General features: G+C 72.5%; 55 protein-coding genes and 2 pseudogenes. 43 read left to right on the top strand and 14 right to left on the bottom strand.

What is annotated here, in order from left to right:
• Positions 1-200: 200 nt before the first annotated feature.
• The 5 genes from FB453_RS28275 to FB453_RS28295 form a co-directional block, all read right to left on the bottom strand.
• On the bottom strand, positions 201-1,415 hold the full coding sequence (locus tag FB453_RS28275) for a hypothetical protein (protein WP_145795150.1): 1,215 nt from the start codon (positions 1,413-1,415) through the stop codon (positions 201-203).
• Between the two features lie 134 nt (positions 1,416-1,549).
• Positions 1,550-2,347: an aminoglycoside phosphotransferase family protein gene (locus FB453_RS28280; protein ID WP_145795153.1), complete on the bottom strand. Its 798-nt coding sequence runs from the start codon at positions 2,345-2,347 to the stop codon at positions 1,550-1,552.
• On the bottom strand, positions 2,344-3,027 hold the full coding sequence (locus FB453_RS28285; RefSeq protein ID WP_145795155.1) for a VTT domain-containing protein: 684 nt from the start codon (positions 3,025-3,027) through the stop codon (positions 2,344-2,346). The genes FB453_RS28280 and FB453_RS28285 overlap by 4 nt, the downstream gene beginning before the upstream one ends.
• Positions 3,024-3,743: a type 1 glutamine amidotransferase gene (locus tag FB453_RS28290; RefSeq protein WP_091407683.1), complete on the bottom strand. Its 720-nt coding sequence runs from the start codon at positions 3,741-3,743 to the stop codon at positions 3,024-3,026. Before FB453_RS28290 ends, FB453_RS28285 begins: the two co-directional genes overlap by 4 nt.
• Positions 3,733-4,980, bottom strand: a complete 1,248-nt coding sequence (locus FB453_RS28295) for a MurT ligase domain-containing protein (RefSeq protein ID WP_091407686.1) — start codon at positions 4,978-4,980, stop codon at positions 3,733-3,735. The genes FB453_RS28290 and FB453_RS28295 overlap by 11 nt, the downstream gene beginning before the upstream one ends.
• A gap of 355 nt (positions 4,981-5,335) precedes the next feature.
• Here FB453_RS28295 and mraZ point away from each other — a divergent pair, with 355 nt between their 5' ends.
• The 25 genes and pseudogenes from mraZ (at position 5,336) to FB453_RS28420 (ending at position 32,041) form a co-directional block, all read left to right on the top strand.
• Positions 5,336-5,767: a division/cell wall cluster transcriptional repressor MraZ gene (gene mraZ, locus FB453_RS28300; protein ID WP_030488958.1), complete on the top strand. Its 432-nt coding sequence runs from the start codon at positions 5,336-5,338 to the stop codon at positions 5,765-5,767.
• A 206-nt stretch (positions 5,768-5,973) separates the two neighbouring features.
• Positions 5,974-7,011: pseudogene (gene rsmH, locus FB453_RS28305) on the top strand (16S rRNA (cytosine(1402)-N(4))-methyltransferase RsmH); the annotation flags it as partial.
• 61 nt (positions 7,012-7,072) lie between these two features.
• Complete coding sequence (gene ftsL, locus FB453_RS28310) at positions 7,073-7,678, top strand: cell division protein FtsL (RefSeq protein ID WP_112605082.1); 606 nt, start codon at positions 7,073-7,075, stop codon at positions 7,676-7,678.
• Positions 7,679-7,681: 3 nt separating this feature from the next.
• The gene (locus FB453_RS28315) at positions 7,682-9,889 is read left to right on the top strand and encodes a penicillin-binding transpeptidase domain-containing protein (RefSeq protein ID WP_145795158.1); all 2,208 of its coding nucleotides are present in this window, start codon (positions 7,682-7,684) and stop codon (positions 9,887-9,889) included.
• Positions 9,890-9,941: 52 nt separating this feature from the next.
• On the top strand, positions 9,942-11,504 hold the full coding sequence (locus FB453_RS28320) for a UDP-N-acetylmuramoyl-L-alanyl-D-glutamate--2,6-diaminopimelate ligase (protein ID WP_145795160.1): 1,563 nt from the start codon (positions 9,942-9,944) through the stop codon (positions 11,502-11,504).
• On the top strand, positions 11,501-12,898 hold the full coding sequence (locus FB453_RS28325) for a UDP-N-acetylmuramoyl-tripeptide--D-alanyl-D-alanine ligase (protein WP_145795162.1): 1,398 nt from the start codon (positions 11,501-11,503) through the stop codon (positions 12,896-12,898). Before FB453_RS28320 ends, FB453_RS28325 begins: the two co-directional genes overlap by 4 nt.
• Positions 12,895-14,019, top strand: coding sequence for a phospho-N-acetylmuramoyl-pentapeptide-transferase (gene mraY / locus FB453_RS28330; RefSeq protein WP_030334519.1), 1,125 nt, complete (start codon positions 12,895-12,897; stop codon positions 14,017-14,019). The genes FB453_RS28325 and mraY overlap by 4 nt, the downstream gene beginning before the upstream one ends.
• Before the next feature lie 226 nt (positions 14,020-14,245).
• On the top strand, positions 14,246-15,691 hold the full coding sequence (locus FB453_RS28335) for a peptidoglycan glycosyltransferase FtsW (protein ID WP_145795350.1): 1,446 nt from the start codon (positions 14,246-14,248) through the stop codon (positions 15,689-15,691).
• Positions 15,691-16,797, top strand: coding sequence for an undecaprenyldiphospho-muramoylpentapeptide beta-N-acetylglucosaminyltransferase (gene murG, locus FB453_RS28340; RefSeq protein ID WP_091407701.1), 1,107 nt, complete (start codon positions 15,691-15,693; stop codon positions 16,795-16,797). Before FB453_RS28335 ends, murG begins: the two co-directional genes overlap by 1 nt.
• Positions 16,794-18,359: a UDP-N-acetylmuramate--L-alanine ligase gene (gene murC, locus FB453_RS28345; protein WP_145795164.1), complete on the top strand. Its 1,566-nt coding sequence runs from the start codon at positions 16,794-16,796 to the stop codon at positions 18,357-18,359. The genes murG and murC overlap by 4 nt, the downstream gene beginning before the upstream one ends.
• Positions 18,356-19,174: a cell division protein FtsQ/DivIB gene (locus FB453_RS28350; protein WP_112582746.1), complete on the top strand. Its 819-nt coding sequence runs from the start codon at positions 18,356-18,358 to the stop codon at positions 19,172-19,174. The genes murC and FB453_RS28350 overlap by 4 nt, the downstream gene beginning before the upstream one ends.
• A 245-nt stretch (positions 19,175-19,419) precedes the next feature.
• Positions 19,420-20,535, top strand: coding sequence for a cell division protein FtsZ (gene ftsZ / locus FB453_RS28355; RefSeq protein ID WP_091407710.1), 1,116 nt, complete (start codon positions 19,420-19,422; stop codon positions 20,533-20,535).
• Positions 20,536-20,544: 9 nt separating this feature from the next.
• Complete coding sequence (locus tag FB453_RS28360; protein WP_145795166.1) at positions 20,545-21,288, top strand: YggS family pyridoxal phosphate-dependent enzyme; 744 nt, start codon at positions 20,545-20,547, stop codon at positions 21,286-21,288.
• 192 nt (positions 21,289-21,480) lie between these two features.
• Positions 21,481-22,173, top strand: coding sequence for a cell division protein SepF (locus FB453_RS28365; RefSeq protein WP_112582744.1), 693 nt, complete (start codon positions 21,481-21,483; stop codon positions 22,171-22,173).
• Positions 22,174-22,203: 30 nt separating this feature from the next.
• On the top strand, positions 22,204-22,509 hold the full coding sequence (locus FB453_RS28370; protein ID WP_030334503.1) for a YggT family protein: 306 nt from the start codon (positions 22,204-22,206) through the stop codon (positions 22,507-22,509).
• A 44-nt stretch (positions 22,510-22,553) separates the two neighbouring features.
• A complete protein-coding gene (locus tag FB453_RS28375; protein WP_145795168.1) occupies positions 22,554-23,363 on the top strand; it encodes a DivIVA domain-containing protein in 810 nt (269 codons plus the stop codon).
• Between the two features lie 80 nt (positions 23,364-23,443).
• Positions 23,444-24,211 (top strand): ribonuclease E domain-containing protein, encoded by a 768-nt coding sequence (locus FB453_RS28380; protein WP_145795170.1) that lies wholly within the window; start codon positions 23,444-23,446, stop codon positions 24,209-24,211.
• Positions 24,212-24,221: 10 nt separating this feature from the next.
• Positions 24,222-24,527 (top strand): DUF167 domain-containing protein, encoded by a 306-nt coding sequence (locus tag FB453_RS28385; RefSeq protein ID WP_112582742.1) that lies wholly within the window; start codon positions 24,222-24,224, stop codon positions 24,525-24,527.
• A 22-nt stretch (positions 24,528-24,549) separates the two neighbouring features.
• Positions 24,550-26,049, top strand: coding sequence for a potassium/proton antiporter (locus FB453_RS28390; RefSeq protein WP_145795172.1), 1,500 nt, complete (start codon positions 24,550-24,552; stop codon positions 26,047-26,049).
• A 225-nt stretch (positions 26,050-26,274) separates the two neighbouring features.
• Positions 26,275-26,694 (top strand): TraR/DksA family transcriptional regulator, encoded by a 420-nt coding sequence (locus tag FB453_RS28395; protein ID WP_030334492.1) that lies wholly within the window; start codon positions 26,275-26,277, stop codon positions 26,692-26,694.
• 64 nt (positions 26,695-26,758) lie between these two features.
• Entirely contained in the window at positions 26,759-27,376 is a 618-nt protein-coding gene (gene lspA, locus FB453_RS28400) for a signal peptidase II (protein WP_145795174.1), read from the top strand.
• Positions 27,373-28,317 (top strand): RluA family pseudouridine synthase, encoded by a 945-nt coding sequence (locus FB453_RS28405; RefSeq protein WP_145795176.1) that lies wholly within the window; start codon positions 27,373-27,375, stop codon positions 28,315-28,317. Before lspA ends, FB453_RS28405 begins: the two co-directional genes overlap by 4 nt.
• 42 nt (positions 28,318-28,359) lie before the next feature.
• Positions 28,360-29,391, top strand: a complete 1,032-nt coding sequence (locus FB453_RS28410; RefSeq protein WP_145795178.1) for a hypothetical protein — start codon at positions 28,360-28,362, stop codon at positions 29,389-29,391.
• Positions 29,392-29,486: 95 nt separating this feature from the next.
• Positions 29,487-31,154 (top strand): MinD/ParA family ATP-binding protein, encoded by a 1,668-nt coding sequence (locus FB453_RS28415; protein ID WP_486480505.1) that lies wholly within the window; start codon positions 29,487-29,489, stop codon positions 31,152-31,154.
• Positions 31,155-31,210: 56 nt separating this feature from the next.
• A complete protein-coding gene (locus FB453_RS28420; protein WP_112603515.1) occupies positions 31,211-32,041 on the top strand; it encodes a DUF2567 domain-containing protein in 831 nt (276 codons plus the stop codon).
• On the opposite strand, the gene FB453_RS28425 is transcribed toward FB453_RS28420, so the two are convergent.
• Positions 31,956-32,654 carry an LON peptidase substrate-binding domain-containing protein gene (locus tag FB453_RS28425; protein ID WP_145795183.1) on the bottom strand — a complete coding sequence of 233 codons (699 nt, stop codon included), beginning with the start codon at positions 32,652-32,654 and terminating at the stop codon, positions 31,956-31,958. The genes FB453_RS28420 and FB453_RS28425 overlap by 86 nt on opposite strands.
• A gap of 106 nt (positions 32,655-32,760) precedes the next feature.
• Between FB453_RS28425 and hisD the strand changes: the two genes are divergently transcribed.
• The 12 genes from hisD (at position 32,761) to hisF (ending at position 40,912) form a co-directional block, all read left to right on the top strand.
• A complete protein-coding gene (gene hisD / locus FB453_RS28430) occupies positions 32,761-34,083 on the top strand; it encodes a histidinol dehydrogenase (RefSeq protein ID WP_112732526.1) in 1,323 nt (440 codons plus the stop codon).
• The gene (locus tag FB453_RS28435) at positions 34,080-35,153 is read left to right on the top strand and encodes a histidinol-phosphate transaminase (protein ID WP_145795185.1); all 1,074 of its coding nucleotides are present in this window, start codon (positions 34,080-34,082) and stop codon (positions 35,151-35,153) included. Before hisD ends, FB453_RS28435 begins: the two co-directional genes overlap by 4 nt.
• Positions 35,150-35,761 carry an imidazoleglycerol-phosphate dehydratase HisB gene (gene hisB / locus FB453_RS28440; RefSeq protein ID WP_030334475.1) on the top strand — a complete coding sequence of 204 codons (612 nt, stop codon included), beginning with the start codon at positions 35,150-35,152 and terminating at the stop codon, positions 35,759-35,761. Before FB453_RS28435 ends, hisB begins: the two co-directional genes overlap by 4 nt.
• Positions 35,761-35,931: a hypothetical protein gene (locus FB453_RS34455; RefSeq protein WP_167362522.1), complete on the top strand. Its 171-nt coding sequence runs from the start codon at positions 35,761-35,763 to the stop codon at positions 35,929-35,931. Before hisB ends, FB453_RS34455 begins: the two co-directional genes overlap by 1 nt.
• A 13-nt stretch (positions 35,932-35,944) precedes the next feature.
• Positions 35,945-36,577: an imidazole glycerol phosphate synthase subunit HisH gene (gene hisH / locus FB453_RS28445; protein WP_145795187.1), complete on the top strand. Its 633-nt coding sequence runs from the start codon at positions 35,945-35,947 to the stop codon at positions 36,575-36,577.
• 36 nt (positions 36,578-36,613) lie between these two features.
• On the top strand, positions 36,614-36,937 hold the full coding sequence (locus tag FB453_RS28450) for a hypothetical protein (protein WP_112603507.1): 324 nt from the start codon (positions 36,614-36,616) through the stop codon (positions 36,935-36,937).
• 14 nt (positions 36,938-36,951) lie between these two features.
• The gene (gene priA, locus FB453_RS28455; protein WP_091407754.1) at positions 36,952-37,677 is read left to right on the top strand and encodes a bifunctional 1-(5-phosphoribosyl)-5-((5-phosphoribosylamino)methylideneamino)imidazole-4-carboxamide isomerase/phosphoribosylanthranilate isomerase PriA; all 726 of its coding nucleotides are present in this window, start codon (positions 36,952-36,954) and stop codon (positions 37,675-37,677) included.
• Entirely contained in the window at positions 37,674-38,063 is a 390-nt protein-coding gene (locus FB453_RS28460; RefSeq protein ID WP_112582733.1) for a RidA family protein, read from the top strand. The genes priA and FB453_RS28460 overlap by 4 nt, the downstream gene beginning before the upstream one ends.
• Before the next feature lie 81 nt (positions 38,064-38,144).
• A complete protein-coding gene (locus tag FB453_RS28465) occupies positions 38,145-38,591 on the top strand; it encodes a MarR family winged helix-turn-helix transcriptional regulator (RefSeq protein WP_112582826.1) in 447 nt (148 codons plus the stop codon).
• 5 nt (positions 38,592-38,596) lie between these two features.
• Complete coding sequence (locus FB453_RS28470) at positions 38,597-39,028, top strand: organic hydroperoxide resistance protein (protein WP_112668570.1); 432 nt, start codon at positions 38,597-38,599, stop codon at positions 39,026-39,028.
• Between the two features lie 47 nt (positions 39,029-39,075).
• Entirely contained in the window at positions 39,076-40,071 is a 996-nt protein-coding gene (locus FB453_RS28475) for an MDR family NADP-dependent oxidoreductase (protein ID WP_145795190.1), read from the top strand.
• 73 nt (positions 40,072-40,144) lie between these two features.
• A complete protein-coding gene (gene hisF / locus FB453_RS28480; RefSeq protein WP_145795192.1) occupies positions 40,145-40,912 on the top strand; it encodes an imidazole glycerol phosphate synthase subunit HisF in 768 nt (255 codons plus the stop codon).
• Between the two features lie 5 nt (positions 40,913-40,917).
• Here hisF and FB453_RS28485 read toward each other — a convergent pair whose 3' ends face one another.
• Together FB453_RS28485 and yczE are read right to left on the bottom strand one after the other, a co-directional pair.
• Positions 40,918-41,379: a hypothetical protein gene (locus tag FB453_RS28485; RefSeq protein WP_091407765.1), complete on the bottom strand. Its 462-nt coding sequence runs from the start codon at positions 41,377-41,379 to the stop codon at positions 40,918-40,920.
• Between the two features lie 101 nt (positions 41,380-41,480).
• Entirely contained in the window at positions 41,481-42,152 is a 672-nt protein-coding gene (gene yczE, locus FB453_RS28490) for a membrane protein YczE (protein ID WP_486480506.1), read from the bottom strand.
• 59 nt (positions 42,153-42,211) lie between these two features.
• On the opposite strand from yczE, the gene yczR reads away from it, so the two are divergent.
• Both yczR and FB453_RS28500 read left to right on the top strand, forming a co-directional pair.
• Positions 42,212-43,666, top strand: a complete 1,455-nt coding sequence (gene yczR / locus FB453_RS28495) for a MocR-like transcription factor YczR (protein WP_145795194.1) — start codon at positions 42,212-42,214, stop codon at positions 43,664-43,666.
• An 88-nt stretch (positions 43,667-43,754) separates the two neighbouring features.
• Entirely contained in the window at positions 43,755-45,059 is a 1,305-nt protein-coding gene (locus FB453_RS28500; RefSeq protein WP_486480507.1) for a low temperature requirement protein A, read from the top strand.
• A gap of 45 nt (positions 45,060-45,104) precedes the next feature.
• Here FB453_RS28500 and FB453_RS28505 read toward each other — a convergent pair whose 3' ends face one another.
• The 3 genes from FB453_RS28505 to FB453_RS28515 all read right to left on the bottom strand — a co-directional run bounded on the left by FB453_RS28505 (position 45,105) and on the right by FB453_RS28515 (position 48,773).
• The gene (locus FB453_RS28505; protein ID WP_145795199.1) at positions 45,105-46,931 is read right to left on the bottom strand and encodes an AMP-dependent synthetase/ligase; all 1,827 of its coding nucleotides are present in this window, start codon (positions 46,929-46,931) and stop codon (positions 45,105-45,107) included.
• Between the two features lie 137 nt (positions 46,932-47,068).
• Positions 47,069-47,944, bottom strand: coding sequence for a terpene synthase family protein (locus FB453_RS28510; protein WP_486480508.1), 876 nt, complete (start codon positions 47,942-47,944; stop codon positions 47,069-47,071).
• Positions 47,945-48,143: 199 nt separating this feature from the next.
• Positions 48,144-48,773: a TIGR03085 family metal-binding protein gene (locus FB453_RS28515; RefSeq protein ID WP_145795204.1), complete on the bottom strand. Its 630-nt coding sequence runs from the start codon at positions 48,771-48,773 to the stop codon at positions 48,144-48,146.
• Positions 48,774-48,945: 172 nt separating this feature from the next.
• On the opposite strand from FB453_RS28515, the gene FB453_RS28520 reads away from it, so the two are divergent.
• The 3 genes from FB453_RS28520 (at position 48,946) to FB453_RS28530 (ending at position 53,509) form a co-directional block, all read left to right on the top strand.
• Complete coding sequence (locus FB453_RS28520) at positions 48,946-50,829, top strand: ABC transporter ATP-binding protein (protein WP_145795206.1); 1,884 nt, start codon at positions 48,946-48,948, stop codon at positions 50,827-50,829.
• Between the two features lie 55 nt (positions 50,830-50,884).
• Positions 50,885-52,675: an ABC transporter ATP-binding protein gene (locus FB453_RS28525; RefSeq protein ID WP_145795208.1), complete on the top strand. Its 1,791-nt coding sequence runs from the start codon at positions 50,885-50,887 to the stop codon at positions 52,673-52,675.
• Positions 52,676-52,759: 84 nt separating this feature from the next.
• Positions 52,760-53,509 carry a DUF2470 domain-containing protein gene (locus tag FB453_RS28530; RefSeq protein WP_145795211.1) on the top strand — a complete coding sequence of 250 codons (750 nt, stop codon included), beginning with the start codon at positions 52,760-52,762 and terminating at the stop codon, positions 53,507-53,509.
• Positions 53,510-53,548: 39 nt separating this feature from the next.
• Here FB453_RS28530 and FB453_RS28535 read toward each other — a convergent pair whose 3' ends face one another.
• From FB453_RS28535 to FB453_RS28545, 3 genes are all read right to left on the bottom strand, one after another.
• A complete protein-coding gene (locus FB453_RS28535) occupies positions 53,549-54,145 on the bottom strand; it encodes a TetR/AcrR family transcriptional regulator (protein ID WP_112582721.1) in 597 nt (198 codons plus the stop codon).
• Positions 54,146-54,236: 91 nt separating this feature from the next.
• A complete protein-coding gene (locus tag FB453_RS28540) occupies positions 54,237-54,992 on the bottom strand; it encodes an ABC transporter permease (RefSeq protein ID WP_145795213.1) in 756 nt (251 codons plus the stop codon).
• On the bottom strand, positions 54,989-55,744 hold the full coding sequence (locus FB453_RS28545; protein WP_145795215.1) for an ABC transporter ATP-binding protein: 756 nt from the start codon (positions 55,742-55,744) through the stop codon (positions 54,989-54,991). Before FB453_RS28545 ends, FB453_RS28540 begins: the two co-directional genes overlap by 4 nt.
• Before the next feature lie 597 nt (positions 55,745-56,341).
• Here FB453_RS28545 and FB453_RS35155 point away from each other — a divergent pair.
• A pseudogene (locus tag FB453_RS35155) lies at positions 56,342-56,620 on the top strand (phosphoribosyl-AMP cyclohydrolase); the annotation flags it as partial.
• Positions 56,621-56,775 lie beyond the last annotated feature (155 nt).

Here is a 56,775-nt window from a genome sequence, read left to right on the forward strand (position 1 = left end):
AGCCATGCTCAGCCTCGGCGGCCACCGACCCCAACTACCCCACCGATGACCACCACCGACCCACACATCCAACACAAGACCCATAAATATGCCTCTGAGTCATAACGCTCTCCGGCGCATCCGCCGCCGGTCGTCGCACAACCCGCTCGTGCAGTCGCCGGATCAACCAGACCAGCCGCTCAGCAGTTGCGCTCCGGTGGTCACGGGCAGGGCGGCAGTGGCGGCAGCCGGTCCGGGCGCAGCAGCGAGTACGCGTGCTGCTGTGCGGGGTCCGAGTTGTTGTCCGGGTCCACCAGCAGCGCCTCGCCCAAGACGACCGCGTGGGCGTGATCGGCTGTCAGCCGCACGTACGACCCGGTTCGCAGGTCGACCACGTACCAACCCAGGTGGTACTGGAAGATCACCAGGTCGCCGACAGCGCTGGGCGTGGCCACCTTGTGGAAGGGGTCGACGGTCGGGGGTCTGGTGCCCGGTGGCAACGAGGTAGCGGCAGCCGGAGCCGGCGGAGGGGTCACGCGGAACACGCGGACCGGTGCCGCCCAGTCCGGTCGCCAGACGGTCAGGGTGCGCTCGTCGCGGGACACCCAGGCCGTGGTCTGGCCGTCGGTGGTCACGTCGACGGTGGTGCCCGGTCCCAGGCTCGGCTGCGGCGCGGACCCAGCCTCACCGTCCGGACCGACCGCGTTCAGGTGGCCCGTGGCCCGATCGAACCAGAGCAGGTCGGCGCCGTGGAACCCGACACCGGCCACCGGGCCGGCGGCCACCGTGCGGACCGTCCCGGCAGCCAGGTCGTGCAGGGTCAGCTCGTTCCGGTCCTCGCCGAGGACCTTGGTGACGGCGAGCTTCCCGTCGCGCAACGGGGGCCGGTGGAGGAAGTCCGCGGTGCCCAGTAGCTGCCGTGGTGCGGCCCCCGACTCCGCGTCCCAGGCGAAGAGTTCGGAGCCGCCGCCGCCGTGGGGTGCCGCTCGCATGAGGCTGCTGCGCGCGTACACCAGCCAGCGCCCGTCGAAGACGCCCCACAGTGGGAAGGTGAACATGTCTGGCATGGTGGCCACCTCCCTCCGTCGGCCGTCCTCCTCCTGCCAGACCAGCGTCATCGAGCCGCCGCGCTGCACAGTGGCGAACGCGGAGCGGCCGTCCGGCGCCGGGGTGAGCGCCGCCCACTTTTCCCCGGGATCCTGCGGCAGGCGACTGTCACGGATCGCGTCCTGCCAGCTCGGTGGCATGGCGACCGGGCAGAAGTCGGCGAGCGGTGGGGCGGTCACCCGTGTCGCGGGCGGTGCCTCGGCCGTGGCGGGCGGCGACGATGCGGCCGGTGGATCATTCGGGGTGCACGCCGCGAGCAGCGCCGCCGCGAGGGCAGCAACGAGGGCGACGGCTCGAGAACCGATCCTGGCTCGGGGCAAGGGCTTCATGGCCGCAGACGCTAGATCGCGCTGGCGCTGCCCGATGCCCTGCCGGCGGGATCGTCGTCCGGCTGTTACCACCGCCGACCCGGCGCTGCTGGTGGCCGACACGGTGACCTACCCGGTGCAGGTCAACGGCAAGGTCAGTGGACCTGTCGCCCCGGCGGAGGACAGGCGGTCACCGCTACGACACTGCGATGGGTGTACAGCCAGTTGTACCAGCGGCGTATTCCGTCGGGCACGCCTGAGGCACGCAGCCGGAGCATGGCCGGCTCGCCCCGCTCGGCGCCGGCGTCGATGCCCCGCCAGGTGCCCGCGATCTGATCGAGCATCACGTCCACCAGCTCACCCCGGTCCAGTGCCGGCGACGCCGCCTCGTAGGCGTCGCAGAGAACCCGACATCGTCGGCCCAGTTCGGCGGGATCGGCATCCTCTCCCAACGCCGCCCAGTGCCAGCCGGCGAACGCCACGTCCTCGATCCGCCGGCCCGGCGCGGCCAGGTCCCAGTCGAGGAAGGCAACCGGGAGCGGCCCGGCGGGGAAGTCCCGGTACACCGTGTTCTTCGGGGACAGGTCGCGGTGGCACACGGTCTCGGCGTCGCCGGACAGGTCGGTGTCCGCGCACGCGTCGTGCAGCCGCCGGATCAGCTGGCCCAGTCGCGCCAGCGCCGGGTCGGCGAAGAATTCGGGGTCCTCCCGGTCCCGCCACGGCACGCGCCCCGGGACGTAGCTGAGCATCTGCCGACCGTGGGCGTCGACGCCCAGGTGGCGGGGCGCGAGGTCCGCGCCCACCCCGGCCAGGTGGCGCAGCAGCGCGCCGACGAAGTCCAGGTTGGCGGGCGGGGTACGTCGTACCGTGTCGCCGACCCGGACCACGGCGGCGATGAATCCGCCGGTGAGTGGCTCCTCGGCAGAGCTGTCGGTCGGCTCGGGCACGGTCATACTGGCATGCGACGGCGCTGGCGTTCGGCGCGCCACCACTGGTGGATGAGCACCAGGCTGGCGATCAGGCCGAGGCTGGCCGGGGCGGCGGCGTACCAGTTGACGTGGCCCGGGGAGCTGACCGCCGCGCCGATCGCCGCGTAGCCGAAGGCGGTCGGCGCGGACGCGATCACGCTGCCGGCCAGGAACGGCAGCACTCGGGCGCCGGTCGTGCCGTAGCCGTAGCTGACCAGGCCGAAGCCGGCGATCGGCAGCAGCCGGACGGTGACCACACCGAGCACGCTCTGCCGGGCGAACCAGCCGTCGAGGCGGGCCAGGCGACCGCGGACCCGTTCGGCTACGAACTCCCGGCCGAGCAACCGGCCGACAGTGAACCCGATCGCCGCCGCCACCAGCGCGGCGCCCAGGGCGTACGCGGCGCCCTCCAGCGGGCCGAAGATCGCACCTGCGGCGAGCGTGATGAAGGTCCGGGGCACCAGCGCAACCAGCAGTAGCGCACCACCGAGGATCGCCGCCGCCGGGGCGAGGTCGCCCAGCCGGTCGGCGACCTGCGGCAGCTGCGCCGGATCCGGCCGCGGCACCAGCAGCAGCAGTAACCCGCACCCGCCGATCAGCAGCACGAGCAGGGCGAACCGGGCGGCCGACGGCTGCCGGAGCAGCCGCCGGACGGCACGGATCATGCCCGGGCGGCGGCCACCGCGGAGCGGCGCTCGTTGCGGAGCCGGTCCGACCAGGTGTCGTCCAACGGCGGGAGCTGGTGTGCCCCGGTGGCCCAGCGCAGCAGCAGGTCGGCCAGGGCCGGGTTGCGAGCCAGCGCCGGCCCGTGCGAGTAGGTGCCCAGCAGCTTGCCGCGCCACGCGCCCTCGGTGGCCCCGTCGTTGCCCACCCCGGCGGTGACCCGGGCCAGCGGGGAGACCTCTGGACCGAGGTGGGTGCGGCCGCCGTGGTTCTCGAAACCGGTCAGCGGGGGCAGGCCCAGGCGGGGGTCGATCTCACCGGCCAGCTCGCCCACGGCCCGGCTCTCGCCCCGGTCAGACCGCAGGTCGAGCAGCTCCAGCCCGCGGCACTGCACACCCTTGGCGAAGAACGAGGTGCCGAGCAGCTGGTAGCCGGCGCAGACGCCGAACACCACCGAGCCCTGCGCGACGGCGCGGTGCAGGCCGCCGTCGGCCAGCAGCCGCTGGGCGCCGAGTGCCTGCGGGCCGTCCTCGCCGCCACCGACCAGGTAGATGTCGGCGGTCGCGGGCAGCCGCTCGTCGGAGCGGACCTCCAGCACCTCGACCGGCATCCCACGCTGACGGGCCCGACGGGCGAGGATCAGGGCGTTGCCCCGGTCTCCGTAGGTGGAGAGCAGGTCGGGGTAGATCCAGACGATGCGCAGACTCTCAGATGACACGGTCCAACTCCGCTCGGATGTCCTGGAACGCGGTGTAGTTCGCGATGACCTCCAGCCGCCCGGGCGGGACCGACCGGAGTGCGTCGTCGAACGTGCGGACGTGCTGGAACGGCACGTCGTTGACGTCCAGTCGAACCGCCAGGTCGTATGCCCGGTCGCCGGTGATCAACACCTGCCGGCCGCGCAGCGGGGCGAAGTCGACGTCGTAGAGCCAGGAGGTGTCCAGACCGTCGGGGTCGCGCGCGTTGATGGAGAGCAGCGTCGGCGCGTCGTCGGCCATATCGAACGCCTCCAGCCAACTGGCCGGGTTCTTGGCCAGCAGCAGCCGGATGTTGCGCCCGTCCTTGTCGACCTGGGCGTAGCGACCGGCCACCGAGGTGACGATGCCAAGGCGGGACACCGCGTCGACCGGGCGGACGCCGAACTCGGCGGCCACCGCCAGCGCGGTCGCCGCGTTGCCGAGGTTGACCTTGCCGGGCAGTTGGAGGGAGACCTTGTGCCAGGCGCCGGTGGGGTCGAGCACGCCCTCGTCCTCCACGACCCAGTGCGGCTCCGGTCGGCGCAGCGGGCAGCCGGTGCACCACCACTGCTCGCCGGAGCGCTGGATGGTGGAGCCGCACTCCGGGCAGACCCAGGAGTCGTCGTGCCAGCGTTGGCCGGCACTGAACCACGTCACGTGCGGCGGGTTGATGCCCCGGGCGGGGTCGCCCGGCGGGGTGGCGGCCCACACGACCAGCGGGTCGTCGGCGTTGGCCACCACCCGTACGTCGGTGTGCCGGACCAGCGCCGCGCGCCAGAGCTGCGCCATCATGGCGACCTCCTTGGCGCGGTCGAGCTGGTCGCGGGAGAGGTTGAGCAGCGCGACCACGTGCGGCTCGGTCGCCTCCAGCACCTGCGCCAGGTAGTGCTCGTCGACCTCCAGCACCGCGTACGGGGTGCTGCCGGCCTTGGCCAGCGCCGAGGTGTGCCCGCTGGGCATGTTGGCGCCGAACGAGTTGGTGGCGACCCGGCCGAGCACGCCGACCGCGGCGGAGGTCAATCGGGTGGTGGTGGTCTTGCCGTTGGTGCCGGAGACGAGCGCGATCGCGCGCCCGGCCGACAGGTGGGCCAGCAGGTCCGGGTCGATCTTCAGGCCGATCCACCCGCCGATCACTGAACCGTCGCCACGGCCGGCCGCCCGGGAGAGCGCCGCGGCGGTCCGTGACACGGAGCTGGCCACCTTGGCCCGTAGGGGCATTTTCGCGTCCGTCACGCGAGCGAGGTTACCGGACCGCCGGCCCCACCAGATCGCCGCCGACGGTGAACCGTTCGGCCGTGGTGGCTGCGCTGGCGGCCGGGTCGGCGTCCCCCGGACGGAGTCGATCTATGTCGGAAAGCGGACCACGCCGAGGAGCGGCCGGAGCCCTCCACTCCGCTCCACCCCTTGTGACGTGCGGTTTTGTCGTCAGGTCAGGCGCGCCACGCGGGCGAATCTGGTTGCGGGTGGAGGGAAGTGGAGTAGAGTGGGGACCAATGGTGAGGCCGGGAGGGCTCACCGGCCCGGGGGGTCAGCGGCGCCGCGAACGCCGCTCAAGGGCGAGGGGGTTGGGCCGATGTTCCTCGGCACCCACACTCCGCGCCTGGACGAAAAGGGCCGGTTGATCCTTCCGGCCAAGTTCCGGGATGAGCTGGCGGGGGGTGTCGTGGTCACTAAAGGGCAGGAGCGCTGCCTCTACGTCTTCCCGACCCCTGAGTTCCAGCGGATCGCGGAGCAGTTGCGCGCACAGCCGATGACCCACAAGGCGGCCCGGGCCTACAGCCGGGTCTTCTTTGCCAGCGCGCACGACGAGGTTCCGGACAAGCAGGGCCGGGTGACCATCCCGGCTCATCTGCGGGCCTATGCCGCGCTGGACCGCGAGTTGGTGGTGATCGGCGCGAGCACGCGGGTGGAGATCTGGGACAAGGTCGCCTGGGAGACCTACCTCGCCGAGAGCGAAGACGACTTCGCCGACATCGAGGAGGGGGTGCTGCCCGGCGGTCTGTAGGGCGGTAACGGCGCCCGACGTACTGCGAGATCTCCAGCCGCTTTCGAGTTCCTGGCATCACTTCCCCGGTGCCAGGCGCACGATCCAGTCATTGGGCGACGGTCCGGTGTCAGGCGGGAGCGGATGGGGATCTGGCGGTACGACGGCAGCGCCGTCCGACGACAGGCGCACGAGAAGAACGGACGTTTCAACCAGTGGGGGTCATCATGGGGGAGTTGCGCGGCACGCACGTGCCGGTGCTGCTCGAGCGGTGTCTCGAGCTGCTGGCCCCCGCGCTGGGTCGAGGCGGCCGGACGGTCTACGTCGACGCGACGCTCGGTCTGGCCGGGCATGCGGAGGCGGTGCTGGAGGCGCATCCGGAGACGGTCCTGATCGGGCTCGACCGGGACACCGAGGCGCTCGCCCACGCGCGGGTCCGGCTGGCCCGGTTCGCCGATCGGGTGCACCTGGAGCACGCCGTCTACGACGAGTTGCCGGACGTACTGGACCGGCTGGGCTATCCGGCCATCGACGGCATCCTGTTCGACCTGGGTGTCTCGTCGTTGCAGTTGGACGCGCCCGACCGAGGGTTCGCGTACGCCCAGGACGCACCGTTGGACATGCGGATGGACCAGACCCGGGGGGTGACCGCCGAAGAGGTGGTCAACACGTACGCGCATCCGGACCTGGCCCGGGTGCTGCGGGTCTACGGCGAGGAGAAGTTCGCCGGCCGGATCGCCTCGGCGATCATCCGGCAGCGGGAGCGGGCCCGGATCACCTCGTCCGCGCTGCTGGCGGAGCTGGTTCGGGACTCCATTCCGGCACCAGCCCGACGAACGGGTGGGCACCCGGCAAAGAGAACGTTTCAGGCTTTACGGATCGAGGTAAACAGAGAGCTGGCAGCGCTGGAGACAGCGTTGCCATCCGCACTCGACGCACTGACCGTGGGCGGTCGCATGGTGGTCCTGTCCTACCACTCGCTGGAGGACAGGCTCACCAAGGCGGCCCTCACGGACCGGGTCCGCAGTAAGGGCCCGATTGACCTCCCGGTCGAGCTTCCCGGGTCCGGTCCGACGTTCCGGCTGCTCAGCCGGGGCGCCGAGCTGCCGGGGGAGGCGGAGGTCGCCGCGAACCCGCGGGCCGCCTCGGTGCGGCTGCGGGCCGCGGAGCGACTCGACCCGAACGCGACAGAGCAGGGGCGGACCGACCGCGAACGGTCTCGCCGACGGGTGAAGGGAATGCACCAACCGGGCACGGGGTCCGCCTGATCCGTGGGGGGTCAGGGGCACCGGGACGGCTAGAGGGACGGACGTTAGGGGGAGGGACATGAGCATTGACAAGCGCGACCGCCGGGACGTCACCGGCGGCGGGCAGCGCGCACCGCGGTCGGGGGGCCGGACCGCGGCGGAGCGGGCTCCGCGCCTCGGAAACGGTACGCCACGCATCGATCGAACGAATCGGCAGGGGGAGACTCGCGCCCGGGGGGCGCGCGAGTTCCCGACTCAGGGCACCGCCGCGCTTCGACCGGTCGAGAAGGCCGCCAGCGCCACCAGCGCCCGGCCGCCGCGGCTGCGGGTGGCGCCGCCGCCGCCGATCTCGGTGCCGCGTGCGCCGTTCGCGGCGCTGATCGTGGTGCTGGTGGTCGGCGGGGTGCTGGGCATCCTGGCGGTCAACACCAAGATCAATGAGAACGCGTTCCGGCTGGAGCGGTTGCAGCAGCAGCAGGCTCGACTGGACCTGGAGAAGCAGCAGCTGGACAAGCAGATCGCCGACGCCGAGGCGCCGGGCAACCTGACCGCCGAGGCGCGGCGGCTGGGCCTGGTCGACGCCGGCGAGCCGGGCTACATCCGGCTGCCGGACGGCAAGACCCTCGAGGTGCCGCAGCCGGCGAACGGCCAGCCGTCGGTGACCAGCCAGGGTGCGGGAGGCTGACCGGTGCCACCAAGGTCGGACGAGCCGCGCCGGGACCCTACGGGGTCCCGGCGCGGTTCTGCACGTGATGCCGGGCCCGCCGACGGCGAGCCGCGCACCGGCGAGCCGGGCATCGGGGGCATCTCCGGCGCCCGGGCGTACACCCCGAGGGGTCGGACCGTCCGGGAGGAGCGCGGTACGCCGGCGCGCGGTCAGGGCGCCGAACAGCGGCGTACGCCGCGCAGCACCCGGTCCGGTGACCCGTTCCGGCCGGCGTTGCAGGTGCTCGACGGCGGTCGGGCCGCCGCCCGGTCCGGCCGGCGCGACGCTCCGGCGGCTGGCCGCGGTGGGGTGGTGCGCACCGTCGCGCCGCGTACCCCCCGTGGCCCGGGTGGGGACGAGCCGCCGCCGCGTCGCCGGACGACGCCACGCGCGCCGCGGCGCACCGACCGACCGGCGGCCCGGCGGCCGTCGCGCAAGCCACGACGCCCGCCGAAGCTGGCCGACTCGCGGCTGCGGCTGCGGCTGGGCACCGTGCTCGCCCTGACGCTCTTCGCCACCATCGGGATCCGGCTGATCTACCTCCAGGCGGTCGACGCTCCGGCGTACGCAGGGGGCGGCATCGCTGACCGACTCCGCACGGTCGAGCTGCCGGCGCCGCGGGGCGCGATCTACGACAGCACCGGCGCGCCGCTGGCCCGTAGTGTCGAGGCGCGGTACGTGTACGCCGACCCGACCGAGGTGAAGGACTCGGCCGCCGTCGCCAAGGCGCTCTCCCCGCTGCTCGGCATCCCGGTGTCGAAGCTGATGGAGTTGATGAAGCCGCGCAAGCTGGAGAACGGCAAGTCGTCCACGTTCGCCTACCTGGCCCGGGGCGTGGAGATCCCGACCGCCAAGCGGGTGCAGGCGCTGGAGTTGCCCGGCATCGGGGTGCACCGCGACGAGCGCCGCGAGGTGCCCGGCGGAGACCTGGCGGCCAACCTGATCGGTTTCACGAGCCAGGACATGGACGGGTTGGAAGGGCTGGAGGCCCGCTACGACGACGTGCTCGCCGGTCAGGACGGCAAGCGGGTGTACGAGGCCGGCCTCGGCGACCTCGCCGCGCCGATTCCGGGCGGCTACAGCCGGACCACTCCCGCCAAGCCGGGCAGCTCGCTAGGTCTCACCCTCAACCGCGACCTGCAGTTCCGGACGCAGCAGATCCTCAGCGCGGGCATGGCCCAGTCGCCGGGTGGCACCGGCGCGGCCGTGATCATCGAGATTCCCTCCGGCGCGGTGCTGGCCCAGGCCAGCAACCCCACCTACGACGCGGCGAAGCCGGTGCCCAGCGACCCGGTCGCCCGGGAGGATGCCGCGACCAGCTTCGTGGTCGACCCCGGCTCGGTGCACAAGGCCATCACCTACGGCGCGGCCCTGCAGGAGGGCGTGATCACGCCGGACACCACGTTGCCGATCGCCAACAGCATCAAGATGGGCGACACCTGGTTCTCCGACACGCACCCGGCCGACGGCAGGCGGATGAGCGTGCCGGGGATGCTCGCCTACTCGTCGAACGTCGGCACCATCACCATCGCCGAGCGACTCGGCCCGGACCGGCTGATCGACTACCAGAAGCGGTTCGGGCTGGGTAAGCCCACCGGCGAGGGGATGCCCGGGGAGGCCAGCGGGCGACTGCTGCCGGCCGACGAGTGGAGCGGGTCGTCGCACGGGTCGGTGCCGATCGGGCACAGCGTCGACGCCACCCCGTTGCAGATGGCCGCCGCGTACGCCGCCATCGCCAACAACGGCACGTACGTGCAGCCGCACCTGGTCAAGGAGGTCATCGGCCCGGACGGGAAGCGCACCCCCGCGCCGGCCCCGGCGACCCGATCGGTGCTCAGCCCGCAGAACGCCGCGGCCCTCCGCACCATGCTGGAGGCGGTCACCACCGTCGACCACGCCACCGGCCTGACCGCCGCGGTCCCCGGTTACCGGGTCGCCGGCAAGACCGGCACCGGGTGGCGGCTGGTGAACGGCAAGAAGCAGCCCGGTGAGGTGTCCTCGTTCATCGGGATGGCTCCCGCCGAAAATCCCCGATACGTGATCGCCGTCTTCGTTTACGCGCCCAACGGTGGGGGCGCGGCGATCGCCAATCCGGCGTTCCGCGACATGATGCAGTTCACTCTGCGTCACTACCGGGTGCCGCCGTCCACCGGCGGATCCGCGCCCAAGTTCGTGGTCTATCCGCGCTGAGCAGCGATGGCGGGACATCATCGGTGAGTGCCGACGAACCACCGGGGCGGCTGTGCGGCCGGAACCGGACGACCGGGTAGGGTCTGACGCCGTGCCCGGCAATCCACGTCCACGTACCGTGATCGGAGTCCGGCTCGGTGATCTCGCCGTCCGGCTCGCCGTCGACCTTCCGGCGGACGCCGCCGCGGTGGTCGTCTCCGGGGTCACCCACGCCAGCCAGGAGGTTCGCCCCGGCGACCTGTACGCGGCGCTGCCCGGTGCCCGTCGGCACGGCGCGGAGTTCGCCGCCGGCGCCGTCGAGGCGGGTGCCGTGGCGCTGCTGACCGACCCGGCCGGCGCGGAGTTGGCGGCGGGGACCGGCCTGCCCACCCTGGTGGTGCCCGATCCGCGCGCCGTGCTCGGCGAGCTGGCCTCGGCCGTGTACGGCGACCCCACAGCCGGTCTCACAGTGATCGGGGTGACCGGCACCGCGGGCAAGACCTCCACCGCATACCTGATCGAGTCGGGGCTGCGGGCCGCCGGGCACACCACCGGGCTCGTCGGGACGGTGGAGACCCGGCTCGGTGATCTGGTGATCGACAGTGTGCGCACCACCCCCGAGGCGACCGACCTGCACGCCATGTTGGCCACCGCCCGCGAGCGGGGGGTCACCGCCGTGGTCATGGAGGTCTCCAGCCACGCGCTGGCCATGGGCCGGGTGGGCGGTGTGCGGTTCGCCGTCGGCGGTTACACCAACTTCGGCTCCGACCACCTGGACTTCCACGCCGACAGCGACGACTACTTCGCTGCGAAGGCCCAGCTCTTCGACGGGCGCTGCACGGTCGAGGTGCTCAACCACGACGACCCGGCGTTGAAGCCGCTGCTCAAGCCGACCACTGTCACCTACTCGGCGGCCGGTGACCAGGGCGCGACCTGGTGGGCCGACGGTGTGGGCGGCGAGGGGTACGCCCAGCGGTTCACCGCGCACGGCCCGAACGGCGTGGCAGTGTCCGCCGGTGTCGCCCTGCCCGGCCGGCACAACGTGGCCAACGCGCTGCTGGCCATCGCCACCTTGGTCGGCGCCGGGGTGGACCCGGTGACCGCTGCGGCCGGTGTGGCCGCCTGCGGTGGCGTCCCGGGCCGGCTGGAGCTGGTCGACGTGGCCGCGCCGGTGCGCGGGGTGGTCGACTACGCGCACAAGTCGGACGCGATAGTGGCCGCGCTGACCGCGCTGCGCGAGTTGAGCGCCGGCCGACTGATCTGTGTGATCGGCGCCGGTGGAGACCGGGACCGGGGCAAGCGGCCGGTGATGGGCGCCGCCGCGGCGGAGGGAGCCGACGTGGTGCTGGTGACCGACGACAACCCGCGCACCGAGGACCCGGGGGAGATTCGCGCCGAGGTGCTGGCCGGGGCGTACCGGGCCGGCACTGCCGCCCGGATCATCGAGGTGGCGGGCCGCCGCGCCGCGATCGACGAGGCGGTGCGGCTGGCCGAGCCGGGCGACGTGATCGCGCTGCTCGGCAAGGGCCACGAACGCGGCCAGGAGGTGGCGGGCCAGGTGCTTCCGTTCGACGACAGCATCGAGTTGGCCGAGGCGCTGCGGGCCCGCTTCGGGGACCTGGCGGGTCAGCGGTGATCGCGCTGAGCCTGGCCGAGGTGGCCGCGGCGGTCGACGGGCGGCTGGTGGCCGCCGAACCGGCCGCCACCGTGACCGGATCGGTGGAGTTCGACTCGCGCAAGGTGGGGCCAGGTTCGCTCTTCGTGGCCTTCCCGGGGGAGAAGGTCGACGGGCACGACTACGCGGCGACGGCGATCCAGGCCGGCGCGGTGGCGGTGCTCGGCAGCCGAGAGGTGCCCGGGGTGCCGATGGTGCTGGTCGAGGACGCCCTGACCGCGATGGGCCGACTGGCCCGCGCGGCGGTGGACCGACTGACCGGGCTGACCGTGATCGGCGTGACCGGCTCGTCCGGCAAGACCACCACGAAGGATCTGATCGGTCAGCTCACCGCCCGGCTCGGGGCCACTGTGGCGCCACCCGGCTCGTTCAACAACGAGCTGGGGCACCCGTACACCGCCCTCCAGGCTGACCCGGACACCCGCTACCTGGTGATGGAGAAGGGCGCGCGTGGGGTCGGGCACGTGCGGTACCTGTGCGAGCTGGTGCCGCCCCGGATCTCCGTTGTGCTCAACGTCGGCACCTCGCACATCGGCGAGTTCGGCTCGCAGGACGCCATCGCCCTGGCCAAGGGCGAGCTGGTGGAGGCGCTGCCGCCGGACGGGCTGGCCGTGCTGAACGCCGACGACCCCCGGGTGGACGCGATGGCGAGCCGCACGCATGCCCGGGTGGTCCGCTACGGCGAGGCGCCCGACGCCGACGTGCGCGCCGAGGACGTCACGCTCGACGAGCGGGGTCACCCGTCGTACACCCTGGTCACCCCGGAGGGGCGCGAGCCGGTGCGGCTCCGGCTGGCCGGCCGCCACCAGGTCGGGAACACGCTGGCGGCGGCGGCGGTCGCCCGGGAGCTGGGCATGCCGCTGGCCGAGCTGGCCACGGCCCTCGGCGAGCTGGGGCTGGTCTCGACCCGACGGATGGACGTCTTCGACCGCCCCGACGGGGTGACCGTGATCGACGACTCGTACAACGCCAACCCGGCCTCGATGGCGGTAGCGGTGCGGGCGCTGGCGAGCATGGGCCAGGGGCGGCGTACCGTCGCGGTGCTTGGTTACATGGCCGAGCTGGGCCCGTTCGAGTACGACGGCCACGCCGAGGTCGGCCAACTGGCGGCCGAGCTGGGTGTCGACCGGCTGCTCGTGGTGGGTGAGCCGGCCGCGCCGATCCACGAAGGCGCGACAGCGGTAGCAAACTGGGGAGGAGAGTCGGTGCTGCTCACCGATCAGGCGGCGGCCGTCGAGGTGTTGCGGAGCGAGCTACGACCGGGTGACGTCGTCCTGGTCAAGGGCTCCCGGTACCGGACCTGGGAGGTGGCCGACGCCCTGCGCGCCGACGCCGGTGGGGAGTCGACCCGATGAGGGCGGTCATCGTCGCCATCGGGGTGGCCTTCCTCGTCTCGCTCTTCTGCACCCCGATCGCGATCAAGGTGTTCACCCGGCTCAAGGCCGGTCAGCCGATCCGGTCCGACGGCCCCGCCATGCACCAGGGCAAGAAGGGCACGCCCACGATGGGTGGCGTGGTCTTCATCCTGGCCACTGTGATCGCGTACGTGGCCGGGCACCTCGCCCTGACCACCCTGCCGGACCAGCAGATCGCCCAGGTGGAGCCGACGATCACGGCGCTGGTGCTGCTGGGGCTGATGGTGTTCTCCGGCGCTGTGGGTTTCCTCGACGACTTCCTCAAGGTGCGCAAGCGCAACAGCGCCGGGCTGAACAAGCGCGGCAAGTTGCTCGGCCAGATCCTGGTCGGTGCGGTCTTCGGGGTGATCGCGCTGTGGTTCCCGAGCACGATGACCAACGGCTCGGGGCTGGCGACCAACACCGAGACGGTGGGCAGCACCACGCTGAGCTTCATCCGGGACATCGACTTCCTGGAGGTCAGCAAGGTCGGCGCGGTGATCATCTTTATCTTCGTGGTGATGGCCGCGACGAACGGCGTCAACCTCACCGACGGCCTGGACGGTCTGGCCACCGGCGCGTCGGTGATGGTGCTCGCCGCGTACGCGCTGATCGCGTTCTGGCAGTACCGGCACTGGTGTGCCGACCCGAACTACACCCAGCCGTACTGCTACGAGGTCCGCGACCCGTTGGAGATCGCGCTGATCGCCGGGGCGGCGGCGGGGGCCTGTGTGGGCTTCCTCTGGTGGAACACCTCCCCGGCGCGGATCTTCATGGGCGACACCGGGGCGCTGGGGCTGGGCGGTCTGATCGCCGGCATGGCGATGTCCACCCGCACCATCCTGCTGCTGCCGATCATCGGCGGGCTCTTCGTGATCATCACGATGTCCGTGGTGATCCAGATCATCTCCTTCAAGACCACCGGTAAACGGGTGTTCCGAATGTCTCCGCTCCAGCACCACTTCGAGCTGGCCGGCTGGAGCGAGGTCAACATCGTGGTGCGCTTCTGGATCATCGCCGGCATCGGCGTGGCCATCGCCCTGGGCCTGTTCTACAGCGAGTTCCTCGCCAACATGACCTGATCCGCGGGGCCGACACGCCCGAGGGGGCGTTCTGGGGGTGTCGGGCGTGTTTAGCGGTGATGATGTCGGGGTGGGGGAGGACATCGGCACTGAGGGCAGGGCAGGCGGGCGGGCGCGGCGGTCGCCGGGCGCGTCGGGGCGTACCGCGGAGGCGGTTGCGCCAACCGACGACGCGCGGGGGCCGGAACCGGGCGCGGCCGCGCGTGCGGCGGAACCGGCGGCGCCCGTGCCGCTGCGCGGTCTCGACGCGGCCGGCGGGCTCGCCGCGCTGCGCGGCCTGCTGGACCGGCCGCTGACCTCCTACTACCTGCTGCTGTCCTGCGCCGGCCTGCTGCTGCTGATCGGGCTGACCATGGTCTTCTCGGCGACCAGCGTGAAGGACTACGCCGAGGACGGCAACGCCTCGGCCTCGGTGACCAAGCAGGCCATCTTCGCGGTGATCGGCATCGGGGCGTTCTGGGTCTGCCAGCGCCTGCCGGCCAGCACCTACCGGTCGCTGGGCCGGCCGCTGCTGTTCACCTCGATCGGCCTCCTGGTGGTGCTCAACCTGCTGGTCGCCTACGCCCGGCTGACCAATCAACTGTCGGCCGGTTTCGGGCCGGTCGAGGCGCGACTGAACTGGCTGTTCGTCGGCGGCATCCAGCTACAACCGTCCGAGCTGGCCAAGTTCGCGATGGTGCTCTGGGGTGCGCACCTTGTCGCCCGCAAGGGCGCCGCGCTCGGTTGGTGGCGCGAACTGGCCACCCCGCTCTTCCCGGTGGTCGGCCTGCTCTTCGTCCTTGTCGGTTACAACGACACCGGCACGATGCTCTGTCTGCTGGCCCTGGTCGTGGGCCTGCTCTGGGCCGCCGGGGTGCGGATGCGGGTCTTCGGCGCCCTGGCCACGGCCGGTCTGATCGGGATCGGTCTGCTCGTGGCGGTGGCCTCGTTGGGCGCCGGCTCCGGCGAGCGCGGCGCTGACAACTACCGCCTCGCCCGGCTGGACATGTTCTTCAATCCGCCGGACCCGGAGACCTGCAAACTCAACGACTGCCTCCAGTTCTACCAGGGGCGGCTGGCCATCGAGCACGGTGGCTGGTTCGGTGTCGGGCTGGGCAAGGGCAGCCTGAAGTGGGACTGGCTGCCCGAGGCGCACAACGACTTCATCTTCGCGATCATCGCCGAGGAGTTGGGCGTGATCGGGTGCGTCGTGGTGCTCAGCCTCTTCGCGGTCCTCGCGTACACCGGTTTCCGGATCGCCCGGCGGGTCGACGACCCGTTCCGCCGGCTCGCCGCCACCGCCGTGACCACCTGGCTGGTCAGCCAGGCCGTGATCAACATCGGTGGGGTGGTGGGCCTGCTGCCGATCACCGGCCTGCCGTTGCCGTTCATCTCCGACGGCGGAAGTGCCCTGGTGGTGACGTTGGCCGGCATCGGCATGCTGGCGTCCTTCGCCCGCGCCGAACCCGATGCGGCCAGAGCACTGCATGCCCGTCCGCCGGCCCGGTGGGTCCGACTACTCTGGGCCCCGTTGCCGCCGCTTCCCGGCCGGCGTCGCCGACCGGCGACGCCGCCCGCTGGCCGAGGGTCCGTGCCCCGGTCCCGCGAGCGGCGCCATGACGATCAGGCCGCACCGCGCGGGGTCCGACAGGACCGCAGCCGCGGGGGTACGGCGAGCGAGAGGAGACGCTGATGGGTCCGCTGCGTTCGGTGGTGCTCGCGGGAGGTGGCACCGGGGGGCACGTCTACCCGCTGCTCGCCTTCGCCGACTGCCTGCGCCGACACGACCCGGGCGTCCGGATCACCTGCCTCGGCACACCCCGGGGCATGGAGAACGACCTGATCCCGCCGCAGGGCTACGACCTGCGCCAGATCCCGGCGTACCAGCTGCCCCGGTCGGTCAACATGAACCTGGTCCGCACCCCGGGCCGGATGTGGACCGCGGCGCGCGCCGCGGGCAAGGTGATCGACGAGGTGCGCGCCGAGGTGGTCGTCGGCTTCGGCGGGTACGTCTCGGTGCCGGCCTACCTGGCCGCGTGGCGTCGTGAGCTGCCCATGGTGATCCACGAGGTGAACGTGCCACCGGGCGTGGCCAACAAGCTGGGCATGAAGTTCACCAAGAACGTGGCCGTCGGCTTCCCGAACCAGCCGAGTCAGGCGGAGTCGCTGCGGGACGCCACAGTCGTCGGTGTGCCGCTGCGCCGCAGCATCGCCGGCCTGGACCGGTACGCGCTGCGCAACGCCGCCCGCGCCCACTTCGGGCTCCGCCCGGACCTGCCGGTGCTCTTCGTGTCCGGCGGCTCGTCCGGCGCCCGCTCGATCAACCTGGCGGTCTCCGGGGCGGCCAAGGAACTGGCCCGCAACGGCGTGCAGGTGCTGCACGTGATGGGCGCCCGCAACGAGCCGGTGCCGATCCCCACCGACCTGCCGGTGCCGTACGTGACGCTGCCGTACCTGTCCGAGATGGAGCTGGGCTACGCCGCCGCCGACCTGATGCTGGCCCGGGGCGGGGCGATGACCGTCGCCGAGGTGGCCGCGATCGGGCTGCCCACGATCTACGTGCCGTACCCGCACAGCAACCAGGAGCAGCGGCGCAACGCGCTGCCCGTTGTGGAGGCCGGCGGTGGGCTGCTGGTCGACGACGCGGAGCTCACCCCGGACTGGCTGGAGCGCACAGTCATCCCCCTCATCCGCGACCCGCAGCGGCTCTACAACATGGGTGCCGCCGCCGGGTCGTACGGCCGGCGCGACGGCGACGAGGCGTTGCGTTCCTTCGTGCTGGCGGCGGTGGCCCGATGACCGCGCAGTTCACCCCGGCCGGCACGCTCACCGCCGAGGACCTGGGCGCCGTCCACCTCATCGGAGTGGGTGGGGTGGGCATGCTCGGCGTGGCCCGGCTGCTGCTCACCCGCGGCATCCGGGTCTCCGGCAGCGACCTGCGGGAGTGGCCCTCGCTGGCCGGCCTGCGGGCACTCGGCGGCACCATCCACCTCAGCCACGAGGTGACCAACCTCGACGGCGTGGACACCGTCGTCTACTCGTCGGCCATTCCGCAGGACCATCTGGAGTTGGTCGAGGCCCGTCGGCGCGGCCTACGCGTGCTGCACCGCTCCGAGGCGCTCGCCGCGGCGATGACCGGCCGTCGGGCGGTGGCCGTCGCCGGCACGCACGGCAAGACCACCACCACCTCGATGGTGACGATGGTGCTCCAGCAGGCCGGAGTGGACCCGTCCTTCGTGATCGGCGGGGAGATCTCCGAGGTCGGTTCGGGCGCCCACCACGGCACCGGCGAGCACTTCGTGGTCGAGGCGGACGAGAGCGACCGCTCGTTCCTCATCTACCGCCCGTACGTCTCGATCATCACGAACGTCGAGGCGGACCACCTGAACACCTACGGCGACTACGCGACGCTGGAGGCGGCGTTCGTGGAGTTCGCCCGCCTCACCGACCCGGACGGGTTCATCATCACCTGCGCCGACGACCCGGGCGGTCGGCGGTTGGCCGAGAGCCTGCGGTCCGAGGGACGACGGGTCTTCACCTACGGCGAGGCGGCCGACGCCGACCTGCGGTTGACCGAGATCGTCTCCTCCGCGCGTGGGGTGCGCTACCTGGCCGCGATCGACGGCCGGTCGCTGGGCGAGTTCCGGCTGCCGGTGCCGGGGCGGCACATGGGGCTGAACAGCGCCGCCGCGGTGCTGGCCGCGTACCTGCTGGAACTGCCGCTGGAGGCGGCGGAGGCCGCGCTGGCGGTCTTCCCCGGGGTGCGACGGCGCTTCGAGCGCAAGGGTGTCGTGGACGGCGTGCTGGTCTACGACGAGTACGCCTACCACCCGACCTCGATGACCCTCGCCATGCAGACGTTGCGCGAGGTCGCCGGGGACGGCCGACTGATCGTCGTCTTCCAGCCGTACCGGCTGTACCGCACCCGCGACAACCAGGCGGAGATCGCCGAGGCGCTGGCCATCGCCGACGAGGTGGTGCTCCTGGAGGTCTTCGGGCCGGGTGAGTTGCGTCAGCCCGGCGAGGGCTCGGCGGCGCTGATCGCGGCGGTGGACCTGCCCGCCGACCGAAAGGTCTTCGTGGAGTCGTGGGAGCAGGCCCCGATCGAGGTGGCCCGTCGCGCCCGCTCCGGGGACGTGGTGGTCACCATGGGCGCCCCGCCGATCTCGCTGATGGGCGACGAGCTGCTGGCCGCCCTGGGTGAGCGTACGGCCGGCTCGGCACCGACCGCGACCGTCGACCCGGTGGCCACCACCCCGGCGATCGGTGATCCGGTGCCGGGCGGGACAACGTCCGGCGGCGACGGCGCGGCTCTCGGTGGCACCGCCGTGCCCGGCGGCTCGGCACCCACGGCCGGATGAGTCCCGGCCCGGCCCGAGGGCGGACCAGCGCCGCCGACGGCGGCGCCCCGCGCCGCGGTCCGGCCCGGCGGTGGCAGTTGGTCCGGGCGGGCCGCGACGCGGTACCGCCCTCGACCCGCCGGTTCATGGCTCGTGCCCGGCAGCGTCGCATGCGTGCGGCGCTGCCGTGGGCGGTGGCCGCCGGGGTGCTCGCCCTGGCCGGGCTGGTCGCCTGGACGGTGCTCGGCACCGGGCTGTTCGGTGTGCGGGAGGTACGCGTGGAGGGCGCCGACCTGGTCACCCCGGTGCAGGTGCACGACGCGGTCGGGGTGCCGGACGGGGTGCCGCTGGCCCGGGTGGACCTGACCGCCGCCGCCCGTCGGGTCGGTGCGCTGCCGGCGGTGGAGCGGGCCACGGTCTCCCGGGACTGGCCCGGCGCGCTGGTGGTGCGGGTGACCGAGCGGACCGCTGTGGCGGTGGTGCCGCAGGGCGAGGCGTTCGCCCTGATCGACCGGAGCGGGGTGGCGTTCCGGACCGTAGAGCGACGCCCCGCCGACCTGCCACAGGTGACGGTGGCCCGGCCGGCCGCCGACGACCCGGGCACCCGGGCCGCGCTGGAGGTGCTCGTAGCGCTGACGCCGCAGCTGCGCGCGGAGCTGGTGGACGTGAACGTGGCGGGGCTGGCCCGGATCAGCCTGCGGTTGCGCGGCGACCGGACGGTGGTCTGGGGCGACGCGACCCGGGGTACGGACAAGGCTCGGGTGGCCACCGCGCTGCTCGACGAGGACACCGATCGGATCGACGTGAGCGCGCCGGATGTGGTGACCTTTCGTTGACCGGTGAGCGTGCGCGGACGTGACCCGTGGCGCTCCGCGCGGCGACACGCCGCCCGGGTCCTTGGCTCATCGCGTGGTGGCGCTTACGTTGCCTCGAAGAGCTTCAGTGGTTGACATAACTGTAAGCCTCTAGTAGAGGGTTAGGGTTTACCCCTGATCCTCGTTGGTGACAGCTGTCGTCGGCCGCTGGTCTGGCCACGCCGTAACCGGTCGGCCGAAGCCAATCTCGAAGGAAAGGACCGGAGATGACACCTCCGCACAACTACCTGGCGGTCATCAAGGTCGTCGGCATCGGGGGCGGCGGCGTCAACGCCGTCAACCGGATGATCGAGGTTGGGCTCAAGGGCGTCGAGTTCATCGCGATCAACACCGATGCGCAGGCGCTGCTGATGAGCGACGCCGACGTCAAGCTCGACGTCGGCCGGGAGCTGACCCGTGGCCTGGGGGCCGGGGCCAACCCGGACGTCGGGAAGAACGCCGCCGAGGACCACCGCGACGAGATCGAGGAGGTGCTCAAGGGCGCCGACATGGTCTTCGTGACCTGCGGCGAGGGCGGCGGCACCGGCACCGGCGGCGCGCCCGTGGTGGCCAACATCGCCCGCAAGCTCGGCGCGCTGACCATCGGCGTCGTGACCCGGCCGTTCTCCTTCGAGGGCAAGCGCCGCCAGGTGCAGGCCGAGACGGGGATAGACGAGCTCCGCAACCAGTGCGACACGCTGATCGTCATCCCGAACGACCGGCTGCTGGCCCTGGGCGACCGCAACATCAGCATGATGGACGCGTTCCGCACGGCCGACCAGGTGCTGCTCTCGGGTGTGCAGGGCATCACCGACCTGATCACCACCCCGGGTCTGATCAACCTGGACTTCGCCGACGTCAAGAGCGTGATGAGCGGCGCCGGCAGCGCGTTGATGGGCATCGGCAGCGCCCGCGGCGAGAACCGCGCGGTCGAGGCGGCCGAGGCGGCCATCTCCAGCCCGCTGCTGGAGCAGAGCATGGACGGCGCGCGGGGCGTGCTGCTCTCCATCGCCGGCGGCTCCGACCTGGGCCTGTTCGAGATCAATGACGCCGCCCAGCTGGTCACCGACGCGGCCCACCCGGACGCCAACATCATCTTCGGTGCGGTCATCGACGACGCGCTCGGTGACGAGGTGCGGGTGACGGTCATCGCGGCGGGCTTCGACGGCGGCACGCCCGCGTACAAGGCGGCCGAGCCGACCCGCAAGACCAACACCAACCAGCCGGCACCACAGAGCACCCCGGCGCCGGCGCCGGCCACCAACCCGGCTCCGGCCCAGTCGCCGCGTCGCGTGCTCTTCGACGACGTGGACGTTCCCGACTTCCTCAAGAACGGGTCCTGAGCACCGCCGATGACCGACAGCTCAGCCACGGTACGACCAGATCGGCACGCCGAACTCGCTGCCGGTCTGGCCCAGGTTCGGACCCGGATCGATGACGCCTGCGCGCAGGCCGGGCGGGACCGCGCCGAGGTCACGATGATCGCGGTGACGAAGACCTACCCGGCCAGCGACGTGTTGGCGCTGGCCGGGCTCGGGGTGACCGACATGGGGGAGAACCGCGACCAGGAGGCAGCCGGCAAGGCCGCCGAGGTGGCTGCCGCCGGGGTGCGTCCCCGCTGGCACTTCATCGGCCAGTTGCAGCGCAACAAGGCCCGCTCGGTGGTCCGCTACGCCGACGTGGTGCACTCCGTCGACAGTGTCCGGCTGGCCCGGGCGTTGGCCACCGCCACCGCCGACCGGCAGGAGCCGCTCGACGCTCTGGTCCAGGTGAGCATCGACGGCGACGCGGCCCGCGGCGGAGCCCTGCCCGGTTCGGCGGATCCGGCCGCCGGTCTGGAGCCGGTGGCCGAGACGGTGGCCGACGCGCCGGGGTTGCGTCTGGTCGGTCTCATGGCGGTCGCTCCGCTGGGGTGGGAGCCGGAGCGGGCGTTCGCTCGGCTCGCGGAGGTAGCCGACGCGTTCGGGGCTGTCCATCCGGGAGCCACCGCGCTGTCCGCCGGTATGAGCGGAGATTTCGAAATCGCGATCCGTTACGGCGCGACACATGTCCGCGTCGGTAGCGCGTTGCTCGGAATGCGTCCCACGCTGCGGTAGCCTGACCGCGAGACAAGCAAATTACATCAGTGTTGTTTCAGGGGCGGGCGTCTCCTAGTCGGGGGTCGTGGCGCGCGACGCGAATCGCGCGCCGGGGGGATTGCCGTTCCGGTCCGATGGGCATGGTTGTCCACTCGCGACGGGCGACATGGCACGGGGGCGCGTGCCGCACGGCGGACGGAAGGGCGCGGGATGGGTGCACTGCGCAAGGCGGGGGTCTGGCTCGGTCTGGTCGAAGAAGACGACGAGCGGGCCTACGACGACGGTGGCTACGAAAAGGGTGGCTACCGCGACTCGCGTTACCGGCAGAGCCGGTACGCCGAGGAGTTCGCCGACGACGACGAGGACGACGCCGAGGAGCCGCCGGCTCCCCGGCCGCGCGACAGCGGGCGGGGTCGACTCTCCGACCGGTCGAGCGGGCGGTTGGGCGAGTCCGAGCGCGGTGACGGTGAGCGGCCGGAGCGGATCGAGCGGTCCAGCGTCCGGTCGATCACCCGGTCGTCGGCGGGCGAGACCTCCGGTGCGTTGACCTACCACACTCGGGACAACCTGGCCCTCGCGCCGCAGGTCACGTCGCGCGAGCGGGCCCTTCCCGAGGAGGAGCAGCGTTACCAGATCACCACGCTGCACCCCACCACCTACCGGGAGGCGCGCACCATCGGTGAGCACTTCCGCGACGGGGTCCCGGTGATCATCAATCTCACCGAGATGGATGAGGCCGATGCCCGCCGTCTGGTGGACTTCGCCGCCGGACTGGCGTTCGGCCTGCGCGGTACGATCGAGCGCGTGACCAATCGGGTGTTCCTGCTCTCACCGGCTAACGTCCAGGTCACCGCAGAGGACAAAGCCAAGATCGCTGAGGGCGGCTTTTTCAGTCTGAGTTGATCCCGCCCGACCCGAGGGACGTCGCTGACCGTGTTGTCGATCTTACTGCAAGTGTTGTACCTGATCCTTTATGTCTTCCTGCTCCTTCTTCTGTCCCGGTTCGTGTTGAGCGCCGTCCTGCAGTACGGCCGTCGCTGGCAACCGGGGCGTGGAGCATCGGCAGGATTGGAATCCGTGTGGAGCGTCACTGATCCCCCTCTCAACGCGTTGAGGCGTGTGATCCCTCCGCTGCGAATTGGTACCGTGAGCATCGACCTGGCCTCCCTTGTGCTCCTGGTTATCCTGTTCGTGCTGATGGAGTTCGTGTTAGGGCCGTCGATCAGGGCATCTGCCTGATGACCGACGCGCTTTCGCGGCCGCAACTGACCCGAGGAGTTTCGATGCCGCTGACCCCGGCCGACGTCCACAACGTCGCCTTCAAAAAGCCGCCGATCGGCAAACGGGGGTATGACGAGGAGGAGGTCGACGCCTTCCTGGATGAGGTCGAGCGCGAGCTCGCCCGTCTCATCGAGGAGAACAACGAGCTGCGCGCCCAGGTGGAGCGCGGCGGCCGTGGCGGTGCCCCCGCCGGCCCCGGCGGCGACGCCCGACTCGCGGCGGAGCTCAACGATGTCAAGGCCCAACTGGACCGGGTGCAGCGCGACAAGTCGGCGGCCGAGCAGGCTGCCCGCGCGATGCAGGCCGAGCTGGAGCAGGTCCGCGCTACCGGCGGCCCGGCCGGCGGCGTCACCGGTGACGGTGAGCAGCAGGCCCTGCGCGTGCTGATGATGGCCCAGCGCACCGCCGACGACCACGTGTCCGACGCTCGCCGCGAGGCCGACTCGCTGTTGTCCGAGGCTCGCAGCAAGGCCGAGGAGGTGACCCGGGAGGCGCGCGCCAAGGCTGACGCCCTTGAGCGGGACGCCCGCCAGCGGCACCAGGAGGCCATGGGCGGCCTGGACGCCAAGCGCACGGCGCTGCAGAAGCACATCGAGGAGCTCAAGCAGTTCGAGCGCGAGTACCGCACCCGGCTCAAGGCGTACCTGGAGAGCCAGCTGCGTGACCTCGACGGTCGTGGCCAGGGCCTCGAGGCCGAGATGACCCGCTCCGAAGCTGGCCGGGTCGCCGGCGGCAACGGGCTGGCCGCAGCGGGTCTCGCTGGTTCGTACGGCGGCGGCGGGCGCTCCGGCGCCCTCGAAGCCGGACGCTGAGCACCGGCCGGCGATCGCTGTCCGCCAATGGTGACGGTCGCCGGCCCAGCCTGGACGGTTCGACGCGGCGGGGGTGAGCCGTGATAGTCGCAAGTCTTCTGCTCATCCTCGTCGCGGTGGTGCTACTGGTGCTCGGCCTGGCCGGTGGCTCCAGCTTCTTGTTGGTCATCTCCATCGCGGCCAGTCTGCTGGCCGCCGTGGCGTTGGTGGTGGGCGCCCGCCAGGCAGCCGCCAACCGCGCCATGGCGGATCCCGGCCGGACCGACCGGCAGCACCCCGACGCGCCCCGCACGGCCAGCCAGGCCACACCGGGTGTCGCGTACGGGCCGCCGCTGGTCGAGCCGGAGGTGCCGGTCCAGCATGTGCCTTCGACGTTTGGTACCGGCGGCACCGGGTGGCGGCAACCACCCGAGCCGCCGGTCGACCAGGCGCCGCGGGTGGACTATGCGCCGCCGGTCGATGAGGCCTCGCCGGTCGACCCGCCGCACGTCGATGACGCGTCGCCGTTGGTGAGTGCGACGGACGGGGCACCCGCGCGGGCCCGGCCGGTCAGCCCGGCGTCGCCGATCGCGGCGTCGGCCGACGACGTGTTCGACCCGGCGGTCGCGGCGGTCGACGAGCCGGCCGCCCAGCAGATCACGGCCGCCGAGGCGGCCCGGGTGGCCCGACTGCTCGACGCCGTCGAGGTCGTCGACGGCCGCCCCCGTTACCACCTGGACGGCTGCCCCCACCTGATCGGCTGGCAGCCCGAGACGTTGCCGGTCGCCGAGGCCGTGGAACTCGGCTTCACCCCGTGCGCGCACTGCGCGCCGGCGACTGCTCTCCTCGCCGACGCCCGGCCGATCTGAAGCGGCGCCGGTGCCCGCGCAGGACACGCTCACCGTGGCGGTACGGGTGAAGCCCGGCGCCTCCCGGGACCGGGTGGGTGGCCGCTTCGACGGCCCGCACGGGCCCGCCCTCGTGATCGCGGTCCACGACCCGGCCGTCGACGGTCGGGCCACCGAGGCCGCCCGCCGGGCGTTGGCCGGCGCGTTGGGCGTCCGACCGGCCGCCGTGTCACTTCGTGCCGGCGCGGCCAGCCGGGACAAGCTCTTCCTCGTCGATCGACCCGGCCCGGAGTTGCCCGAGGTGCTGCGCCGCCTGCGCGACGGATCCGCCGAGTGAGGACAGCCCAGGCAAGGCAGCCGTGACGCCCGGGTTGGATATCGCGCTGCTGCTCGGTGCGGCAGTGCTGCTGGTCGCTGTCGGCGCGGTGCGACTGTCCACCCGGCTCGGCGTGCCCAGCCTCCTGGTCTACCTGGCGTTGGGCGTGGCGATCGGCGAGGGCGGGCTGGGCATCCGGTTCGACGACGTCGAGCTGACCCGGACCCTCGGCTTCTGCGCGCTGATCGTGATCATCGCGGAGGGCGGCCTCACCGCCCGGTGGACCACGCTGCGTCCGGTGCTCGGGCTGGCCTCCGCGCTCTCCACGGTCGGCGTGATCGTCAGCATCGTGGTTGTCGGCGTCGCCGTGCACCTGCTGCTGGGGTTGGACTGGCGGTTGGCGCTGCTCTACGGCGCGGTGCTCTCGTCCACCGACGCGGCGGCCGTCTTCGCCACCCTGCGCCGACTGCGGTTGCCGCCCCGGCTGGTGGCGACCCTGGAGGCCGAGTCGGGGATGAACGACGCCCCGGTGGTGCTGCTGGTGGTGCTGCTGTCCCACCAGGGCTTCTCGCACCCGTGGTGGTACGAGGCCGCGCTGGTCTGCTACGAGCTGGGCGTCGGTGCGGCGGTGGGCGTGGCCGCGGGCGTCGCCGGCACCTGGGCGCTGCGCCGGGCGGCGCTGCCCTCGGCCGGGCTCTACCCGATCGCCGCGGTGGGCATCACCGTGCTGGCGTACGCCGCGGGGGCGGTTCTGCACGCCTCGGGCTTCCTCGCCGTCTATGTGGCAGGGGTGCTGCTGGGCAACGCCCGCCTGTCGCACCGGCAGGCGATTCTCGGTTTCGCGGACGGGCTGGCCTGGCTCGCCCAGATCGGGTTGTTCGTGCTGCTCGGGTTGCTGGCCTCGCCGGGCCGGCTGGACGCGGCGGTGCTGCCCGCGGTGGTCGCCGGGCTGGCTCTGGTGCTCCTGGCCCGACCGTTGTCGGTGGCCGTCTCGGCGTTGCCGTTCCGGGTCGGCCTTCGAGAACAGGCGTTCCTGTCCTGGGCCGGGCTGCGCGGGGCGGTGCCGATCGTGCTGGCCACCATCCCGCTCTCCGAGCGGGTGCCCGGCGCGGAGCGGCTCTTCGACGTGGTCTTCGTGCTGGTGGTGATCTTCACGCTGGTGCAGACCGGGACGCTGGGGTCGTTCGCCCGCCGGTTGCGGGTGACCGCGCCGGCCGAGGCCGCCGAGATCCACGTGGAGACCGCGCCGCTGGAGCGAATGCGGGCGGACCTGCTCCAGGTGGAGGTGCCACCGGGCTCACGACTGGCCGGCGTGCACGTCGACGAGCTGCGCCTTCCGCTGGGCGCGTCGGTGACCCTGGTGCTGCGCGACGGCGTGGGCTTCGTGCCCGCACCGGACACCCGGTTGAAGACCGGCGACAGTCTGCTGATCGTGGCGACCGCCGGGGTGCGGGACGCGGCGGAACGGCGGTTGCGGGCGGTTAGTCGGCGGGGTCGTCTGGCCCGATGGTTTGGTGAGTACGGGGATGAGGTGCCCAATTGATCTGCTAGCGTTCCCTTTGCCCCAGTTAGGCAGGGCTAGGGGCTGTTAAACGGTGCGACGGTGCGGCACGTTGTCGGACGCCTGTACGTTCCGTATTCTTGCCAACCTCCGGAGTGCGCGGCCATCGTCGCCGTGCGCCCCTTTTCGTACATAGGGGACGCCCTGGTCGGCGCCCCCTGTCCAGGCGCCGCGGACCGCGCGGTTCCCCGGCCGAGGGAGCGACCCATGGCGAAGCCAGCCGACACCAGGACCGCCGGGCGCAAGCCGGTGGCGAAGGCCACCCGCAGCACGGCGGAGACCGAGAAGATCCGGGCGGCGCTGGCGGCGCGTCGGGACGAGCTTCGTGCCGAGTACGATCAGACGCTGAGTGAGATCACCGAGCTGCAGCGCGATCGGCTGACCGACTCGGCCGGGGACGACCAGGCCGACACGGGCACCAAGACGCTCGAGCGGGAGCAGGAGATCTCTCTCGCCAACAGCATTCTGGAACGGATCACGCAGGTGGAGCGCGCTCTGGAGCGCCTCGACGAGGGTGGTTACGGCTGGTGCGAGCGGTGCGGCAACCCGATCCCGGTCGAGCGCCTCGCCGCCTTCCCGTCGGCCACCCTGTGTGTGACGTGCAAGCAGCTGGAGGAGCGGCGCTGAGGTCCGTTCCCCGGCGGCGATGAGACGGTGAGTGATCACCGCCAAGACTGTCGATGGGGAGCGCATGACCGCAGTACCGTCCGCCGAACCCGGCCGCACCGATCCGGGCGGCGGCACCCGCCGGTCCCGGGCCGTCGCGATTCTCGCCGGAGTCGCCCTGGTGGCCCTGCTGGCCGACCTGGTCACCAAACACCTCGCGCTGGCCGCACTGACCGACCGGGAGCCGGTCCGGCTGCTCGGCGGGTTCGTCTACCTGAGCCTGACCCGCAACAGCGGCGCGGCCTGGAGCATCGGCTCGGACCACACCTGGATCTTCCCACTGATCACCATCGGTGTGGTCGGCTGGATCGTCTGGATGGCACTGCGGCTGCGCTCGCTGCCCTGGGCGATCTCGCTCGGCCTGGTGCTCGGTGGCGCGTTGGGCAACCTCGCCGACCGGATCTTCCGGGCGCCGTCCCCGTTCCACGGGCACGTGGTCGACATGATCAGCCTCTTCGACCCGTACGGTCAGGTCTGGCCGGTGTTCAACCTGGCCGACAGTGCGCTGGTCTGCGGCGTGCTGCTGGCCGTCCTGTTGGAGCTGACCGGCCGTCAGCGTGACGGCCGGCGGGCGGGGCGCGACGGCGACCCGGCCACGACGGACGCCGCCGCGTCGGGTGCCGAGCAGCGGGAGCGGGCATGACCTCCGCGTTCGCCGCTGGCGGCGACCACCGTTCCCTTCCGGTTCCGGACGGCCTCGACGGCATGCGCCTGGACCAGGCCGTGTCCCGCCTGTTCGGGCTCTCCCGCACCGCCGCCGCGGCCCTGGTCGACGCCGGGGACGCGCTGGTCGACGGCTCCGCCCGGCCCAACTCGCACAAGGTCAAGGCCGGCTCCTGGCTGGACGTCACGCTGCCCGCCCCGGTCGCACCGCCGACTGTGGTGCCGCAGGCGGTGCCCGGCCTGCGGGTCGTCTACGCCGACGACGACATCGTCGTGGTCGACAAGCCGGTCGGGGTGGCCGCGCACCCGAGCCCCGGGTGGACCGGGCCGACGGTGATCGGCGCGCTCGCCGCGATCGGGCACCGCATCTCCACCAGTGGCGCCGCCGAGCGCCAGGGCGTGGTGCACCGGCTCGACGTGGGCACCACCGGGATCATGGTGGTGGCCAAGAGCGAGCAGGCGTACACGGCGTTGAAGCGGGCCTTCAAGTACCGCGAGGTCGACAAGGGCTACCACGCGGTGGTGCAGGGCCACCTGGACCCGCTGCGCGGCACCGTCGACGCGCCGATCGACAGGCACCCCACCCACGACTACCGCTGGGCGGTGGTCTCCGGCGGCAAGCCGAGCATCACCCACTACGACACTCTGGAGGCGTTCCCGGCGGCGAGCCTGGTCGACGTCCGGTTGGAGACCGGCCGGACGCACCAGATCCGGGTGCACTTCTCCACCATGCGGCACCCCTGTGTGGGTGACCTCACCTACGGCGCCGATCCCACCCTCTCGGCCCGTCTCGGCCTGGCCCGACAGTGGCTGCACGCCCGCGAACTGAGCTTTCTGCACCCCCGAACGGGGGACGAGGTCCGGTTCGTCAGCGACTACCCTGACGACCTGGACCGTGCGCTTCAGATTCTGCGTGACTGAGCGGCGACCGCCCGACACCGTTCCACAGAGGGGATCCCGCCCGTGCGCGCCGGCAACCTGCTGCGGCAGCTGGACCAGCGGTTGCTGCCGCCGCTGACCCGGGCCGTGGCCCGGCTGGGTGACCGGTCGGCGCGCTCTGGCGTGCTCAGTTGGGCCGCGGTGCTCTCCGCGGCGGCGGTGTTGGGCACCGCCGTCTGGGCCGTCGACGACACTCCGGTCGGCGACCGGACTGTCGGCGAGGTGACCCGGGTCGGTGTTGCCGACGGCGACTCCGTCCCCGGCTACCTGCGGTCCGCCGCGGCCGACCTGGCCGCGCTGCCCGCATCCGCCCCGGCGGCCGAGGACGGGACGTACGCGCTGGTCACGCTCGACGCGTACCTGCCTCCGCAGCGGCTGGCGACGGTGCTCGGCGACGTCGGGGTCTCGACCGTCTTCGGGCGGGTTCCGCTGCCCGGCCGGCAGACCGAGATCGTCAAGATCCCCGCGCTGCGGGTGCCCGACGACGTGGTCGCCGGGATGGAACAGGTGGCGGCCCGCAAGGAGACCGAGGCCGCCGACTACCGGGCCAGGGCCGCCGCGGTCGACGGCGACGGGGTGGGCGAGCGGGAGTTGCGGGAGCAGTACGCCAGCGGCGCCGAGGTGGCCGCCGCCGAGGCGGCCGCGTACCGCACCGGCTGCGCCTGCGTCTACGCGGCGGTGGTTCGCGCGACGCCGGTGGCGCTGCGCGGTGTCGCGGCCCGGCCGGATGTACGGGCGGTCGACCCCGCCCCCGAGGTGTACCGGCTGGACCGGACGGTCTTCACGCCGCCCCTGCCCGAGCAGCGTGACGTGGTGCGCCCGCCGGTCGACACCGGGCCAAGCCCCGCGCCGACCCAGTCCGAGCGGCCAGCGCCGGTGATCAGTGCACCGACGCCGTCGCCCCCCGTGGGCGAATCGTCGGAACCTGCACCAGTCGTGACCATTCCGTCACCCGAACCGTCGAAGCCGGAGCCCACCGAGTCGGCGCCGCCGAGTGTCACCACCTCGCCGGACGCCATCCTCACCGAGCCGTCGCCGCCACCGCCGTCGTCGTGATCTGCACCGGCTGGTGTGCGCTCTGAGGTGTGGTCCGAATAGGGTTGGGTTCGTAGCCTGTCAGACAGAGATCGATGGCGCTGGGAGGGCGGGCCGTGGAGGGCAGTGAGACCGGCTGGGGCCGGCCGGCCGAACCAGCGCCGCGGTGGCGCGCGCTGTTGGACCGTGCCCGGCTGGGCGGTCGCGGCGCGGAGCAGACCGAGCCGGAGCGGCGCGGCGAGGAACCGCCGCCGGACCCGCTGCCACGGCGTGCGGCCCCCAACGGCTACGCCGGGCGGGCACCCGCCATCGGGCATCCGGCCGACCTGTCGTATGGGGCGGAGCCCGGTTACCGGGCCGAGGCGACCTACCGCGTCGACCCCGCGTACCGGGCCGAGCCCGCGTACCGGGCCGAGCCGGACTACCGGGCCGAGCCCGCGTACCGGGCCGAGCCGGGTTATCGGGCCGAGCCGGACTACCGAGCGGAGCCGGCGTACCGGACCGAGCAGCCGGACTACCGCGCTGAGCCCGGCTACCGGGCCGAGCCGGGCTACCGCGCTGAGCCGGACTACCTCGCCACGCCCGGCTACCGGGCCGAGCCGGACTACCGGGCTGACCCGGGTTACCGGGCCGAGCCGGACCACCGGGCCGAGCCGACGTACCGGGCCGAGCCCGAGCCGCCGGCACGCGGCCCCGACCCGGTCCCGTCGCGCTACGCGTTGCTGGACAACGGCTACCGACCGGGCGACCCGCCGGTGGAATCGCGGTACGCCCTGCTGGAGACCGGCTACCAGCCGGAGACCGGCTACCCGGCCGCCGCGCCACCGCCCCCGCCGGTCGCCCCATCGCCTGCGCCGCCGGTCGCCGTGCCAGTCACGCCGCCCGTCCCGCCACCACCCGCCCCGGCGGTCGGCTCGGCGGTCGCCGAACGTGCCTACCCGACCCGGATCGAATGGCGCCCACCGGCCGTCGACCAGGAGCAGGAGCGCGCCAACGGAGTGCTCCAACGCGACCTGGGCACGCCCCGGGTGTTCGCCTTCGCCAACCCCAAGGGCGGGGTGCACAAGACGACCGCCACCGTGCTCGCCGCGGCGACGGTCGGCAGCGTCCGCGGCAAGGGCGTGCTGGCCTGGGACGACAACGAGCTGCGTGGCACCCTCGGCCTGCGCGCCGGCAGCGCCCGGCACGCCCGGACGATCCGGCACCTGATCAGCGATCTGGCCCAGATCGAGATCCTGGAGGGCGCGACCCTGCTGGACCGGCTCGACGACTACCTGCGGCACGCCTCCGACGGCTCGTACGACGTGCTGGCCGGCGAGGAGAGCCCGCGCTTCGCCCAGCGACTGGACCAGTTCACCGTCCGACGGGTGCTGGAGCTGCTGCGGCGCACCCACGACGTGGTCTGCGTCGACACCGGCAACAACGTGGAGAGCCCCAACTGGCGCACCGTGATGCAGGCCGCCGACCAGCTGGTGGTGACCACAGTGCCCCGGGAGGACGCGGCGTTCAGCGCGGACTGGATGCTCGACCTGCTGCACGAGGAGGGCATGGGCGAGTTGGCGGACAACGCGATCACCCTCATCTCCTGCCCGACCCCGGGTCGCTCGACGCTCCAGGACGACCTGGAGCGGCACTTCGCCACCCGTACTCGGGGCGTGGCCGTCGTCCCGTACGACCCGGCTCTGGAGACCGGGTCGTCGATTGAGTACCACCAGCTCCAGCCGGAGACGCGGCAGGCGTGGCTGCGGGCCGCGGCGATGATGGTGGAGCCGTTCGCCCGGTGAGCTGGACTGCCGCCACCGGAGCCCCGACCGTGCACCGGGCCTGAGAGGATCATCGGGTGAGCCCGGACAACCCCGACCGTGAGCGGCCCGTCGACGAGCCCGACCAACCCGCGCCACCCCGTACGCCGGACGCGAAACCGGCGGAGGTCGACCCGTCGGCCGGGACCGCGCCGGGCGAGTTCGGTCCGGGCCAACCGCCGGCCTCGGCGGCGTACCAGAGCTCGCTGGAGCTTCGGTTCGACGAACCGCGTCGTCCGCTGCGTGCCCTGGCGACGGTGCTGGGCGCCGTGCTCGCGCTGGCCGCGCTGGGTGTGCCGCTCGGGCTGCTCTGGGCCGCGCTCGCGCCGGACACCCCGGTGCTCAAGACCGCCGAGGGGGCGATCTACGCCGAGCCGCAACCGGAGCAGCCGATCGCCGCCGACGGGTGGTTCAGCCTGCTCGGGCTCGCCTTCGGGCTGCTCGTGGCGCTCACCCTGTGGTTCGTGCTGCGTCGGCGGCGCGGCCCGGTCGGGTTGCTCGCCGCGGTGCTCGGCACCCTGGCCGCCGCGCCGGTGGCCTGGCAGGTGGGACGGCGGATCGGTCTGGGCACCTTCGACCGGCTGCTGGCGACCGCCCCGGCCGGGCAGGCCTTCAGCAAACCCGCCGACCTGCGGGCCGGTGGAGTCGACTGGCTGCTCGGCGTGTTGCCGGTGCCGCACGGCAACCTGCTGCTGCCGGCGTTCGGGGCCGCGGTCATGTACACCCTGCTGGCCGGCTGGTCGCGGTGGCCGGGGCTACGCCCGGAGCCCGAGCCGGGGGATTTCAGTTGGGTGTCGGCGGGGACGCCAGCTCCGACAGCGGCACCGGAACCGCCCGCACCTGACGCAGCAGAGCCGCCTCGCGGTTGAGCAACCGCAGCTCGGCGCGGAGCCGGGAGGCGGTGTCGTCGATCGCCAGCAGCCGTTGCCGGTCGTCGACGGTGAGCGCCGCGGTCGCCGCCACCAGGTGTGAGAGCACGGTCGGGTCCTCCGGCAACTGCTCGGAGATCTCCTCCGGGTCGGACCGGATCAGGCCGAGGTACTGCCGGAACACCGCGATCACCCGGGCGGCCAGCAGGTCGGCCACCTCGTCCGGGCCGCCCGGGTCGGGCAGCCACTCGACGTCGGCGGTCAGGTAGGGCTCGGCGCTGTCGTCGACCGCGGCGATGCGGAACCGGCGGCGGCCGACCGTGACGATGTCGAAACCGCCGTCGGCCAACTCGGTCACCTGGCGCAGCTCGGCGGTGCAGCCCACCTCGTGCAGTGTCACCTCGCCGACGCTCGACGTGGCCGGGGCGCCGGCGGGCGCGACCTCCCAGCCGGCCTGGATGGCCACCACGCCGAACTCGCGCGGGGCACCCTCGGGCAGGCCGACCAGGTGCCGGACCAGCGCCCGGTAGCGCTCCTCGAAGATGTGCAGCGGCAGCACCAACCCGGGAAAGAGCACCGTTGCGAGCGGGAACACCGGCAGCCGTGCGGTCACATGGTCGAGCCTAACCAATCTCGGCACCGAGGGCGTGGCCCGGCTCACCGTCCCGGCGGACGGGCGGCTCGGGTGGACGTCGAGCCGGCCGCCTAGACTCGCAAGGGTGCTGAATCGGATCGACCTGCGCGACGGTCTCGGTGACCCGCGCCGCCTGCTGCCCCGTGCCCAGCTCGACGTGTCCGTCGCCGTCGAGCGCATCCGGCCCCTGGTGGAGGCGGTCCGTGAGCATGGGTACCCAGCGATCCGGGAGGCCAGCGTTCGGTTCGACGGCATCTCCCCGGAGGTGCTGCGGGTGCCGGTCGAGGCGATCACCGAGGCGGAGGGGGTGCTCGACCCGGCGGTGCGTGCCGCGCTGCTGGAGTCCATCGCCCGGGCCCGTCGGGTCCACGCCGACCAGCGGCGCACCGACCACACCACGAAGGTGGTGCCCGGCGGCACTGTCACCGAGCGGTGGCTGCCGGTCGACCGGGTCGGCCTCTACGTGCCCGGTGGCCTGGCGATGTACCCGTCGACAGTGGTGATGAACGTGGTGCCCGCCCAGGCGGCCGGGGTGCGCTCGCTGGTGGTGGCCAGCCCGCCGCAGAAGGACAACGGCGGCCTACCCGATCCCCGCGTGCTCGCCGCGTGCGCGCTGCTCGGCGTCGACGAGGTCTACGCCGTGGGCGGGGCCCAGGCGGTGGCGATGCTGGCGTACGGCGCGGCGGTGGACCCGGCGGGGGAGCTGCGGTGCGACCCCGTCGACCTGATCACCGGCCCCGGCAACATCTGGGTGACCGCCGCCAAGCGGCTGCTGCGCGGCGTGGTCGGCATCGACGCCGAGGCCGGGCCGACCGAGATCGCCATCCTGGCCGACGACACCGCCGACCCGGCGCACGTGGCCGCCGACCTGATCAGTCAGGCCGAGCACGACCCGCTGGCCGCGAGCGTGCTGGTCACCCCGTCGGTGGCGCTGGTCGAGGCGGTCGAGGCGGAGTTGGCCCGGCAGGTTCCGGCGACCAAGCACACCGAGCGGGTCACCACGGCGCTGACCGGTGAGCAGAGCGGCGTGGTCCTGGTCGACGACCTCGAGGCGGGGCTGCGGGTGGTCGACGCGTACGCGGCCGAGCACCTGGAGATCCAGACGGTGGACGCCCGGGAGTGGGCGCTGCGGGTCCGCAACGCCGGAGCGATCTTCGTGGGCGCCTGGTCGCCGGTGTCGCTCGGCGACTACTGCGCCGGCTCCAACCACGTGTTGCCCACCGGCGGCTGCGCCCGGCACTCCTCCGGCCTGTCCGTGCAGTCCTTCCTGCGCGGCGTGCACCTGATCGAATACACCGAGGCAGCGCTGCGCGAGGTGGCCCCGCACGTGGTCACCCTGGCCAACGTGGAGGACCTGCCCGCGCACGGCCAGGCGGTCCAGGCCCGTTTCCCGGGAGGACCGGCGTGACCAACCTGGACGATCTGCCGATCCGGGCCGACCTGCGGGGGCTGTCGCCGTACGGGGCGCCGCAGTTGGACGTGCCGGTGCGGCTCAACACCAACGAGAATTCCCACCCGGTGCCGGAGCCGGTGGTCGAGGCCATCGGCAAGGCGCTCGCGGCCGAGCTGCGCGAGCTGAACCGCTACCCGGACCGGGACGCGGTGGCGCTCCGCGCCGACCTGGCCGAATATCTGGGGCACGGGCTCACCGTCGAGCAGGTGTGGGCGGCCAACGGCTCCAACGAGATCCAGCAGCAGCTGCTCCAGGCGTTCGGCGGGCCGGGGCGCACCGCGCTCGGCTTCGTTCCGGCGTACTCGATGCACCCCCTGCTGGCCCTCGGCACCAGCACCCGGTGGGTGCCCGCCGCGCGCGGCGTCGATTTCGGGTTGACCGCCGAGGAGGCGGTCGCCCAGGTCCGCGAGCACCGGCCGGACGTGGTCTTCCTCTGCTCGCCGAACAACCCCACCGGCACGGCACTGGACCCGGCGGTGATCGCTGCGGTGCTCGACGTCGCGCCCGGCATGGTGGTCGTCGACGAGGCGTACGCCGAGTTCGCCCGACCCGGGACGGTCAGCGCCCTCGCGGTGCTGCCCGGCCACCCACGGCTGGTGGTCACCCGGACGATGAGCAAGGCGTTCGGCTTCGCCGGTGGCCGGCTGGGTTACCTGGCCGCCGACCCGGCGGTGGTGCGGGCGGTGCAGCTCGTCCGTTTGCCGTACCATCTCTCCGCGCTCACCCAGGCCGCCGCACGCGCGGCGGTGGCCCACCGCGACGCCCTTCTCGGTACGGTGAGCGCGATCATGGCGCAGCGGGACCGGATCGTGGCGACGCTGCGCGAGCGGGGGTTGCGGGTCGCCGACAGCGACGCCAACTTCGTGCTCTTCGAGGTGGGCGGCGACCAGACCGTCGTCTGGAACGCCCTGCTGGCGCAGGGGGTGCTGGTCCGTGACGTCGGCCTGCCCGGCTGGCTGCGGGTGACCGCCGGCACCGCCGCCGAGACCGACGCCTTCCTTTCTGCAATGGAGACTTCGCAATGAGTCGGACCGCCCGGGTGGAACGGATCACCAAGGAGACCAAGGTCCTCGTCGAGATCGATCTCGACGGCACCGGTGCCGCCGAGATCAGCACCGGCGTCGGCTTCTACGACCACATGCTGCACCAGATCGCCCGGCACGGCGGCTTCGACCTGACCGTGCGCACCGTGGGTGACCTGGAGATTGACGCGCACCACACGATCGAGGACACCGCGCTCGCCCTGGGTGCGGCGTTCGACCAGGCACTGGGCGACAAGGCCGGCATCCGGAGGTACGGCTCGGCGACCGTGCCGATGGACGAGGTGCTGGTCCGGGCCGCGGTGGACCTCTCCGGTCGGCCGTACGTGGTGCACGACGAGCCGGTGCTCGCCCCCTACATCGGGCCGGTGTACGCGACCAGCATGACCCGGCACATCTGGGAGTCCTTCGGCCAGGCGGCCCGGGTCACGCTGCACGTCGACGTGCTGCGGGCGGCCCGGCCGGGTGGTCACCCGGACGCGCACCACGTGGTGGAGGCGCAGTTCAAGGCGGTCTCCCGCGCGTTGCGCGAGGCCACCTCGATCGACCCGCGTTCGGCCGGAGCGATTCCGAGCACGAAGGGCGCGCTCTGATGGGTGCCGCGTTGCCGACGTTGCTGCTGATTCTGGCCGGGGTGCTGGTGGGCGGCACCTGGTCGCTGTACCGGCAGGGCGCGCCGAAGGCCGCCGTGCTGATCACCGCGGCGCTCGCGGTGCTCGCCACGGTCGCCGGGGTGCTGCGGCTGCTGCCGGAGAACGGGTGATCGGGGTGACGACATGAGTGACGTGGTGGTGCTCGACTACGGCTCGGGCAACCTGCGCTCGGCGGAGCGGGCGCTGGCCGCCGCCGGAGCGGACGTCCGGGTGACCGACGACCTGGCCGCGGCGGCTGCCGCCGATGGTCTGGTGGTGCCGGGTGTGGGCGCTTACGCGGCGTGCATGGCGGGGATCGAGGCGCTGGGCGCCGGCCCGGTGATCGCCGAACGGGTAACTGCCGGCCGGCCGGTGCTCGGCATCTGCGTGGGCATGCAGGTGCTTTTCGAGCACGGTGACGAGCACGGAGTGGTGACCAAGGGGCTGGGGCTGCTGCCCGGCGGGGTGACCCGGCTGGCCGCCAACCGGTTGCCGCACATGGGCTGGAACACGGTTCGGGCGCCGCGGGAGTCGGTGCTGTTCGCCGGGTTGACGGAGCAGAGTCGGTTCTACTTCGTCCACTCGTACGCGATGGGCGACCCGGCGGCGCTGGCCGCTGCGGGTGCCACGGTGACCACCGCCCACCACGACACGGATTTCGTCGCGGCGGTGGAGCGTGGCTCGTTGTCGGCGGCCCAGTTCCACCCGGAGAAGTCCGCCGACACCGGTGCCGCGCTGCTGCGCAACTGGCTCGCCACGTTGCCCAGCGGTGACTGAGCGCCGTCGCGCGGTGCCCGAGCGGCGGGCGTCGCGGTGAGCCGGGAGCGCGCCCGACGGCGGGCCGAGCGGGAGGCGGAGCAGGCCCGGGAGCGGGCGGTCCGGCAGCGCCAGGTCGCCCGGCGGCAACGTCGTCGCGCTGTGGTCCGCACCTTGACGCCGCGGCTGCGGCGGGGTCGCTCCGGGCGGCTGGCCCGGCACACTCGGGGTGAGCGGGCCGCGATCGTGCTGCTCACCGGCGCGGCGTTGATCCTGATCTGGACGTTCGTCGACAACCTGGCGTTGCGTATCGCGCTGATCGTGCTCCTGCTGCTCGTACTGCCGGCGATCGTGGTGATCGCCCTGGACCGTCGTACCTGATCGAGGAGAAGACCTTGAGCCTCACCCTGTTACCCGCCGTGGATGTCGCTGACGGCCGGGCCGTCCGGCTCGTGCAGGGCGCCGTCGGAAGCGAGAGCATCTACGGCGACCCGTTGGACGCGGCGCTGGCCTGGCAGCAGGACGGCGCGGAGTGGATCCACCTGGTCGACCTGGACGCGGCGTTCGGTCGGGGCACCAACGCGCACCTGCTCGCGGAGGTGGTGCGGCAGTTGGACGTGAAGGTGGAGCTCTCCGGTGGCATCCGTGACGACGAGTCGCTGCGCGCGGCGCTGGGCACCGGTGCGGCCCGGGTGAACATCGGGACCGCCGCTCTGGAGGACCCGGTCTGGTGTGACCGGGTGGTCGCGGAGTACGGCGACCGGGTGGCCATCGGGCTGGACGTGCGGGGTCACACCCTGTCGGCGCGGGGTTGGACCCGCGACGGTGGCGACCTGTACGAGGTGCTGGAGCGGTTGGACAAGGCGGGCGCGAGCCGGTACGTGGTCACCGACATCACCAAGGACGGCACGATGCGCGGGCCGAACCTGGATCTGCTGCGCGAGGTGTGTGCCCGTACGGACCGGCCGGTGATCGCCTCGGGTGGGGTGTCCACCCTGGACGACCTGCGGGCGTTGGCGACCCTGGAGTCGGCCGGGGTGGAGGGCGTGATCGCCGGCAAGGCGCTCTACGCGGGTGCCTTCACTGTGGCCGAGGCGCTGCGGACGCTGGCCGAGGCGTGACGACGACCCGGCTGGGGTCGGGCGGCCCGTGGGAGCAGCGATACGGGTACTCCCGGGTGGTCCGGGCCGGTGAGCGGGCCTGGACGGCCGGTTGCACGGCGACTGTGGACGGCCGGGTGGTGCACGTCGGTGACGCGGCCGCGCAGACCGCGCAGGCGCTGCGGATCGGGCTGGCCGCGCTCGCCGAGGTGGGTGCGGAGCCGGGTGATGTGGTTCGAACCAGGATGTACGTGACGGACCGGCTGCACGCCGACGAGGTGGGTCGGGCGCACAACGCGGTCTTCGGCGCGGTCCGGCCGGCGGCCACCCTGGTGGTGGTGGCCGGTCTGCTGGACCCGGAGCACCTGGTCGAGGTGGAGTTGGAGGCGTACCTCGGCGATCGCTGAGGTACCCGCCCGGGTGGCCTGTTGGGCCGGCTCGCAGCCCGATAAGTTGTGCACAACTTAATTGTGGGCTACCTTTCAGTGGTGACCGATGACCTGGTGCTGCGACGGCAGGTGTGCTTCGCGCTCTACGCCGCGTCGCGCGCACTGACCGACGTCTACCGGCCGATCCTCGACGAGGTCGGTTTGACCTACCCGCAGTACCTGGCGCTGCTGGTGCTCTGGGAGCGTCCCGACGACGCCCCCACGGTGTCCGAGTTGGGCACCGAGCTGCGGCTGGACTCCGGCACGCTCTCCCCGCTGCTCAAACGGCTGGAGGGGGCGGGTCTGGTGGTGCGGCGGCGGTCGGCCCGTGACGAGCGGCGGGTCGAGGTGGGCCTCACCGAGCAGGGCCGGGCGCTGCGCGAGCGGGTCTGCGATGTCCCGCTGCGGATCGCGCAGGCCACCGGGCTTGGCTTCGACGAACTCGTCGCCCTGCGCGACACCCTCACCCGGGTCACCGACACCATCCACCGACAGAAGGAGCAGTGACCACCATGCAGGTTGTCTACACCGCGTCCGCGACCGCCACCGGCGACGGCCGGGACGGCCACGTCGAGACCTCCGACGGCACGTTCGCCCTCGACCTGGCCGTGCCGAAGGAGATGGGCGGCGCCGGTGGCGCGGCCAACCCTGAGCAGCTCTTCGCCGCCGGTTACGCGGCCTGCTTCCACAGCGCGCTGCGGCTGGTGGCCCGCCGGGCCAAGGCCGACGTGACAGGTTCCGTGGTCGGCGCCGAGGTGGGCATCGGCCCGAACGGCAGCGGCGGCTTCGGGCTCACCGTGCAGCTCGTCGTCGACCTGCCCGCCGCACCCCGCGAGGTCGCCGAGCAGATCGTCGAGCAGGCCCACCAGGTCTGCCCGTACTCCAACGCCACCCGTGGCAACGTCGACGTGACCCTGACCGTCCGCGAGACCCTGTCCGCGTGACCTCGCGGCCCCAGGCCCCCATCCGCGGACGAGAGGACGACCACCCCGTGACCAGCAACCGTGAGATCCACCTGGCCAGCCGCCCCCAGGGCTGGCCCACCGAAGACACCTTCCGGCTCGTCGAGACCGAGGTCCCGACGCCCGGACCGGGCCAGATCGTGGTCCACAACCAGTACATGTCCGTCGACCCGTACATGCGCGGACGGATGAACGACGTCAAGTCGTACGTGCCGCCGTTCGCGCTCGACGCGCCGCTCGACGGTGCCGCGATCGGTGAGGTGGTGGCCAGCGAGGCGGCGGACACCCCCGTCGGGACCACAGTCCTGCACGGGCTGGGCTGGCGGGAGTACGCGCTGCTCGACGCCGCCGCGGCCCGCCCCGTCGACCCGAGCATCGCCCCGGTCAGCGCGTACCTGAGCGTGCTCGGCATGACCGGGTTGACCGCGTACGCCGGTCTGCTGGAGGTGGCCGCGATGAAGCCCGGCGAGACGGTCTTCGTCTCCGCCGCGGCCGGCGCGGTGGGCAGCCTGGTCGGCCAGATCGCCAAGCTCAAGGGTGCCGGCCGGGTGATCGGCAGTGCCGGCTCGCCGGCCAAGGTCGAGCGGCTGCGGGCGCTGGGCTTCGACGCCGCCTTCGACTACCACGACGGGGTCCGCGAGTCGCTGCGGGCGGCCGCCCCGGACGGCGTCGACGTCTACTTCGACAACGTCGGGGGTGACCACCTGGAGGCCGCGATCTCGGCCATGAACCTGCACGGCCGGGCGGCCATCTGCGGCATGATCTCGCAGTACAACGCCACCGAGCCGCCGGCCGCCCCGCGCAACCTGGCGCTGGTCATCGGCAAGCGGCTCACCCTGCGCGGCTTCCTGGTCAACGACCACAACGACGTGCGGGCGGCGTTCGTGCGCGACGTCTCGGGCTGGCTGCGCGACGGCACGCTGTCCTACGACGAGACGATCGTGGACGGCATCGAGAACGCTCCGGAGGCGTTCATCGGCGTGCTGCGCGGCGACAACCTCGGCAAGATGCTCGTCCGCGTGTGACGCAGACCTCTCTCGCGGCGGTCGACCCGATCGGGTCGACCGCCGTGCCGCGTGCGGAGGATAGGCTCGCGGCATGACGGTGGCGGTACGGGTGATCCCCTGTCTGGACGTGGACGCCGGGCGGGTGGTCAAGGGGGTCAACTTCCTCGACCTGCGTGACGCCGGCGATCCGGTGGAACTGGCCGCCGCGTACGACCGGGCCGGCGCGGACGAGTTGACCTTCCTCGACGTCACCGCGTCCTCCAGCGACCGGGGCACCATGCTCGACGTGGTGCGCCGCACCGCCGAGTCGGTGTTCATCCCACTGACCGTTGGCGGTGGGGTCCGGCAGGTCGCCGACGTGGACACGCTGCTGCGCGCCGGTGCGGACAAGGTCGGCGTGAACACCGCGGCCATCGCCCGTCCGGAGCTGATCGCCGAGATCGCCGACCGGTTCGGCCGGCAGGTGCTCGTGCTCTCCCTCGACGTGCGGCGCTCGTCGAAGGGCGGCACGCCCAGCGGCTTCGAGGTCACCACCCACGGGGGTCGGCGTGGCACCGGCATCGACGCCGTGTGGTGGGCGCACCGGGGCGCCGAGTTGGGCGCGGGGGAGATCCTGCTCAACTCGATGGACGCCGACGGCACCAAGGCGGGCTTCGACCTGGAGCTGATCGCCGCGGTGCGCGCGGTGGTGGACGTGCCGGTGGTGGCCAGTGGAGGCGCCGGCGAGGTGGCCCACTTTCCGCCCGCGATCGGCGCCGGCGCGGACGCTGTGCTCGCCGCCAGCGTCTTCCACTTCGGCGAGCTGACCGTCGCCGAGGTCAAGGACGCGCTGCGCCTCGGCGGCCATCCGGTGCGCTGAGCAGCTCAGCGCTCGCCGGAGTGCCCCTCCGGTGACCGACGCGGGGTGGGAATCGAACGGACCGCGTACTCCTGGACGGCAGCCGCGTGGTCGGCCTCGTCCAGGATCCAGTCCGCGCTGCCGGGCGCGTGCCGGCGGGTCAACACTCCCTGCACGGTGTCCACCATGGTCGCCACACCCGCGCGTGGGCGGGTACGCCACAGCTGCTCACCCTCGGCGGTGATCCGGAACCAGCCGTCGGCGACGCTGACCAGCCCGGCGCCGACCAGCCGCTGGACCGCGGCCTCCACCTCGTGTCGCTGCGGAATCGCGTGGTTGAGGTGATCGGCGGTGGAGAGCACGTCGGTCAGGCGGACGCCCTCCGGCCGCCGGCTTGTCGCCGACCGACGGTGCCGTCCGGCACCGCTAGCGATGACGAGCGACACGAAGATCCAGGCGTCGTTCCAGCGCCAACCGTTCTCCCCCATGCAGAGATGATGACGGCGCGCGTCGCGGAAGGGAACACCCACCCGCCAACCGGTGTGCGGCACCACCGCCACGTACCGGTTCGCGGACGGTCGGTGAGGGTTCAGCCGGTCGGGGTGGCCGGCGCGGGGTTGCCCGGTGAGGGCGCGGCGCTGTCCGGCTCGGTGCCCTCCGGCACGGCGAACAGCGGGATGAAGAACTGGGCCAACGGACCGATGGCGAGCGCGTACGCGACGGTGCCCACGCCGACCGTGCCGCCGAGCAGCCAGCCCAGCGCCAGCACTGTGACCTCGATGACGGTGCGTACCAGCCGGATCGACCGGCCGGGCCTGCGGGCCACGTACCCGGTCATCAGACCGTCGCGGGGGCCGGGCCCCAACCGGGCGCCGAGGTAGAGAGCGGTGGCGGCGCCGTTGGCGACGATCCCGGTGACCAGCATCGCGATCTGGACGCTGAGCGGGCCAGCCGCGGGCAGCAGGGCCAGTGTGGCGTCCACGACCAGACCGATCACCACGACGTTGCTGACCGTGCCGAGGCCGGGCCGCTGCCGCAGCGGGATCCAGAGCAGCAGGACCAGCGCGCCGACGCCGATGGTGACAGTGCCGAAGGAGAGCCGGGTCAGCTCGGAGAGTCCCTGGTGGAACACGTCCCACGGGTCGAGGCCCAGATCGGAACGGATCATCAGGGCCATGCTGACGCCGTAGAGCGTGAGCCCGAGGTAGAGCTGGACCAACCGTCGAACCGGCCGGTGCCGCAGATTGCCAAGCAGTGCCATGCATGCCACCCTAGGTGCCAATCCTCGTCGAGGAAGAAGCCAATATCCGAGGAGTGGCTATGACCGGGCAGGTGCGCGGCGTCCAATTGGCCCGTCTGCTCGGGCAGTGGCATGCCCTGCCGGGCCGCCGCCGCAGCCCCGACTACGCCGCGCTGGCCGGCTCGGTGCGCGGGCTGCTCGCCGACGGCCGGCTGCCGCTGGGCGTCCGCCTCCCGGCCGAACGGGAGCTGGCCGAGGCGCTGCGGATCAGCCGGACCACTGTCACCGCCGCCTACCGGCAGCTACGCGAGACCGGGCACCTGGCCAGCCGTCGGGGCGCCGGCAGTTGGACGATGCTGCCCGGCAACCACCGGGTGGCCAGCACCGGCCTGTGGACCCCGCTGGACGACCGGGAGATGCTCGACCTCGGCGTCGCCGCGCTGGCCGCACCGCCGCAACTGCTGTCGGCCGCGCGGGCCGCCACCGAGGACCTGCCCCGCTACCTGAGCGGGGCCGGTTACCACCCGACCGGCATCATCGAGCTGCGCGCGGCGGTGGCCGACGCGTACACCGCGCGGGGTCTGCCCACCTCGGCCGACCAGATCATGGTCACCAGCGGCACCCAGCACGCACTGGATCTGGTGCTGCGGCTCGCCCTGGCCCCGGGCGGCACCGTGCTGGTCGAGTCCCCGACCTACCCCAACGCCCTCGCCGCGCTGGCCGGCCGGCGGGCCCGGATCAGCACCCACGGGCTGGCCGCCGACGCCGGCTGGGAGCCCGACCTGCTGCTGGGCAGTCTCCGACAGACCCGGCCCAAGCTGGCCTACCTGATTCCGGAGTTCCAGAACCCGACGGGGCACCTGATGCCCGCCTCGCTGCGCGAGCGCGTGGTGGCCGCCGCGCACGCGGTCGGCACCGATCTGATCATCGACGAGTCCTTCGTGGACCTGTCCATGGACGGCACCGAGGTGCCACCCCCGGTCGCCACCTACGACCGGCACAGCCGGGTGGTCAGCATCGGCGGGATGAGCAAGCCCTACTGGGGTGGCCTGCGGATCGGCTGGGTGCGCGCGTCCGCGCCGCAGGTGCAGCGGCTGGCCGCCGTGCGGGTCGGGGTCGACATGGCCAGCCCGGTGCTGGACCAACTGGTCGCGGTGCACCTGCTCGCCGACGCCGAGGCCATCGTCGCCGACCGCCGCGTCCAGTTGGCCGTCCAGCGCGACGCTCTGCTCGGCGCGCTGGCACACCAACTGCCGGAGTGGCGGGTCACCGTGCCACGAGGTGGCGTGACGCTCTGGGCCGAGTTGGACGGCCCGGTCTCGAGCGCTCTGGCCCGGGCTGCGGAGGAGGTCGGCGTACGGCTGGCCCCCGGGCCCCGGTTCGGCCTGGACGGCACCCTGGAGCGCTTCCTGCGGCTGCCCTTCACCCTGCCCGCGGCGGACCTCGTGGAGGCCGTCGGGCGGATCGCGGCGATCCGCTACGACCTGGATCGGGCCGGCCGCCAGCGGTGGCGGGAGCCCGCCGTCATCGCCTGAGCCAGCGCCGAACAAGCCATCGGCATCCGCGGGCACCGTTATACCGGGAATATTTCATTCGCCCTGTTTCGGCTGCCACACTCTCCTGGTGGGCCAGGGTGGTGGGACACGCGGAGTCCGCCGGAGTGCGCCGGGCTCGCGGGCGACCCCGCTGGAACTCTTCTACGACCTGGTCTTCGTCTTCGCCTTTCTGCACGTCACCACCGCCACCGCCGGCAATCCGACCGCCCGAGGCCTGGTCCGGTGTCTGGTGCTGCTGGCCCTGCTCTGGTGGTGCTGGTCGGGGTTCGCCGTGCTGGGCAACCTGATCCGTACCGACCAGGGCATCGTCCCGGCGGTCGGCTTCGTCACCATCGCCGCCGCCTTCGTGCTGGCGCTGAGTCTGCCGAAGGCGTTCGTCGACCGTCCCGGTGGATTGTTCGGTCCACTGGTCTTCGCGACCTGCTACTTCGTGGTCCGGGTGAGCGAAACGGTGATCTTCCTGTGGATCGGCCGCCGGAACCGTGACGTGCGTCGACGCTGGCAGCTGCTCGCCCTGCCGGTGTTCCTGGCCACGGGCCTCATCGTGGTCGCCGGGTTGCTGCCGCAGCGGTTCTTCGACGGAACAGCCGAGTCGGTGGCCCGCCTGCTGTGCTGGCTCGCGGCCATTGGCGTGGAGTACGGGGCCGGACTGGCGCTGCGGGGCACCGGGTGGACGGTGCTCTCCGCCGGGCACTGGGCGGAGCGGCACGGTCAGATCGTCCTGGTCGCCCTCGGCGAGGCGATCATCGCGCTCGGGTTCAGTCCCGGCGAAACCGCCGGTCTGCCGCTGACCTGGCCGGTGCTGTTCGCGGCGGTGCTCGGCATCGCGGTGGCCGCCGCGATGTGGTGGGCGTACTTCGACACCCTGGCGCTCGGCATGGAACAGACCCTGCACCGCACCCGCGACCCGGACGCGCGCGCCATCCTGGCCCGGAACGCCTACAGCTACCTGCACCTGCCGGTCATCGCCGGCGTCATCCTGTTCGCGCTCGGACTCAAGGGGCTGATCGAGGAAGGCGCCGATCCCACCACACCGAGCTGGGGCGTTCCGCTGCCGAGCTTCGACCTGCTGGCGCTCTACGGAGGGGTCGCGCTCTATCTGCTCGCGCTCATCGTGCTCGGCCGGCTGATGCTCGGCGCCCCCCGTTGGCCCACGATCGGCGGGATCCTGCTGCTGGTCGCGCTGGTGCCGGTTGCCGGGTCGCTGCCCGAGCTGATCGCGTTGGGCATGTTGGCCCTGGCGGCGGCGTTGGCGGTGGCGGCGCAGACCGTCGTCGACTCGCGGCGCCGGGCCGGGGTCCGGCAGACGGCGTTCGAGGAGCAGCTCGCCGCGGAAGAGGAGCAGACGAGGTGGCGGGGCCACCACCTGTGAGGGGTCCGTGCCGGCTTCCTCGCCGGCACGGACCCCTCGGTCGGCTCAGAGTTCGGCGAGGGTGCCGGCGTACATCTTGTCGATCTCGGCGGCGAAGTTGCTCTCCACCCCACGCCGCTTGATCTTCAACGACGGGGTGATCTCACCGTCCTCGATCGTCAGGTCGCGCGGCAGGATGGCCACCTTCTTGATCGTCTCCCAGCGGTTGAGCTTGGCGTTGAGCTGGGCGACGTACTCCTCGACCATCGTCTGGGCCTCAGCCGACGCGACGATCTCGGTGTAGCTGCGTCCTTCGAGCGGGCCGCCGGCGACCCAGCCGCGGATGGCGTCCGGGTCCAGGGTGACCAGCATCGTGCAGAAGTTGCGGGCCTGACCGACGACGACCGCCTGCGAGGTGTACGGGCAGATGGCCTTGAACATCCCCTCGATGTGCGACGGCGCGATGTACTTGCCGCCCGAGGTCTTGACCAGGTCCTTCTTGCGGTCGGTGATGCGGAGGTAGCCCTGCTCGTCCAGGGTGCCGATGTCACCGGTACGGAAGAAGCCGTCCTCGGTGAACGAGGCGGCGGTCTCCTCCGGCAGGTTGTGGTAGCCGCGCATCACCGGCCGACCCCGTACCAGGATCTCCCCGTCGGTGTCGATCTTGCACTCCAGGTCGCCCATCGCCCGGCCCACGGTGCCGATCCGCAGCCCGGCCGGCGGGTTGACGAAGTTGCCCGCGCTGGTCTCGGTCAGGCCGTAGCCCTCGGAGATCGGCAGGTTCGCGGCGGCGAAGAAGGTGGCTATCTCCGGGCTGAGCGGCGCGGCGCCGGACACCAGCACCCGCATCCGGCCGCCCAGGCGGGCCTGGAGCTTGCTGAACACCAGCTTCTCGGCCAGCCCGTAGCGCAGCTTCAGCCCGGCCGGCACCGGCTTGCCGGCCTGCTCCAGGGTGACCTTCTCCTTGCCGACGCCGACGGCCCAGCCGAAGATCTTCGCCTTCGCGCCGCCGGCGCCCTGCGCGGTGGTCACGGCCTTGTTGTAGACCTTCTCGAAAACCCGGGGAGCGCCGCACATCAGCGTCGGACGGATGACCGAGAGAAGGTCGACCAGCTTGTCCACCCGCCCGTCGACGTAGGTGGGCAGGCCGACGTGGATGGCGCCGCAGAGCAGGGTCTTGCCGAACGAGTGGGCCAGCGGCAGCCACAGGTACTGCAGGTCGTCGTCGCGCAGCAGCCCGACCTCCGCCTGCGCCACGGCCTCCCAGCACCAGCCGCCGTGCAGCAGCTCGACGCCCTTGGGCTGGCCGGTGGTGCCGGAGGTGTAGATCAGGGTGGCCAGGTGGTCCGGGCCGATGCCGGCCACCAGCATGTCGATCAGCTCCGGCTCGGCGGCCAGCGCCTGGGTGCCGCGCTCCTCCAGGTCGGCGAGTGTCAACTGCGCGATCGGGGCGTCCGGGTCGACGGCGCCGTCGAGGAGCACCACGTGGGTGAGCGCGGGCAGGGACGCCCCGGCGATCTTCGCCGCCTGGGCCGGGTTCTCCGCGAACAGCACCTTCGACCCGGAGTCGGCGATGATGTACGTCGCGTCGGCCGGCTCGGTGGTCGGGTAGACGGTGGTGGTCGCGCCGCCGGCGCACATGATGCCGAGGTCGGCGATCACCCATTCCAGCCGGGTGTTGGCGAGGATCGCGACCGGGTCCTCCTGGCCGACGCCCAGGCCGTGCAGGCCGGCGGCGACCGCCTTGGCGCGCTGGCCGACCTGCGCCCAGGTCAGCCAGACGGGCCCCGAATCGTCGGAGTTCGGGGACGCGAACGCGAACCGGTCGGGGGTGGCCGCCACGCGCTTGAGGAACATGTCCGGGATGGAGCGGTACGGTACATCGAGAGCCATCGCTGTAGCCGCCTTCGGGGGTGGTGGCGTGACGGTCGTCACGTCATGATGGTTACCGAAGAGTATTGCCTGTTGCCGTGCATCGGCTAGCCCTGGTGATCGTCCGGCCGGCCCATCCCACCAACCGGTACGGCCGATCAGGCGTACCGGGCAGCCACCACTGACCAGTCGTAGGTGGCCCGGACCCAGTTGCGCCGCGCGGCCAGGGCGTCGCGGAGCCCGTCGTCGCCGGCGGCGCGCAGCGCCTCCTCCGCGTCCAGGTACGTCGCCAACCCCTGGTTGAACCGGTGTGCCGCACTCCGGAGCGCTGTCGCCTCGTCCGCGTCGCTGTCCTGGGCGAGCACCGTGACCAGGTTGTGCGCGTCCGGGTCGGCCTGGCTCTCCTTGCCGTAGGAGAAGAGGTCGTTGCACCAGCAGACCAGGTCCACCGCCAGCAGGTCCAGGGCGACCAGCCCCGGGTTGGCGCGCTGGATCGGCCCGGAGGGCCGCGTCGACGCCAGGTCGGTCAGGGTGAGGCAGGGGTGCACGCCGCCGATGTGCCGGCGTAGCTGCACGTACTCCGCCACCTCGGGCACACGCCGACGTTCCCGGTTGCCCGCCTCCCAGAGCAGCGCCAACAGGTACTCGCGCATCTGGCTGACGAACCGCAGCAGCAGTCCGGCGTGGTCGTGCAGTCGGGTTCGGCGGCAGAGATCGTGCAGAGCGTCGCCCAGCGGCCCGACGGCGGGCGGTACGACGTACGGATCACCGCACCGGTCCAGCACGTCGAGCAGGGTGCTGATCGCCGGGCCCAGTCGGGCCGGGTCGGCACCGAGGCCGTCCTCGTCGCAGGCGTCGTCCATCACGAAGAGCCAGCTGATCAGGTCAGTGAGCAGCCGCAGGCCCTCCACCGAGCCCTCCGGGCAGGCGCGGCCGGCCAGTCCGGCGGCGTCAGCCCGTTCCAGGCGGTGTACGCGTTGGCTGGAATCGACCAGACCGAACGCGCGCGCCCAATCGATGCTCTCACTCGCCACCTGGTCCGTGGCGCCGTGGCGCCCCGTGGGAAACGGGGGTTCCCGCAGCGCCGAAATCGCGAAGTCCCGCACAGTGTGCCCCCACTCCGTGCCGCCCGGCGCGGAGCGGCGCGGTGAAGCGTACGGGAGGAGGTATCAGCGTGTATCGTTGGGTGTGGGAAATTCCACAGTCGTCCTGTGACCGTTTAAGTACAGGCGGTCACATGCCCAGGTTGGCGGCGCGCAGCCGCCGAGCCGCCTCCGCCGAGCCGTTCAGTTGGACCCGGGCCACCCGTTGCCGGCCCGAGAAGAACAGCACCAGCTCGGCCGGGGCGCCGACCAGGCGCAGTGGTTCACCACCGCGACCGAGGGAGACCTCACCGTGGCCGGGCGCCTGCACGTAGAGGTTGGCCGGAAAGCGCCGCAGTGCCAGCCGGGCCATCGGGGCCGCGCGTTTCCAGAGCGCGCTCTGCAGGCCGGTGGGCAGATCGCGCGGCTGCCACCCGGAGCCGGCCCGCCGGACGTCCTCGTGATGGATGAAGAACTCCATGGTGTTGGCCAACTCGTCGGTCAGCGGGTTGCTGACCGGGCTCCACAGCGGCGGTCGGCGCACCTGTGCCACCAGCTGGGGGTAGGGCCGTGCGGCGAGTCGCCGACGGACCCGCTCGGAATAGCCGCGCAGCGGCGGCAGCACGATCCCACCCGCCGCGTCCGGACGGCGCTCCCGCAGCACCAGATGCGCGGCGAGGTCACGGGTCGCCCAGCCCTCGTTGATGGTCGGGGCGTCCGGCCCGAGGGCCAGTAGAAGATCGGCCAGCGCCTCGCGCTCGGCTCGGGCGTACCGCGGCATGGCCCGATCGTAGGCCCGGTGGCCCGTCGGCGCGCGACAGCGGACGCCGGTCGGCGCCTGCGGCACGCCGCCGTCCGGTACGTGATGGTCGACATATCCAGTCAGGGTCGGCGGCACTGGCCCCGACCGGTAAGGATGAGGGAGATAATTGCGGCTTACGGCGGGGGAGAGCGTGGCGAGCAAGACAAGTCGGGACGTTCTCAGTCGAGGGCTGGGGGTCCTGCGGCAGGCGATCCGTGAGCAGCCGCGGATCTTCGCGGTGGCGGTCGTCGGCAGCGTGCTCTTCGGCGGGATGATCATTGTCAGCGCCCGGGTCGTCGGGTCGGTCATCGGTGAGGTGGCGCTTCCGGCCATCGAACGCGGCGAGGTGGGCGCCGGCACCCTGGCGCTGGCCGCGGCCGCGTTGTTCGGGATCAGCGTGCTGCGGGTGGCGGGCATCTTCGGCCGCCGGCTCGGCGCCGGCTACATGCAGTACCGCCTCCAGGCCTCCTACCGCCGCCGGGTGACCCGTCGGTACCTGGAGCTGCCGCTGTCCTGGCACCACCGCAACTCCACCGGCACCCTGCTGTCCAACGCCAACTCCGACGTGGAGGCGGCCTGGTACCCGATCGCGCCGCTGCCGTTCGCCGTCGGCACGTTGGTGATGCTGGTCGGCGCGATCGTGTCGCTCTTCGCCACCGACTGGGCGCTCGCCCTGGTCGGGCTCGCGGTCTTCCCCGCGCTGTTCGCGCTCAACGTCGTCTACTCCCGCCGGATGGCCCCCCGGCAGGCCCGGGCGCAGCGCCTGCGCGCCGAGGTCAGCGGCATCGCCCACGAGAGCTTCGACGGCGCCCTGGTGGTCAAGACGATGGGCCGCGAGGCCCAAGAGACCGCCCGGTTCGCGGGCCGCGCCGGTGAGCTGCGCGACTCGCTGATCGCTGTCGGCCGGCTGCGCGGCATCTTCGACCCGCTGCTGGAGACGCTGCCCAGCCTCGGCACCCTGGCCGTACTGGTGGTCGGGGCGTTCCGGCTGCGCCAGGGCGCGATCAGCGTGACCGAGCTGGTCAGCGTGGCCTTCCTCTTCACAGTGCTGGCCTTCCCGGTGCGGGCCATCGGTTGGGTGCTGGCCGAGCTGCCGCGCAGCGTCGCCGGCTGGGACCGGGTGCGCCGGGTGCTCGACGCCACCGGCGAGATGCCGTACGGGCAGCGGGTGCTCGACCCGGCCGGCGCCGGCCCGGCCACCCTCACCTTCACCGACGTGCACTACTCCTACCCGCCGGCCGAAGCGCACCCGCCCGGCGCACAGGTCCTCGGCGAGGTCGGCTTCACGGTGCCGTCCGGTCGGACGGTGGCCCTGGTGGGGCCGACCGGCGCCGGCAAGTCCACCATCGCCTCGCTGGCGGTGCGCCTCGTCGACCCGGACTCCGGCACGGTGAGCCTGGACGGCGTGGACGTGCGCGAGCTGACCTCCGCGTCGTTGGCCGGCACGGTGGCCCTGGTCGCCCAGGTGCCCTTCATCTTCGACGACACGGTCCGCGCCAACATCGCCCTCGACCGGCCCGGTGTCGACGACGAGGTGGTCTGGGCGGCGCTGCGGCTGGCCGAGGCGGACGGGTTCGTCGCCGCGCTGCCCGATGGTCTGGACACCATGGTCGGCGAGCGGGGCACCTCGCTCTCCGGCGGTCAGCGGCAGCGGCTCACCCTGGCGCGCGCGCTGGCCGGTCGACCGCGCCTGCTGGTGCTCGACGACGCGACAAGCGCGGTCGATCCTCGAGTGGAGGCGGCCATCCTGGCGGGGCTGCGGTCGTCGACCGGGCAGGCGGGAGTTCCGGCCGCGTCGATCCTGGTGGTGGCGTACCGCCGGGCCACCATCGCGCTCGCCGACGAGGTCATCTACGTGGAGCAGGGACGGGTGGTCGCCCGGGGCACCCACACCGAGTTGTTGGCCACCGTGCCCGGTTACGTCGACCTGGTCACCGCCTACGAGCAGGCCGAGGTGGAGCGGGCACAAGAAAGTTCCTACGGCGACGACGTGGCACCGCTGCCGTCGGGCCTGGAGATCGAGGTGGATCGGTGAGCGCGAGGAGTGCAGCGCAGCGGAGCCCCGCAGTCGCGAACGAGAGGCGGGCCCGGTGAGCGCGACTACGGAAACGAGTGACACGCCGGAGGCCCGGCAGGAGACGACCTGGCAGACCCTGCGTCGGGGCCTGGCGCTCTCGCCGGAGCTACGGATCGGTCTGGCCGGCACGTTGGCCCTGGCGCTGGTCTACATGGTCGGTCGGGTTGCCGTGCCGGTCGCCGTGCAGCAGGGCATCGACCGGGGCCTCGTCGGTGGTCTGAATCTGGACGTGGTCTGGACGGTGGTGGCGATCACCGCCGCGATCCTGACGATCACCACGATCTGCGGCTACCTGATGATGCGCCGGCTGTTCACTGTCAGCGAGACGGCGCTGGCCAACGTCCGGACGCGCGCGTTCCGTCACGTGCACGACCTGTCGATGTTGCACCAGCAGTCGGAGCGGCGCGGTTCGCTGGTCTCGCGGGTCACCAGCGACGTGGACCAGATCACCCAGTTCCTCCAGTGGGGCGGGGTGATCCTGCTGGTCAACCTCGGTCAGCTGGTGGTCACCACCGCCGTCATGCTGGCGTACTCCTGGCAGTTGACAGTGGTCGTGTTGGCCGCGTTCCTGCCGGCGGTGTTCGTCATCCGGCAGCTGCAACGTCGCCTCGGCAGCGCGTACGCGACGGTGCGCCAACGCACCGGGACGTTGCTGGGCGCGATCGGCGAGAGCGTGGTGGGCGCGCCGGTGATCCGGGCGTACGGGATCGCCGGGCGCACCGAGCGGCGGCTCGACGAGGCGATCGACAGGCAGCGGCTGGCGCAGCAGCGGGCGATCCGGATCAGCATCGTGGGCAGCTCGGTCGGGGAGTTGGCGGCGGGGGTGGCGCTGGCCGGCGTGGTGGTGCTCGGCGTGCTGTTGGGGGTGGACGGCACGCTGTCGATCGGCCAGCTGACCGCGTTCCTCTTCCTGGTGACGCTGTTCATCCAGCCGGTGCAGATCGCCACCGAGGTGCTCAACGAGGCGCAGAACGCGATCGCGGGTTGGCGTCGGGTGCTGGACGTGCTGGACGTAGCCCCGGACGTGGCCGACCCGGGGGAGCAGGGGCGGGAGCTGCCGGGCGGGCCGCTGGACATTCGGTTCTCCGGTGTGCGGTTCGCCTATCCGGGTGGTCCGCCGGTGCTGCACGACATCGACCTGGAGATCCCGGCCAAGAGCCGGGTGGCGGTGGTTGGTGAGACCGGCAGCGGCAAGACCACGTTCGCCAAGTTGCTGACCCGGCTGATGGACCCGTCGACCGGGGCGGTGCTGCTGTCCGGGGTGCCGCTGACCGACGTCCGGTTCGGCTCGCTGCGCTCCCGCGTGGTGATGGTGCCGCAGGACGGGTTCCTCTTCGACGCGACAGTGGGGGACAACGTCCGGTTCGCCCGGCCGGAGTTGACCGACGAGCAGTTGAGCGCCGCCTTCACCGAGCTGGGCCTGTCGGACTGGCTGGAGGGTCTGCCGGCGGGCCTGGACACTCCGGTCGGGGAGCGCGGCGAGGCGCTCAGCGTCGGGGAGCGGCAGCTCGTCGCGTTGGCCCGCGCGTACGTCGCCGACCCGGACCTGCTGGTGCTCGACGAGGCGACCAGCGCGGTGGACCCGGCGACGGAGGTGCGGTTGCAACGCACGCTGGACGCGGTCACCCGGGGCCGGACCACCCTCGCCATCGCGCACCGGCTCTCCACGGCGCAGGCCGCCGACGAGGTGATCGTGGTGGACCGGGGTCGGGTGGTGCAGCGTGGCCCGCACGACGAGCTGGTTCGCGACGCCGACTCGGTGTACGGCCTGCTCTACGCCTCCTGGCTGGAGCAGACCCGGTGAGGTGCGGCGGTGTGGTGGACGCCGACGGGCGGGTGCTCTAGGCTCCGGGTTAGGTAAGCCTAACCTCTTAAGGAGGTCGCGCCCATGCGGCCCAACTCCGCCGAGATCGTCCGTACCCTCGTCGCCGGCCGCCTGCCCGGCCTCGTGCACCTGGCCCACCGGCCGGGCCCGCACCACGCCCGGCACGTCACCGACTCGGACGGGCGGGTGCTGCTGCTGGTGCCGGTGGCCAGCCACCTGGCCGCCGCCCTGCAACCGGCCGCCGGGGGCACCGACGTCGCGGTGGTGCTCGACGTGCTCGACCTGCCGCCCGCCGCCGGCGCGCCCGGCCTGGGTCGCGCCTGGGTGTCCGGCTGGGCGGCCGAGCTGCGCGGCGACGAGGCCCGCGACGCGGCGGTCGAGTTCGCCGCGGTGGAGCCGACCGGCGACCTGCTCGACCTGGGCACCCGGTTCCGGCTGTTCCGCTTCGAGGTGGTCGAGGTCCGCTGGGAGCGGGCCGGCGTCATGCACCGGATCGACCCGGTGGAGTACGCCGAGGCCGAGCCGGACCCGGTGCACCCGGTCGAGGCCCGCCTGCTCGCCGACCTCGCCGAGTGCGACGGCACCCAGGTGACGGAGTACCTGCGCCGGCAGCTCGGGTTGACCGAGCACACCCCGGAGGGGCCGCCCCGGGTGGTGCGCATCGACCGCTACGGGCTGGTGGTGGCCCTCGGCCAACCCGGTGCCCGGCGTCGGGTCCGGCTGGCCTTTCCGGGCCCGGTGGCCGACCCGGCCGAGCTGCCCCGGCTGCTGCCGCCGCTGCGACTCACAGCCGACGCCCGACCCCCGCGCTGACCGCCCCCCGCTGGTCGGGCTGCCGCCTTCGCTGTCGGGTCAGCTCGGCAGTGGGCCGGTGAGGTAACGCTGGATCGTGGGGCCGATCGCGGCCACCAGGGTTTCCGGATCCGCCGAGGCGACCGGCTCAAGGCGCACCACGTGCCGCATCATGGCCAGGCCGATCATCTGGGTGGCCACCAGGGAGCCCCGCAGCGGCAGCTCGACCGGGTCGACGTCGAGGTTTTCCAGCACCCGGCGCAGCACCTGGGTGGTGACGAACTCACGCAGCAGTCGAGCGGTCCACTCGTTGCTCACCGCGGAGCGCAGCAGTGCCTGCGCCGCGCTGCCGGTCGGGGAGTCCCAGACGCCGAGGAAGATGCGCACCATCCGCTCACCGACGCCGTCCCGGTCGCCGGCGAGCACCTTCGGCACCAACTGACCGGGATCGACCGGAAAGTTCATCGCGGCCAGGAAGAGCTGGTCCTTGCTGCCGAAGTAGTGGTGCACGAGCGCCGGGTCGACCTGCGCCGTAGCGGCGATGCCGCGGATCGAGGCGGCGTCGTAGCCACGTTCGGCGAACGCCGTCCGCGCCGCGTCGAGAATCGCCTCCCGGGTGCCCGGGTTGCCGGGTCGCCGGCCGGTCCGCCGCGTCATCGCCGCCCTTCGTTCGTCCGCCTCGGCCCGTCGTGGGCCCGGCCGCGCCGGGGTCGGCTGCCGCGCTGGCCGCCGCCCCCGGCGCTGGCGGTCAGCCGCTGCGTCGGCGCAGGGTGGCCGCCGCGAGCACCAGCGCCAGCACCACAGCGCCGAACACCACAGCGACGTCGCGCCACATCCGGCCGGTCGGTTCGGCGTGGGCGCCGACCTCCTGCAACGCCTCGATGGCGTACGACAGGGGGAAGGCGTCACTGAGCGCCTGGAGCCAGCCGGCCATCTGGTCGCGGGCCACGAACAGCCCGCAGAGCAGCAGTTGGGGGATCACCACGACTGGCAGGAACTGTACTGCCTGGAACTCGGTGCGCGCGAAGGCACTGCACAGCAGCCCGAGGGCGACGCCGAGCACCGCGTCGAGCACGGCGATCCCGATCACCAGCCCGATGCCGCCAGCGGTCTCCAGATCGAAGATCCAGTACGCCACCGCGGCGGCGACGGCTGCCTGCACGGCGGCGGCCAGCCCGAACGCGATGCCGTACCCGAAGAGCAGATCGAGCTTGCCCAGCGGTGTGGTGAGCAGCCGCTCCAGCGTGCCCGAGGTGCGTTCGCGCAGCATGGCGATGCTGGTCACCAGAAACATGATCACAAAGGGGAAGATGCCGAGCATCACCAGCGCGACCCGGTCGAAGGTCGTCGGCTGGCCGGGCGGGGTCGGTTGGTCGGCGTACATGAAGTAGACCAGGGTGAGCAGGACGGCCGGCACCACCACGAGCAGCGCGATGGTCCGCCGGTCGTGCCGGAGCTGACGCAGGATGCGGCCGGTGGTGGCGGCGAGAATTCGCGTGTTCATGCTGTCTCCCGTGCGGCTGTCGCGTCGGTGCTGGTGGAGGCGGCCTCGCCGGCCCGGATGAGCCGCAGGAACGCCTCGTCGAGGTCGTCCACACCGGCGGCGGCGCGGATCGCGGCGGGGCTGTCGTCGGCGATCAACCGCCCCTGGCGGATCAGCAGCAGTTGGTCGCAGCGCGCCGCCTCGTCCATCACGTGGCTGGACACCAGCAGGGTGGTGCCGGCGGCGGCCATCGTGTGGAACCGGGCCCACAGGTCGGCCCGCAGCACCGGGTCCTGACCGACGGTCGGCTCGTCGAGGATGACCAGCTCCGGCTCCCCGACCAGGGCACACGCCAGCGAGGCTCGGCTGCGTTGACCGCCGGAGAGGGTGCCGACCAGTTGACCGGCGGCCTCGGCCAGCCCGACATCGCTGATCGCCCGGTCGGCCTCGACGCGCCCGCGCCCGTACAGGGCCGCGAAGTAGCGGGCGTTCTCCCGGACGGTCAGGTCGGCGTAGACGCTCGGGGCCTGGGTCAGGTAGCCCACCCGGTGCCGCAGCGCGGGGGTGCCCGCCGGTTGGCCGAGCACGGTGACCGTCCCGCCACTGACCAGCTGCACCCCGACCACTGCCCGCATGAACGTGGTCTTGCCACTGCCGCTGGGGCCGAGCAGCCCGGTGACCGCGCCGCGCGGGACCCGGCAGCTGATGCCGTCCAGCACCCGCCGCCCGCCCCGGTCCACGACAAGGTCTCGGACGGCTATCGCATCGTCCATCGCGCACCTCCACAGAAACTCATCACCTGTTGAACTCAACGCTAGATGAAATACTGCGCCGGGCGCAACGCCCGCACCGGTGTTCGCGGGGCCGACCGTCGCACGGAGCGCGAGAACGGGCAGTAGGCTCCGGACCGGACACGAAGTCCGCCAACGGGCATTGCGCGCCGATCGGACGTACGGCACGATGGCGCGGTGGGTCACGCTCCGTTACCGGATAGCGGTTTTCTCGAGGACTGGGCCGCGCGGTTGCGGCAGGCCGCCGAGCGGCCGGTCGTCGGCATCCTGTTGCGCGGCAGCCACGCCCGCCGCGCCGCCACCGCACACAGCGACGTCGACCTCGACGTCTTGGTCGGCGGCGCCCCCTACGCGGCCCGCCGGGCCTACCTGGACGAGTCCGCAGGCCAGGTCACTCATGTCTCGGTGGCCGCCCGGGACATCCGGTCCTGGGTGCACCGACTGGGCGAACCGGCCGACTGGGCGTTCGGGCTGCCGGTAACCGCGCCGGCCCGGCTGCTCTGGGCCGACCCACACTGGCGGCCCCGGATCGACCTGCCGGTGCTCTGCCAGCCCGCCGAGCCACCCCGACTCGAAGAGATGATCGCCACGCTGGGTAAGGCCGCCTCCGCCCGCGCGGCCGGCGACCGCCTCGGGGTCCGGCTCGCCGTCGCCGACCTGGCGCGGCTCTGCCCCTCGGTGCTGCGACCGGCCAACCCGTCCGTGCGGGTCCACTCCCGTCGGGCGGCCTTCGCGGCGGCCCTGGAACTGCCGGTGGCACCACCCGGCTACCGGACGGACATGCTGCTCTGCCTCGGGCTGCGCCCGGGCGCCACCGGGCAGCTCTGGGCCGCCGCCGTACGGCTGGTCGCCGGCACGCTGCCGTTGATCCGACCGTACGCCGAGGAGATCGCCGACACGGCCGGCCCGGACCTGGCCGCCGCCCTGGTCGACGGCCGGCTGGACCGCTACGTCGCCCAACTGGCCCGGCCGGCCGGGCCCTCGCCGCAGCCCTGCCGGGAGCGGTCGGCGGT

Source organism: Micromonospora sp. CNZ322 (assembly GCF_007827755.1).

Excerpts from the sequence above, each read along its gene's own strand:
- mraY (WP_030334519.1), top strand. The coding sequence starts at position 12,895 with ATGAGGGCGGTCATCGTCGCCATCGGGGTGGCCTTCCTCGTCTCGCTC.
- mraZ (WP_030488958.1), top strand. The coding sequence starts at position 5,336 with ATGTTCCTCGGCACCCACACTCCGCGCCTGGACGAAAAGGGCCGGTTG.
- FB453_RS28505 (WP_145795199.1), bottom strand. The coding sequence starts at position 46,931 with ATGGCTCTCGATGTACCGTACCGCTCCATCCCGGACATGTTCCTCAAG.
- FB453_RS28535 (WP_112582721.1), bottom strand. The coding sequence starts at position 54,145 with ATGACGCGGCGGACCGGCCGGCGACCCGGCAACCCGGGCACCCGGGAG.
- lspA (WP_145795174.1), top strand. The coding sequence starts at position 26,759 with ATGACCGCAGTACCGTCCGCCGAACCCGGCCGCACCGATCCGGGCGGC.
- FB453_RS28285 (WP_145795155.1), bottom strand. The coding sequence starts at position 3,027 with ATGATCCGTGCCGTCCGGCGGCTGCTCCGGCAGCCGTCGGCCGCCCGG.
- FB453_RS28405 (WP_145795176.1), top strand. The coding sequence starts at position 27,373 with ATGACCTCCGCGTTCGCCGCTGGCGGCGACCACCGTTCCCTTCCGGTT.
- FB453_RS28395 (WP_030334492.1), top strand. The coding sequence starts at position 26,275 with ATGGCGAAGCCAGCCGACACCAGGACCGCCGGGCGCAAGCCGGTGGCG.
- FB453_RS28545 (WP_145795215.1), bottom strand. The coding sequence starts at position 55,744 with ATGGACGATGCGATAGCCGTCCGAGACCTTGTCGTGGACCGGGGCGGG.
- hisB (WP_030334475.1), top strand. The coding sequence starts at position 35,150 with ATGAGTCGGACCGCCCGGGTGGAACGGATCACCAAGGAGACCAAGGTC.
- yczR (WP_145795194.1), top strand. The coding sequence starts at position 42,212 with ATGACCGGGCAGGTGCGCGGCGTCCAATTGGCCCGTCTGCTCGGGCAG.
- FB453_RS28295 (WP_091407686.1), bottom strand. The coding sequence starts at position 4,980 with ATGCCCCTACGGGCCAAGGTGGCCAGCTCCGTGTCACGGACCGCCGCG.
- hisF (WP_145795192.1), top strand. The coding sequence starts at position 40,145 with ATGACGGTGGCGGTACGGGTGATCCCCTGTCTGGACGTGGACGCCGGG.
- murG (WP_091407701.1), top strand. The coding sequence starts at position 15,691 with ATGGGTCCGCTGCGTTCGGTGGTGCTCGCGGGAGGTGGCACCGGGGGG.
- FB453_RS28280 (WP_145795153.1), bottom strand. The coding sequence starts at position 2,347 with ATGACCGTGCCCGAGCCGACCGACAGCTCTGCCGAGGAGCCACTCACC.
- yczE (WP_486480506.1), bottom strand. The coding sequence starts at position 42,152 with ATGGCACTGCTTGGCAATCTGCGGCACCGGCCGGTTCGACGGTTGGTC.
- FB453_RS28485 (WP_091407765.1), bottom strand. The coding sequence starts at position 41,379 with ATGGGGGAGAACGGTTGGCGCTGGAACGACGCCTGGATCTTCGTGTCG.
- FB453_RS28350 (WP_112582746.1), top strand. The coding sequence starts at position 18,356 with ATGAGTCCCGGCCCGGCCCGAGGGCGGACCAGCGCCGCCGACGGCGGC.
- FB453_RS28515 (WP_145795204.1), bottom strand. The coding sequence starts at position 48,773 with ATGCCGCGGTACGCCCGAGCCGAGCGCGAGGCGCTGGCCGATCTTCTA.
- FB453_RS28375 (WP_145795168.1), top strand. The coding sequence starts at position 22,554 with ATGCCGCTGACCCCGGCCGACGTCCACAACGTCGCCTTCAAAAAGCCG.
- hisH (WP_145795187.1), top strand. The coding sequence starts at position 35,945 with ATGAGTGACGTGGTGGTGCTCGACTACGGCTCGGGCAACCTGCGCTCG.
- FB453_RS28360 (WP_145795166.1), top strand. The coding sequence starts at position 20,545 with ATGACCGACAGCTCAGCCACGGTACGACCAGATCGGCACGCCGAACTC.
- FB453_RS28470 (WP_112668570.1), top strand. The coding sequence starts at position 38,597 with ATGCAGGTTGTCTACACCGCGTCCGCGACCGCCACCGGCGACGGCCGG.
- ftsL (WP_112605082.1), top strand. The coding sequence starts at position 7,073 with ATGAGCATTGACAAGCGCGACCGCCGGGACGTCACCGGCGGCGGGCAG.
- FB453_RS28530 (WP_145795211.1), top strand. The coding sequence starts at position 52,760 with ATGCGGCCCAACTCCGCCGAGATCGTCCGTACCCTCGTCGCCGGCCGC.
- FB453_RS28365 (WP_112582744.1), top strand. The coding sequence starts at position 21,481 with ATGGGTGCACTGCGCAAGGCGGGGGTCTGGCTCGGTCTGGTCGAAGAA.
- FB453_RS34455 (WP_167362522.1), top strand. The coding sequence starts at position 35,761 with ATGGGTGCCGCGTTGCCGACGTTGCTGCTGATTCTGGCCGGGGTGCTG.
- FB453_RS28275 (WP_145795150.1), bottom strand. The coding sequence starts at position 1,415 with ATGAAGCCCTTGCCCCGAGCCAGGATCGGTTCTCGAGCCGTCGCCCTC.
- FB453_RS28540 (WP_145795213.1), bottom strand. The coding sequence starts at position 54,992 with ATGAACACGCGAATTCTCGCCGCCACCACCGGCCGCATCCTGCGTCAG.
- murC (WP_145795164.1), top strand. The coding sequence starts at position 16,794 with ATGACCGCGCAGTTCACCCCGGCCGGCACGCTCACCGCCGAGGACCTG.
- ftsZ (WP_091407710.1), top strand. The coding sequence starts at position 19,420 with ATGACACCTCCGCACAACTACCTGGCGGTCATCAAGGTCGTCGGCATC.